The organism is Fructobacillus sp. ESL1117 (assembly GCF_058508565.1).
The window spans coordinates 1,180,172-1,237,842 of record NZ_CP196385.1 but is presented as its reverse complement, the minus strand read 5'-3'; the positions used below and the strand labels follow the sequence as shown (position 1 = coordinate 1,237,842).

Sequence of the window (57,671 nt, the reverse complement as noted above, 5' to 3'; positions counted from 1 at the left end):
GAAGTCAAATAGTCGACCATTTCATCCGTCACTTCGCCCAATTGAAAGAATGGTTCGCGGACCAAGTCAACAATTTGCTTGGTATAAGAAATACCGTCAACACCAGCAACTTCGATGACTTCCTTGAGCCATTCGGCACGTTTTTGAGCTTCTTCCTTTGAAATCAGACCAGCAGCAATGATTTGGTCAAAGAGCTGTGGCATAATGCGGTCCTTATCCTTACGGATCCACTGGTTGTTAATCCATTCCAACTTCTTTTGGTCGAATTTAGCATTGGCCTTTGACAAGCGGTGTTCGTCAAACATTTCCTTGAATTCTTCTAATGAGAAGATTTCGTCTTCGCCCTTTGGTGACCATCCCAACAAACCAATGAAGTTATCCATGGCTTCCGGTTGGTAACCCAATTCGCGATATTGTTCCACAAACTGCAAGACATCATTGTCACGCTTTGACAACTTCTTGCCCGTTGCGCCATTGATAATTAAGGCCATGTGACCAAACTTGGGCACATCCCAACCCAAAGCCTCATAAATCATCATTTGCTTTGGCGTGTTCGAAACGTGATCATCCCCACGCAAAACGTGCGAAATCTCCATCAAGTGGTCATCCACAACAACGGCAAAGTTATAAGTTGGCATGCCATCAGCCTTTTGGATCACCCAGTCACCGCCAACTTCTTTAGCACCGATTTCGATGTGACCCTTAACGATGTCATCCCAAGCATAGACATTTTCTTCTGGAACACGGAAACGAACAACCGGCTTCAAACCCTGAGCTTCAAAATCAGCATACTTAGCTTCGCGTTCTTCGTTGGTCAAGCCCTCATATTCGTAAACATAGTGCGGGGCTTGCTTGGCAGCCTGCTGTGCTGCTCGTTCTTCGGCTAATTGTTCAGAAGTCTTGTAAGACTTATAAGCCAATCCCTTAGCCAAGAGTTCATCGATGAATTCCTGGTAAATTCCTTGTTCATTTCGTTCTGATTGGCGGTATGGCCCATACTGACCAGGCTTATCGGGTGCTTCATCCCAATCCAAACCTAGCCATTTCAAGTTTTCCAACTGTGACTGTTCACCATTTTCAATGTTGCGCGCAGAATCGGTATCTTCGATTCGAATTACAAAAGTTCCATTGTAGTGGCGGGCAAAAAGCCAGTTAAACAACGCCGTTCGGGCGTTTCCAATGTGTAGATAGCCCGTTGGTGATGGGGCATAACGAACACGAAAGTCATCAGTCATGAATATTGTTCTCCTCAGTACAGCCTAACGCTGAAAAATTCTTCCTTAAGTATACAACAAGTCGGACAGGCTTTCAGCCCCCCCGAAAAAATCAGGATCACCTTGGTCCTGATTTCAAAATAGTTCGGTCAATAAAAGGTGCTTAACCATTCCGCCACCGAGCAACGCTGCGCACTTACTAATCGCCAAGTGCTAATTGCAATGCCTCTTTAATCGTCGTCACGCCAACCACCTCAAGACCATCGGGTAAACGCAAGCCAGCCAAGTTATTCTTGGGTACAATTGCCCGCGAAAAGCCTAACTTGGTTGCTTCCTTCAGCCGACCTTCTAAGTCGGCCACGGACCGGATTTCACCAGTCAAGCCCAACTCACCAATAAAGACGTCACTAGCCCTAGTTTCCTTATCTTGGTAGGACGAGGCAACTGCGACCGCGACCGCCAAATCGATAGCCGGCTCATCAAGCTTAACGCCACCGGCCGCCTTGAGATAGGCATCTTGGTTTTGCAGCAGAAGGTTCGCCCGCTTCTCCAAGACTGCCATAATGACCGAAACGCGGTTACGGTCTAGGCCAGTGGCCGTTCGTTGTGCATTACCAAAGACGGACGGGGTCACGAGGGCTTGAAGCTCCGCTAAAATGGGGCGGTTTCCCTCTAACGTTGCCACAATCGCCGACCCAGTTGCGCCGGCCAAGCGCTCTTCCAGAAAAATTTCGGAAGGATTAGCAACTTCAGCCAGACCCTGGTCACGCATTTCAAAAATCCCAAGCTCGTTGGTGGCCCCAAAACGGTTTTTGACCGCCCGCAGAATCCGGTACTTATAGTGGCGGTCCCCTTCAAAGTAAAGAACCGTATCGACCATATGCTCCAAAATCTTTGGACCAGCAATGGCACCATCCTTGGTCACGTGGCCGACGATGAAGACCGTGATGTTATTGGTCTTGGCAATCTGCAACAGGTCAGCCGTCACTTCTCTAATCTGAGCAACAGATCCAATTGGCGAGGTCAAATCAGGTTCCTGCATCGTCTGCACGGAATCAATCACCAAGAAGTTTGGCTTCATTTCCTCGACCTGTTTTTTCACCGCCGTCATATCGGTTTCCGGGTAAAGGTAAAATTGCTGACCACCAACCTCTAACCGGTCTGCCCGTAGCTTAACCTGTGAGGCTGACTCTTCTCCGGTCACATAGAGAACCTTGCCATGGTTGGAAAGTTCGCCTGAAACCTGGAGCAAAAGCGTTGATTTCCCAATACCAGGGTCCCCACCAATTAACACCAGGGTCCCGGCCACAACACCACCCCCAAGAACGCGGTTCAATTCCTTCAAACCCGTGGTGACCTTCGGTGTGTCCTCCAAAGAGACTTCGTTAATGGCTTGGACCTTAGCGACCTTACCGTCAATGCCGACGCGAGCCTTGCGGTTCGTCGTTTCCGGTTGGACTTTTTCTTCCACAAAAGTTCCCCACTCGCCACAGTTTGGGCAGCGACCGAGGTAGCGGGCTGAAATAAAGTCACAATTTGAACAGATAAATTGGGTTTTCGTTTTGGCCATTAGCCCTCCCCAGTTGAACCAAAGCCACCGGCACGAACAGCCTTGCTGGTCTCTTCGTCCTGGTCAGCCAGTAAATAAGGCAAGAAGATTCCCTGAGCAATTCGATCGCCCTTCTTAATCAAAACGGCTTCTTGGCTAATATTGAGGACTTGAACCATAATTTCACCCTCATTTTGTTCATTATTGTAGTAATCCGCATCAATAATTCCAACCGCGTTTGGCATCACTAGGTGTTTTTTCTTTGGTAGAGAAGACCGTGACACCAATTGCAAGTACTCATCCGCCTGCATATAAGCCTTGATACCCGTTGGGATCAAAACTGGCTTTTGCACGCCTTCTATTGATGCTGGAATGACAATATCTGTTGCTGCAGCAAAGTCATAGCCCGCTGCCCGTTCAGTGGAGCGAGCTGGCAGGGTCAAACCAGCATTTGCATACTGACTAACAATTTCAAATCCACGCTTTTTCATTCCAAACCCCTTTACATTTCCATTAATCTGGCATATAACCGACTTATTATTTAACTAATTTATTATACGTCATTCCGGTTAATTTCTAAACCGTCATATCATTTCTGGAGGTTCTGATGACTATCACTGCAAAACCAGGAGCGTTCTATTACGAAAAGGACGGCTTACGACTCGGCGAAGTTACCTACTTCGAAAATCAGGCTGAAAATAGCCTTGTTTTAAATCACACTTTCGTCGACCCCAGCCTACGCGGCCAAAATATCGCACACCAGCTGGTTGACGAAGTCGTCAAAAAGGCACGAACGGAAGGCAAACTCGTCCAGCCGGCCTGCCGGTACGCTGCCGTTTTATTCCGCCGCTTCCGTGACGAATACCAAGACGTTGCCGCGACAAGCCAATTCAATCAAAAGTAGTCTGGCTGGCAAGGGTCTCCCCCAGCAATTAAAGGAACCGGGGTCAGGATAACGGTTGGTCTCATTTGCAGACGGGCTCTGCAATAAAAGATGACAAAAGTAAGATAAAGAAAAACCTCATTATTAATACAAAACCGACCAAGATGATTGGAAAAGTAGGACTTAATCCAACCATCCTGGCCGGTTTTTTGGAGCAATCAACCATAGCACAAGTGATACACCAATCGGTCGAGTAACCGTCACCAATCCGATTGGCCTTTTTAACGGGTTCGCAATCGAAAGCAAACACCCGCATATTGCAGGGATTACAGGATTTGATCCACCTCAACACTTCTGATCAACAAAAAAAGGCCCAGCCGCAACCTTTGCGACCAGACCTCTAATTGAAGAGCAATTACTTTGCTGATTTTTCATCAGCCTTTGCATTGTCATCTTCTTCAATAGCTGAAATGACAACCTTGCCATCAACCAAGTCAGCTGATAATGCCTTCTTACCAGGGTTATCCAAGTAGAAATCAGTTACTTGATCACGAATCTGTTGCTCAATTACTCGACGTAATGGACGAGCACCGAGGGCTTCATCATAACCATCTTCAATCAAGTGTTCCTTAACACCATCAGAAATCCGCAGCGTCAAATCCTTCTTAGCCAAGGTCTTATCCACATCTGCCAACATCAAGTCAACGATTTGCTTCAAATCCTCCTTCGTCAAAGCTGAGAACTCAACCACACCGTTGAACCGGTTCAAGAATTCTGGACGGAAGAACTTGGACAACCGGTCCATTAAGTCACCGTTTTCCACATCCTTGTTACCGAATCCGGCATTTGACGTGGCAATAACCACAGTGTTCTTGAAGTTAACCACGTTTCCTTGACCATCCGTCAAGCGACCATCATCCAAGACCTGCAAGAGCAGGGTCAAGACTTGTGGGTTAGCCTTTTCAATTTCATCTAACAAGACGATCGAGTAAGGATTACGACGAACCTTTTCTGTCAAAGTGTTGCTATTGTCATCATAACCAACATAACCGGCTGTTGCACCAATTAACTTTGACACAGCTGTCAAATCAGAATACTCTGACATATCCAAACGGATAATGGAATCCTTTGAACCGAAGAGGTCCTGGGCTAACTGCTTTGCCAATTCCGTCTTACCAACACCAGTTGGTCCAACGAAAAGGAACGAACCAATTGGTCGGTTTCCTTCGTCGAATCCGGCACGGTTTCGACGAATGGCACGGGCAACAAGGTCAACGGCCTCATCTTGACCAATAACCTTCCCTGCCAAACGCTTGTCGATTTGCTTCAAGTGTTCAATATCAGAAGCACCCATCTGTGAAACTGGGATACCCGTCAAACGTTCAACGGCTTGGGCCACGTCATTTGGCGTTGCCTTAATCTTTTCAACATTCTTAGCAGAATCTAACTGCTTTTGAACGTCAGCAATTTCGTTCTTAACCTTCAAAGCCTTCTCATAGTCTTCTTGACCAACTGCATCTTCTTGGTCCTTCTTCAAATTAGCTAATTTCTTTTCCAAAGAAACCTTGTCAGTTGCTGGGTTCTTAGCTGACAAGTGGGCAGCCGTCATATCAATTAAATCGATGGCCTTGTCAGGCAATGACCGTTGTGGAATATACTGCACTGAGTAATCCACAGCTGCTTGCAAAACATCCTTTGGTAGTTCAACATTGTGGTGCTTCTCGTAAAGGGGCGCAATCCCTTCCAAAATCTTCAATGTATCTGCTGCTGAAGGAGCATTGACCTTGACTTCGTTAAATCGACGAGCCAAAGCAGCATTCTTCAAAATCGTGTTCCGGTACTCATCTTGAGTCGTTGCACCAATCAATGATAATTCGCCACGTGACAAAGCTGGCTTCAAAATATCGGCCAAGCCCTTACCACCATCTTCGCCGCCAGTTGAACCGGCACCAAGAATCTGATGAATTTCATCGAAGAACAAGACTACGTTACCAGCATTCTTGACTTCATCGACTAACTTCTGCACGTTTTCTTCAAAGGCACCGCGGTATTGTGTACCAGCCTCCAAAGCTGAAATATCAATTGAATAAATCTGCTTGTCCTGGATAGCTGCTGGCACATCCCCGGCGGCAATGGCCTGAGCTAATCCTTCAATCACAGCAGTCTTACCAACACCGGCATCCCCGACCAAGACAGGGTTATTCTTAGTCCGACGACTCAAAATCTCGGCTGTTTCTTGAATTTCCTTGTTCCGACCAATAACTGGATCAAGCAAACCATCCTTGGCTTCTTGGGTCAAGTTGCGACCTAATTTAGCTAACATACCATCTTGCTTAATTTGTCCCGGCTTGACGTCCTGAGGACGACCGTTACCTGCAGTTTGACCAGGTTGTCCACCATTTGGTAACTGACCAGTTTGCCGATATTGTGCAAACTCCTCTGGCGTCACTTCCCGTCCGTTAATTAAATAACGACGGTTTTCTGAGTTCAAACCATTCAAGTTACCCATCATACTATCAAAGATATTGTTCATATCTGAGTTAAATCCGTTGTTAAATGCATCGTTTTGATTTGCCATAAATTAATATACCTTCCTCTTTATATAAATTTACTTTCCTTTCGAAATTGGCAGTGTCATCTCAACCGTCGGATTTCGAATCCCGTTTGCTTCTAACGTATGATTCTTGATCTGGATCAGGTTTTTGATAACCGTGTTCCAATTCCTTTAGCACTTGCCACATTTCCATTTGCTGGGCCCGGGCTAAGGCATCTAAATCTCTTATATTTAGTGAAGTTGCTTGGCTCTGATCTTTATTGAAAGACCGATGAATCGTCGTATAACCGTAACCGGATTCTTTTGAAACCCGGTAAATTGTCAACGACTTATCCACCAAATAAGCCTTAATGTTAAAACGGACCATGCTGATCACCCCAGTTTTGATATCTCTTTTCTAACATTTTCTTCCACCTCCACATTTATTATTATAACACATATATGTTATAACACAAGTATGATATATATTTTTTTTGATTTTTTGATTAAAATAGAGTAGTCGCCTTAGAGCCAAGCGGTTATGGCTATAATGATTCCAGTAAAATAAAAAAACTATTTTCCTATAAAAGGGGTGCCGAATGGCCAACCAGCGTTACGAAATTGAAATTCCAGAAGAGGCCGTCAATGACCTCGACTTATCTGACGGAGCTCAACTAGGCCTCGTCGTCAATGATGCCTCTTTAACTTTGACACCGGTCCTGACTGAAACTAATAAACAAGAACTCTCAATCAGGCGGTTTTTGGTGCCATCCTTCTTAGCCACCATTGCCTTTGCCTTTTGGATTTTATGGCAAAAAGACCCCTTAATCCCCCTTACCGGCGAAAGCTCGCTAGCAACAGCCGTCATTTTCCTTGGTGAAATCACCGGTATCGGTTCCTTTATCCGTCTTCACCTACAAAATATCCGCCAAGAGAAGGACCCAATTAAAAAGAAAACAGATATGCGCCTAGCGCCAACCCTCTTTTTTTCAATTGCTCTGATTCAGGCATTTGCAGCCATCGCCTTTTTTTGGGCGATTGGCTACCTCTTCCAATCGGCGATTTTTGACCGCCTAACGGCGACCATTCTCTTTTTCATTTTTGTCAGTATCGTCAACTATTTGATGGTTTACTCTGCCACACTGATTTCGACCCCCTTTATGATGGCCTTGTTAATTATCACTATCGTCTGTGGTGTCCTAGTGGCCATGGTGACCAATTCAAGGCTTTTATGGTGGCAGCATAATTTTTCCTTTTTAGGAACGGCCAAGGCCCACTTTTCATGGACTTTTAACGCCACATTAATTATTGCCGGTATCCTCTGGGGAACTTTAATTGACTACCTGTTTGTTCCGATTCAAAAGCGTTACAAACAACACCGACGCCTATCAATCTTGCGTACCTTTTTGACTTTCGATGCCCTCTGCTTGTTGGCTATTGGCGCTTTGCCGAACAATCCCGGATTCTTGCATATCGCTCATGATACGGCAGCCAACCTATTGATTGTTGGTACGGGTAGTCCCATGCTCTTGATTTACTGGCTTTTGCCCAATGCTAACCGCGAATTTAAGCTCTTTTCATTAGGAACCGCCCTCAGTATGGTGGTCACCGCTTTTCTCTTCTACGGGATTCGCTACCTGTCTTTGACCGCCTTTGAGATCATCATTTTAGGCCTTGGTATTTCTTGGCTCTTGCTTTTAATGCAAAATATTCATATGCTGTACGAAACGAAGTCTCAATCGTACCAAGTCACGCTCAAATCCATTGAATAAAATCAGAACCCGCTTTTGTACCATGAAAAGGAATGACAACGATGTCAACAGAAAAAAATAACACTCATCAAAAAGGCCCCGGTCGGTCAAAGATTTCAGTCCGTAATCAAGGGCAGAACACCCCTCCCCGCCCAAACCGTTACTCAAAAAATCAGGGGAACCGCTCCAGCCGTGACCAACCCGTTGAGGTCAAAATTGGGCAAAAGTTCCCGTTAACCATCAAACGTCTTGGCATCAATGGTGAGGGGATTGGCTATTTCAAGCGCAAGATTGTCTTTATCCCCGGAGCCTTGCCTGGCGAGGTTGTCACCGCTAAGGTAACTGACTTTACCGACAGATATATTGAAGCAAAGGTCATCACGATCCGCGAAAAAAGCCCCGACCGAGTAGTACCGGAGGATCGGGCTGCCGACTTAGTTGGTGGCTTTGAACTAGCCCACCTTTCTTACCCGGCCCAACTGGCATTTAAGAAAGACCTGATTTTGCAGGCCCTTGAAAAGTTCCAACCAAAGGGCTTTGCCCACTATCAAATCAACGACACAATCGGGATGGCCGTTCCCTACCACTACCGCAATAAGGCTTCTTTACCAATCCGCAAAATTAAGGGTGAGGTTAAGTTAGGTTTGTACAAGCGTGGCACCCACGATATCGTCGACTTACCAACGATTGCTACCCAAGATGAAACATCAATGACCATTGTACGTCAGGTCAAAAAAATCCTCTCCGACGCTTCCGTTTCCTTTTATAATGAAGTCAAGAACACCGGTCTGATCAAAACTATTATTGTTCGTGCCAACCAAGCAGGCCAAGCGCAACTAGTTTTGGTAACGAATGTCGAAGAATTTCCTGGCCGTCTAGCGGTTATCGATGCCCTAACGGAAAAGATGCCTGCGCTGACTGGTATTTTCCAAAATATTAACTTTGGTAAAACATCGCTGATTTGGGGTGACGAGACCATCAAACTTTGGGGCGATGACTATCTTCACGAGGAAATCCTAGGACTAAACTTTGCCTTTTCCCCACGGGCATTCTTGCAACTAAACCACGAGCAAATGACCAAGACCTACGAAATCGCGATTAAGGCCTTGGACCTTAACAAGGAAGACACCCTAGTCGATGCCTATTCAGGGGTGGGAACACTTGGATTATCAATGGCCTTCTTCGTCAAGGAAGTCCGCGGAATGGAAGTTATTCCAGAGGCTGTCGCAGATGCTCGCTTAAACGCTGCAGCAAACGGTATCGAAAATGCCTTTTACGAGGTCGGAACGGCCGAAAAAGTCTTCCCGAAGTGGGCACAAGAAGGCTTCGCGCCAACAGCCGTGGTTGTCGATCCACCACGACCAGGCTTGGATGCTGCCTTTAAAAGAGCATTACTCAAAACAAAACCCCAAAAATTAGTCTATATTTCTTGTAACCCATCGACACTAGCTCGCGACTTGGCAGACCTCGATGCTGCCTATCAAGTTGACTTTATTCAGCCAATTGATATGTTTCCGCAAACTCCCCGTTGGGAGGGTGTCGTGAAGCTGTCACTAAAATAAAAAGATGAGAACGAGCCGTTTGATTTAGCTGGTCTTTCTTTTATAATGAAAATAATTTAATTTTTTATCTTTTGGAAAGGCGGATCTTTCTATGTACCACCGCGATGGACGCTATTTTGAATTAAGTTGGCGACAGATTTACTTTTATTTTTTGCTTTCACTAATCCTCGACGCCCTTGGAAACGGTCTCTCCGTGGCAACAAACCTGGGTTCCGCTCCGTGGACTGCCGGCGCAGCCAATTTGGCCCACGTTACCGGAGCACCCATTTCGCTTTACCTGGCAGCAACGACTGTTCTGGTTGCGATTGCCAATATCTTTTTAGCTAAAAAGTTTGTTTTCAAGCGCTTCCTCGGTAATATTATCTTTGGTCTCCTTTTTTCCTTTTTAGCCGGCTTTTTCAATACCATTTTTGTGCAACTAGGGGTCCGAACAGTGTCACTGTGGCTCCGCATCCCACTCGATCTTTTTGGTGTTGCCGTCGTTGGGATCGCCATTTCGATTTACCAACGGGTTAACTTCATTCTTCATCCAATCGATGATATGACTAATATCCTGCGCTTTTCCTATTTCCGGGGCTCCGCCCCCAAAGCGCAAATTTCAAACTTTATCTTTGCCATCGGCATCTCTTTAGCCTGTTGGGCATACTCAGGCAGTATCGTCTCGATTAACATCGGAACAGCTGTTTCTTTCTTCCTACAAGGACAAATCATCGCTTGGTCCGACAATCTCATCTTCCCACACCTTGTCCACGGCAATATGGATTTAACCCACAAGGATATCCCAGTCCAAAACAAGGATTAAAAATCAGACTCAAAAACAAAAAGGCACCCACGTTCGAAATCGAACGTGAGTGCCTTTTAAGTTTATTGGCAAAAAACAGCAAAAGTCGTCTGACAGCTAATGCCAAAACCGCTTTAGGATTGGGTTTGACTTGATTTATGCTTTTATTTACAAGGAATCAGCTGGCGTAGTTTGCTTGCTCTGTGATGCAAAGAATTGTTGGCCAATTTGAGTCACAATTCGATTGTTCAAAACTAAATAAGTTAAGACTAATTGGATTGGGAAGAAAATCAATTGCTTTGGCAATCTTGCTGACAACATCGCCGTAAAGACAGACCATGAATGTTGTGGTGAATACATTGCCATCAAGGCAAAGGTGTTCACCAAGAAGTTAACCACAAAGGTGATTAGCAAAACGGCCACGAGAATTTTACCCCAGTGAACGGTCTTCGTTAATGGCTGCTGGTAGAAGAATCCCCCATAAATGATTCCAGCAAGTACAACGCCAACGGCCATAATCGGTGACCAAGCGCCGTGGGCCACAAAAAAAGTCACATTAACGAAGTCTAGTAAGACCATCACCAACATTGTCCAGATTGGACCGAAGAACCGGCCCATCAAAGACGATGCCAAAAAGACAAAAGAAACCTTGATGGTTGGTGTCAGCATAACTGAAAACTTACCGATCACCAACGATAGGGCCATTAAGACCGCTAACAAAACGAGCTGTTGGATCGATAAAGAAGACAGCCCCCACTTCTTGAAAACTGTGTGCTTGTTCATATTCTTGAACCTCCTAAAGGAGCGTTCACCGGGTTGGTGAATGCGAAACCCGTACCGCACATAAATGTTTCGTCAGTGGCTCACATTCCGTTTCCACTGCACTTAACGCACGGGTTCCTACCCCATATTTATTTTTTTGCCAACTATTATTTTATTAAAGAATTTTTATTCCGTAATAAAACGAACAATCAACGCTATATATTATATCACGTTCGCTTGTAATAATTCAAAGAAAAAGTGTACCGCTGCCTGAACCTTAAAATAAGGGCAAATCAGTGGGACGGTTTTTGTTAATCTACCCTTGCTTACTGATCTTTATTAGGGGCAGCAGCTCTTTTCACCAGCTAAAGAGTCGATTATTACTACCAGCGGTCGCATCAAAAAAGTCGGTACAATTCCGGCATCGATCCAGGATCGTTCCACTTCTTCAATACAACTGAGGAAATTGATATGATTTATTATGTTCCTTTATCGCGAGATAATAAAAATATAAATTTTATGGTATTAGCTGCGAGGAAGACTAAACTTAAGGAAACTAGGAGTCCCATAACAGAAAACAAAGTGTACTAAAAACATCGATAAATCAAAAAAAGCCTCATCCAAAAGATGATGGCTTCCTTACTTGATTGACCAATTCTATTTAACTGGTGTCAAAATTATTTTAATATTCGGATCAGCGATAAAAGTCATCGATACATGTAGCAGACGATCTTTTTCAATATCAATAATTCCTGAACTAGGCCCCGCTTCTGAACCACCTGTTGTTTGGTACAAGGTGACATTATAATTATCTTTTTCAGTTGAATTTGGGATTGTCTGCTGGTCATACGTCAATAGTGTTATCAGCAACATTGATCCAGCTTTTGATGTTGGCGTTGCTGATTGTGGGGTTAACTCCCCCTCATAAGTTACTTTATACTTTCCGGTTGGGATTTGCGTCACTGGCAGGTAATTGCCTGGATTGGTAATGACATAACTGTCCCCTTGCTTTTTTAAGGGACTAAACTTCGCCGGTGTAAAGATTAATTTTTTCCCTGCTTCCAAATTAAAAGGTTCATAATCATTTACCAGATGTCCATATTCATCTTTCAAACTCGTTGCGCTGTCGCCCCAATACTGCGAATCACCACCCTCGATATGAACATCATAAAATCCAGCATGATATCCTAGCTGCTTTGCATTTTTTTGAGAAGATGGACCATTAAGAGTAAAAGCTTTAGCAGGGTTATTTGATTTCGTTACAGTTTTTCCCGCGTTATTTTTGCTAACAGTGGGAACATAGCGTTTTCCCTCGCCCTTACTCATTTGTTTATGAACATAGTTAAAAAGAACAGCACCAAACAATGCTAATATAATCACTGCAAAGATGATTCTTGTCACTAATTTACTATTACGCATTCACTACTCGCCCTTCTGCCATATCAATTACTTTATCTGCTAGCACACTTAAGTCCTCTGGATTATGACTAGCCAAGATAATACTAGCCCCCCTCCTCTTCTCTTCTTCAAAAATAGCTCTCATCAATTTAACACCTTCCAAATCAATCGCGTTGGTCGGTTCATCAAGTAAGATTAATTTTGGCTGTTCAAAAATAGCTTGAGCAATGGCCGCACGCTGCTTCATCCCTAATGAATACTGGCGCACTTTACGACGGTCATCTGGATCTAGTCCAACACGAGCAATTGCTTCATCAATCATTTCATCAGTGGCAACTTTCTTGATTTTAGCTAGTAACTGTAAATTTTTTCTTAATGTAAAATCTGGTAGCACGTTATTACTTTCAATTAGTAAGCCTAAATCTTTTGGAAAATCAATCTCCTGATGCAGCAATTGACCATTAATGCTGATTGAACCCTGATCTAAATGAATCAAGCCTGCAATAGCACGTAATAACATGGTCTTACCCGCACCATTTCGACCACGAAGTCCATATATTTTGCCATCATCAAATGTTAAATTAATATTATCTAGCACAATTTTTTTATCAAGGGATTTAATCGCCCCTTCAATTTGAATCATGTTTATTCCTTTCCATAATAATCCTGATGCCTTACTTGGACGCTCTGCCACCAAAATAAAAACAATACAACAACTAGCAAACTAGCAACTTGCCAAAAGGAAGTTGTCTTTTGAAACACCAATGGCCCTAAAAATTTTAATTGTTGACTACCCAAAACAGCTCCTAAGATCAGAAAAGTTATCAGTAAAATTGCGTAACCTGCATCGAATCGTGACTCAAGTACCAAATAGATCATTAGTATAAATGCGTAAGAGGACGCTAAACTAAGCGTTTCTGATACATAAAAATGGCCTATCCATAACTGATCACCTAAACAAAGCAACATCACAGGTAATAAAACAATGCCTAATGATTGAAAATATATCCTAATCAATAAAGTTTCAACATGACGAATACGGATTATTCGATTTAAATAAGCACCACTTTGCCAAATAGTCATTGTACCCATAATAGTTACTATTGGTACTACTAGTAAGGCAAAATAAGTCAATTTAACCAAAAGGATTCGAGTACTGTTATCAACAAAATAAACTGGCAGGCCACCCATCTGTGTATACAAAAGCGTTTGAAATAGTAAGATCATAATCATAGTGGCTGCAAAATACATTTTTATATCTACGCGAACCATTCCCATCTCCAAACGAATCGTTTAATAACTGACTTTTGGTATGCTAAAATGCTTAACATTATCAAGACACTAAAAATAGTACTAAGAACAACAGACATGGTAGTACTTGTGGATAAAAATAGCGTTGTTTGTGTATCCACAAAAATAGACTGTTTTAATGGCCAAAGATAGTGCAAAGACGTGGTGACAACAATCAGAACCGTTAGGGCAAGCATTAATATATTCTTCTGCCAACGACTGTATAAAATCAAAACAAGGTAAATAATAATTAATAACCACAACCCAGATAACAACATTTGGCACGACCAAAAAGTGATAAAGCGACTGATTTGAGAAAAGTTTGGGCGTAAATAACCCAATCTGCTAAAGGGCACAAGGTAAAATAACAAAGAAAAGTTCAAGATTAAATAATTCGTTCTCTTAATAATTAATTTTCCTAATTCTCCCCTTCTATTCAAGCGCACGGCCGCTTGCAGTGATGGTCGATAATTATTTGACCAATAGATTAAGGCCATAACAGCAAAAAAAGTTTGCCAAGCTAAATTTTGAAAGTAGTTACCATAAATAACTTCATATTCAACAAAATCTGTATAACTAGTTGATGCCCAGTTAATGTTGATTAAATAAAAGATGGCCATAATAAATAAAATTGCAGCAGTTGATAACCAAATTTTCCGTTCATATCTCATCGTAATTCTCCAAAACGACGCCAATAATAAATCACAATATTGATGACTAACATTGTCAGCAATAATGTCACCCAACTATTAATCCAATCCGGTAAATATATTAGGTAAGCAAAAGTTTGCAGTAATCCACCAATGTTAAATAACTGAGTTCCCAGCAAAACTGAACTTAATACAACCAGGGCCAAAACTTGATAAAAACTATTAAAAATTAAGGTTAACGACACCATTAATACAGTAGTCATTATCACTGCTAGTAGGAAAAGAAAAAAATACAAGAAAAAAGTAACCACTGGATGTTCTAATTGCCACCACAAAAAATGATACTTTTCTAAATTAGGAATTCGACTACGATCATCTAACAATCTCATCTGACCACTAAATGTACGAAAATCAAATAGGTGAATCACCATCACAATCAACAAATTCACTAACAGTGGGACTGAAAATAAAATCGCACCAGCAATGCCAGCAGCATAATAATGCCCGCGAATATATTTTGCAAGGCCAACACGGCTGACAACATTGTAGGACTGACCAGAAGAAAAATCGCTTGATAAAGCGAAACCAACGCCTAAAAGAAGCCAAACTGGAAATAATCCTAACAAGAAAAATGTCAATAAATGACCGTATGGTCCAGCAACACTACTAGCCATAAATGTATTTAACCAAAAATTTGTAGCTAGTGAATTACCACTCAAAACAACAACATGCTGAATAGCATCTGTAGTAGTAATGGCTGTCATGATTAACATCACAAACCAAAATCGTTTTGTTTGTAAGATTCGTTGAAGACTATACTTTAACATTTAATTACCACACTTGATGATTCCAGCTTCCCGATACCCGAGCGAATACGGAAGTTGTCCATTCAGGGTTAAACATCACCATTCGAACATTCGTTTGACTTGCATTACTAAATGTACTCAACTTACTCTTAATACTTTTCGCGTTCATAGCTACCTTCTTTCTTTCTAAAAAGCATTCTAATTAAAAGATTAGTTTAGAATATACCATATAGTTAAATTAATTACAAACTATGGATTGTAAAAAAGGCACCAACTAACCACTAACATTTTTTGTTTTTACATAGAATTGTGGTTATTTTTTCGAACATTTATTCCACACATTTGTTCCAAAGTTTTCTATTTCATTCCAAGCCTCACAGGATCTTGAAACACTTTTCCTAGTTAAAGAACTCGTCTCCCAAGCGTACATCAGACATATTTTGAATTTTTTCAACAAGCAATCACTAAAAGTGCTAATTTTCTCTTAAAAATACCCGAATGGACTAGTAACATGCTATGAACCTTAAAAGTAGAGCCTGTCATTAAATAAGCAAACTAAAAAGACTGACGTTCGAAATATTTCAATCGGTGTCAGTCTTTTTAGTTTGCTCTTAATTTAATTTGATGGTATTTCGGCTTACATCTTTGCTTCCAGTTCAACATTTGGATACTTATCCTTGAACCAGTTCAATGCAAAGTTATTTTCAAATAAGAAGACGGGACGGTCATAGCGATCCTTGACCAACAGGTTCCGCGATGAAGCCATCTTTTCGTCCACTTGGTCTGGGTCAATCCATCGGGCAACCTTTGAACCAATCGGCTCAAATTGAATTTCAACGTTATACTCATTTTCCATTCGGAATTTGAACACTTCAAATTGCAATTGGCCAACTGCACCAAGAATATACTCGCTTGAGTTCCATGACTTATAAAGCTGAATTGTTCCTTCTTGGACCAATTGGGTGATGCCCTTGTGATATGACTTTTGCTTCATCACATCCTTAGCAATCACTTTATTAAAATACTCCGGCGTAAACGTGGGTAAATCAGGGAAACGGACAGCTTTCTTACCAGCAAAAATTGTATCACCGATTTGGAAATTCCCGGTATCATAGACACCGATAATATCACCCGGAACGGCGCCCTGCACATTTTCCCGTTCCTCTGCCATGAACTGGGTCACATTGGCCAAACGGAGCTTCTTGCCCGTTCTTTCCAGCGTAACATCCATACCACGCTCAAAGGCACCGGAAACAATTCGTACAAAGGCAATCCGATCACGGTGACGGGGATCCATGTTTGCCTGAATCTTAAAGACAAAACCAGTAAACTCGTGATTATCCGGTTCAATCACCTGGTCATCAACCGTCGTGACCGGTGCTGGCATTGGTGCATAGGCCAAGTATTCCCGCAAAAATTCGGTTACACCAAAATTTGCTAAGGCCGAACCAAAGAAAACCGGCGTTAACTGACCCGTGGCAACGGCTTTTTCGTCAAATTGGTTACCAGCATCTTCCAACAATTCAACTTCATCCAAGCCCTCTTGGCGAACCTCTGGATGATCAGCTGCGTTCTTAAAGGGGATCAGTTCCTTTTGCTTCAAGTCATAGATGCCCTGCAAAATTTGGCCAGAACCAATCGGCCAATTCATTGGGTAAGCTTGAATGCCCAGGATACTTTCTAATTCGTCCACCAAATCCAATGGTGACCGGGCATCACGATCAATCTTGTTAAAGAATGTAAAGACAGGGATGCCGCGTTTGGAAACAATTTCAAAGAGCTTCTTGGTTTGTGGCTCAATTCCCTTTGCAGCATCAACAACCATCACAACCGAATCAACGGCCATCAGTGTTCGGTAAGTATCTTCCGAAAAATCTTCGTGCCCAGGAGTATCCAAAATGTTGATGCGTTTGCCCTCATAGTCAAACTGCAAGACAGAAGAAGTAACCGAAATCCCACGCTGTTGTTCAATGGCCATCCAGTCAGACGAAGCCATCTTCTTCGCTCCGCGGCCCTTAACCGTTCCAGCCTCACGGATCACACCACCGTGAAGGAGTAATTGTTCCGTTAAGGTTGTTTTTCCCGCATCGGGATGGGAAATGATGGCGAATGTCCGCCGATTTTGTAATTCTTGTTCAAAGTTTTCCATAATAACTTATTTTACATGAAAAAAGCGCTCAGGGCTAGGGCTGAGCGCAGAAACATCTGCTTTCAGTTTATCCTGAAACGCTTTTTTAATTTAAACAATTTAAGTTAGAGAATAATGTGAACGTAAAGTAGCCGGGTTTACTGCTGTTCCGCCTTGTACTGTTCAGCTTCCGCTGGGGTTGCCAAGACAAAGTGGCCCGGTTCAACCTCAACCATCTTTCGTTCCTGACCATCCTTTTCAAAACTGGCATCGTACGGCTTAATCACACGTTGCTTTTCAACAATCGGATCAGGTTCAGGCACGGCCGAAAGCAAGCTCTTGGTATATGGGTGCAATGGATGGTTATAAACTTCATCCGCAGTACCCAATTCAACCAACTTTCCCCAGTGCATCACACCAATTCGGTCAGAGATATACTTGACCATGGCCAAATCATGGGCAATAAAGAGATAAGTTAATTTGTTTTGCTTTTGTAAATCAGCCAATAAGTTGACAACCTGAGCCTGAACAGAAACGTCCAAGGCCGAAATTGGTTCATCGGCAATGATAAACTTTGGCTGAACGGCCAACGCACGGGCGATTCCAATTCGTTGCTTCTGTCCACCAGAGAATTCGTGTGGGTATCGTGAGGCGTGGTCCTTGTTCAAGCCAACCAGCTTCAACAATTCCAATACCTTCGCTTCTCGTTCGGCCCGCTTCTTGCTGTAACCGACTTGGTCAAGACCCTCACCAATGATATCTTCAACTCGCAAACGGCCGTTCAATGAGGCCTGTGGGTCTTGGAAAATCATTTGCGCTTGCTTACGGAAGTCCTTCATGCCCTGTTTTTTCAACTGGCCCAGATCTTGACCATCAAAAGTAATGGTCCCTGAATCTTGGTTGTAAAGCTTCAAAATCGTCCGACCAATGGTCGTCTTTCCTGAGCCGGATTCCCCAACCAAGCCAAAGGTTTCACCTTCATAAATATCGAAAGAAATTTCATCAATTGCCTTGGTGGCATTGCTCTTACCAGCATTAAAAGTCAGGTTTAAATCCTTAATCTCAACTAATTTCTTTGCATCTGAATTTTGCATTACTTGGCCCCCTCATTTTCTAAGGTCTGCCAAAATGCTTGGCGACGTTGAATCTCAAGTGGTGGTGTTACCTTTGGTGCCCGGTCATCTAAGAGCCATGTGGCTGCAAAATGAGTTGGTGACACTTCAAAGAGTGGTGGCTGTTTTTCATGATCGATTGCCAAACCATAAACGTTTCGGTCTGCAAAAGCATCACCCTTCGGTGGGTAAAGCAAGTCCGGTGGCGTACCTGGGATGGCCTGTAAGGTACCAGACTCAGTCTTCGTTGATGGCATTGAACCCAACAACCCCCATGTATAAGGATGTTGTGGATTATAGAAGACTTCGTTCACCAGTCCGGTTTCAACAATCTTACCGGCATACATAACGGCCACCCGATCAGCAATCCCGGCCACAACACCCAAATCATGGGTGATAAAGATAATGGCCGTGTTATTCTTCTTTTGCAACTTCTTCAAAACCTGTAAAATCTGGGCTTGAATCGTCACATCCAAAGCAGTTGTTGGTTCATCGGCAATCAAGACCTTTGGATCAGCGGCCAAAGCAATGGCGATCACAGCCCGCTGGCGCATGCCACCAGACCATTGATGAGGATAATCATTGATGTGTTCCTCGGCATTTGGAATCCCAACATCCTTCATGAGCTGCAAGGCCTTTTCTAGTGCTTCAGCCTTTTCAACTTCATGGTGCTTCATGATTGGTTCAGCAATTTGGTTACCAATCTTCATCGTTGGGTCTAATGAAGTCATTGGGTCCTGGAAAACCATTGCGACTTCAGAGCCACGATAACTTTCCCATTCTTTTTCAGACAACTTGGCCAAATTCTTACCATTGTAAAGAATTTGACTTTCTTCACCTAATTCAGCGTTCTGGGCATTGAGACCGAGAAGGGTCTTTGTCGTCACTGATTTACCAGAACCGGATTCCCCAACAATCGCGATGGTTTCGCCAGCATTTAAATCAAAATTAACGCCTCGAATCGCCTGGATTTTTCCAGCATAAGTGTTAAAGTCCACGCGGAGGTCTTTTACTTGTAAAATTGGTGCTACCATGAAGGCCTCCTTATTCATCCGCCATCTTTGGATCAAAGGCATCACGCAGACCATCCCCTAACAGGATGAAGGCCAACGATACCAAAATCAAGACAGCTGATGGAATCAAAATCTGATATGGGTAGTATTGCAACATGTTCTGTCCATCAGTAATCAACGTTCCAAGTGAGGCAGTTGGTGCCTTAACACCCAAGTTGATGGCCGACAAAACCGCTTCGAACATAATGGCAGATGGAATCGTCATCATGATTTGCACGATAATTGTACCAGACATGTTTGGTACCAAGTGCTTCAAAGCAATCTTTGGTCCAGATTCACCTAGGGTCTTAGCCGCCAAGACGAAGTCACGTTCCTTATAGGTCAACGTTAAGTTACGAACCTGACGGGCCATTCCAGTCCAACTCGTCAAAGCGATGGCCAAAATAATTGACCACATACTGGACCCAAAAAGCATGGCCAAGAGGGTCACAACCACTAAGTTGGGGATAGCCGAAATCACTTCAATGACGCGTTGTAAGACGGTATCCACCCAACCACCAAGCCAGCCAGAAACTAAACCGTAACTAACACCAATCAAAAGGTCGATGGCCGTCGCCACAATGGCAATAAAGAGTGAGATTCTTAAACCAACCGTCACACGCTTAGCTACAGAACGACCAAGGTTGTCAGTCCCCAAAATAAAATTCTGGTCAACATCGTTCTTAGCATAAACATCAACCGATTCAGTGGCACCAGGGGTTGTCATATTGCCATCCCAGCCCGGAATTGGCAGACCAGACTTTGGTGGCAAATTTTTATATTTAGCAGTGCCAGTATCGAATTGGTTCGCTGCATTTTGGCTAACCAATGGTATTGAAATCAGCGCATAAAGCATAACCAAAACCAAGAAAACCAAACTAACCACTGCTAATTTATTCTTACGAAGGCGGTGCCAAACACTTTGCCAAGTTGATAAGGCAGGCTTCACGATGTTTTCGCTGGCCGACTTATCTTCAATCCCAACGAGGGAAAATTCATTTTGTACTTCTTCCATGTTCTCCCCCTACTTCAAGCGAACTCGTGGATCAACGATTGCCGTCAAAATATCGGTAATCAAGATGCAGACCATCAACATCGCTGCATAAACGATAGTGGTTCCCATAATAACTGGGTAATCCTTGGTCGGAATTGAGGAAACAAACTGTTGCCCAATTCCGGGAATTGAAAAGATGTTTTCAACCAGAGTTGACCCAGTCAACAAGTTGGCCACCATTGGACCGATCAGCGTCAAAATCGGAATCATTGAATTCCGGTAAGCATGCTTACGAATTAACTGAGTACCCGTCATCCCCTTCGCCCGGGCCAATTGAATATAATCCGAGTGCAACACATCAATCATTTCGGAACGAACAAATCTTGTCGTCGTTGCTGCGGGACCAACGGCTAAGGCCAAAGTTGGCAAAATCGTTTCGGAGAAACTATCGCCCCAACCAGAAACGGGCAACCAACCAAGATTATAACCAAAGACGTAAAGCAAAACGATGGCTAAGATAAAGGAAGGAACCGAAATTCCCAGAGTGGAAATAATGCCCAAAAAACCATCCGTCTTCTTGTTTTGGTTCTTGGCAGAAACTGCCCCAAACCAAAGACCAAGCAAGATCCCAACAACCAGGGCTTGTAAACCAAGTTGCGCAGATACTGGTAATCGTTGCCCAATCAGCGTTGAAACTGATTGGTTTTGATACTGATAAGAGGTCCCCAGATCACCATGCAAGAGGTTAACAAGGTAATCAAAGTATTGAACCAAAACGGGCTTATCCAAACCATAGGTTTGATTCAACTGGGCAATGGCAGAAGCCGATAAGTGTGGATTATTATACGGTGTTCCTGGCAAAATCTGCATCAAGAAGAACGTGGCTGTGACCACAATCCACAATGTGACTAGCAGGATTAACACTCGTTTGAAAATGTATTTGGCCATTTGAATGACTCTCCTAGTGCTATAACGAAGTTATCGTTGTTTGTTTAAACTAATTTAATATGGCCTTTTTAGCAAGACACTTTTCACATCAAAGGCAGGTCACATAAAGGGTGTCCATTATCATACGGGACGTCTCTCTCAATGACCTGCCTAGTATATTCAAATTGAATAGTTGTTAAATTGCATTACTTCCGGTATGCCCGAGTAACATCTAGTGGCAAACCAGCAGGGTTTGTCACAACACCCTTAACATTTGGACGAGCCAATGAAGCACCCTTCCATGAAAGCAATGGGTTGATGTTTGCAGAGTCCATCAAAGCCTTTTCAGCTGCCTTCCAGTCAGCATCACGGGCAGATGGGTTGTTAGCATCTGTACTTTCGGCCTTTGTTACGGCGTCAATGTAATCTTGGTTCTTGAACTGACCGTCGTTCATACCAGTGTCAGTTGCCTTGAACATATCGTAGAAGGTTGAACCATCAGGATAATCACCGTTCCAGTTAGAAACAACAATATCAAAGTTCCCGTTTTGTGAATCTTGTAGACGTTGCTTGAATGGCACAATCTTCTCAGTGATTGAAATTTGGTCACCAAAGGTTGATTCGTAAGCCTGCTTCAAGTAGTCCACGATATTCTTAGAAATTGGACTATCAGCATCCGTTTCCAAGGTAACGTTCATCTTACCCTTGTTAACTTCCTTGATTCCTTCGGCAAAGAGTTTCTGGGCCTTTTCCTTGTCATAAGTGTAGCCAGGAGCAACATAAGTAGACAAGTCCTCACCATTTGAAGCCTTAACCAAGTTGTTTGAAACCAAGCTCTTAGCAGCATCACGGGTACCACCCGTTGCCTGTGAAGCCAAGTCCTTACGGTTGGTTGCCAAGTTCAAAGCTTCGCGAATCTTTTCGTTTTGCAAGAATGGGTTCTTTGCCTGGTTATACTCCAAGTAAGTTGCTGAAGCCAGCGCACTATTGACAACATCCTTGTTGTTCTTGTTAGCTGAGTACATTTCAGGTGAGTTGGTAATCGCAGCGCGATCAATCTTACCTTGCTTGTACAACTTAATCGCAGTTTCAGGGTTCTTAATAACTTGCCAGTTAATCGTCTTTGTCTTGACATTCTTGGCATCCCAATAGTTATCGTTCTTGACCATCTTGAACTTACCGTTGGTTCCATTCCAGCCTTCGAACTTGTAAGCACCTGAATAGATTTGATCGGCTGCAGTTGTACCATACTTAGAACCCTTTTCCTTGACGAAAGATTCCTTCTGTGGCGTGAATTGAGCGAAACTCAACAGGTACTTAAATTGTGGCATTGGCTTTTCCAACGTGAAAGTCAATGTATTGCCATCAGCCTTAACACCCAAATCAGACACCGGCTTCTTACCAGCCACGATATCATCAGCGTTCTTCACACCCGATGTCAGGTATGAGTATTGTGAGGCAGTCTTTGGATCAGCAATTCGTTGCCATGAGTATACAAAGTCCTTAGCAGTCTAGGCAGAACCATCTGACCACTTCAATCCGGAACGCAATTGAACGGTATAAGTCAAACCGTCTGATGAGACGCTATATGACTTAGCCAAGTCAGGGACAACGTCCCCCTTGGCATTTGTACGTAACAAGTTCGCTTCCGTATTTCCCAGAATCGTGTTCGAATATTGGTCAGTCGCCTTGGACATATCCAATGTTTGAATATCAGTTGCCAAACCAAAGTTTAACGTTGATTTATCATCTGCGGGACTTGTCCCCCACCAGCCAGCAGCTCGAGATCCCCCAACTGCGACCAGAACAACGACTGCCGCAACAGTCCATTTCTGCCATCGTTTCATGATGCTTCCTCCTCGGTACAACTTAATGTTTGTTTAATCTTATCAGACAAACACACCATTTTCAAATAATTTTTTAATAAAAATGATTATTTTGTTGTTTCGACGCTTAGTTTACCGCTTAAAATGCTCATTTTGCCGGGATTTGTTATTTTTCCTGACATCAAAAAAAGAATGATTTTGTTAACAAAATCATTCTTTAGGTATTGATTATTCACTTTTAACCGACTTATTCCGGATTTTCCTTGTAAGACAAAGCAGCCACGTTCAAGCTTTGATCCGCTAAATCCTTCGTAAAGGAAACTTCGTGAGAAACGATAATAGCGTTACCAGGAAAGGCCTTAATCGCCTTATACAAAGCTTGTTTCGTTTCTTCATCCAAGTGGTTCGTTGGCTCATCAAGGATTAAGAAGTTTGACGGCTTCATTTCCATAATGGCCAGCTTAACCTTCGTCTGCTCCCCTCCAGAAAGCTGGAACAATGGCTTTTGGGCATTTTCAGCATTAATGCCGGCGCCCGCCAAACGCTGCCGCAATTCTTTTGGCAAAATCGTAGGGAATAAGTCTTGCATCGCCTGTAATGGCGTCTGCTGGTCATTATCCCAGTCTAAATCCTGGTCAAAGTAATTCACGACAGCTGAAGGTGAAAATTCCACTTGACCGCCAAGTGAAGGAATTTCGCCCAAAATGGACTTGATCAACGTCGACTTTCCTGCCCCGTTGAACCCGGCAAAGACAATCTTCTTTTCCGTTGTTAATGAGAATGACACGGGTTCCAAGATTGCCTGATCATAGCCAACTGACAAATCAGTCACCGTCAAAGCGGCGGCCGACTGGGAGTTAACGTATGGGAAGTTAAATTTCGCCTTCAGGTTTTCTGAAGGTGGATCCACCTTATCCATCCGGGCCAGCATCTTTTCACGAGACTTGGCCTGCTTTGAAGTTGAAGCACGGGCCTTGTTCTTGGCAATGAACTTTTCAGCTTTAGCAATCTCAACCTGCTGTTTCTCATACTGACGCAGCTGCTGCTCAGAACGTTCTTCTTTTTGACGCATCGCCTTTTGGAAAGAACCGCGATACTTGGTAATTTTACCAAAAGAAACGTCAGCAATCGCGTTCGTTACCTTATCCAAGAAATCAAAGTCATGCGAAATAATCATGGCTGCGCCTTCAAATCCCTGCAAAAAGCCTTCCAACCATTCGATGTGCGCAACATCCAAATAGTTGGTCGGCTCATCAAGGATAATGACGTCGTCATTTTCCAAGAGCAACTTAGCCAAGATAACCTTGGCACGCTGACCACCAGACATGTGTTCTAGTTCGCGGTCCCGCCCAATGGCTTCCAAGCCTAGACCAGAAATCACCCGTTCGATTTCAGTATCAACGTCATAGAAACCAGCAGCATCCAGTTCTTCTTGTAGGCGTCCTGCTCGCTCAAGCAGCTTGTCATCGGCGGTAGCGGCGTACTTTTCATACAATTCCGTTGCGCGATCCTGCTTAGCATAGAGATCCTTGTAAGCCGTATGCAAGAAATCAACCAGAGTCATCCCCTCTGGAATTTCTGCATACTGATCCAAGTAGCCAATTTTCAGATTTTTCGCCCAGTCAATTCGGCCCGAAAGGGGAAAAACTTGCCCGGTCAAAATCCGAATCAAAGTTGACTTACCAGCCCCGTTTTGACCGACAATCCCCATGTGTTCGCCGGCTTGCAATTCCAAGTCAGCATCGTCATATAATGTTTTTTCTGCGTAGGCCATCGAGAGCCCACTTACTTCTAATAATGCCATAAGACTTAGTTTACCACACTTTGCCTTGACAAGCATGGTCAAGACCCCCTCTTTGGGCTATACTGAATAAAAGAACCTAGCAAATTACTATTCTTTGCTCTTATAACGTGAACCGCTTTTTTGGAGAATCAAAGTAAATGAAAGCTCGTAAACTCAACCATAAAAAAATTCCCGCACAAGACCCCAACCGTGCCTTTCGTTTCTGGCGCGACGTCTTTGACCTTCCTCAAAGTGGTGCCCAAACTGACCGCATCTTAGTTGTTGACCACGAAGACCTTACTTTTGTTCAGAGTCAATCCAAAACTACTTTTGAGCTCTTGGTTCGTGACCACCTCCCTGAATTAAAACAGCACTTAGCCAATAATTTTGTTGTCATCGAAAAAGAGGAAGAACGTTTTAACAATAAAGTGGCGGTGACGGTTAAGGATTCCGAGGGTAATACCGTCGTCATTGAGGCGAATGCCTGATGTTGTATCACTGAGCTCATTAAAAAATTTTATTGAAATATCGACTTATTTTCGCTAAAACACTTGCTCCACCGCTGTAACCATGGTATACTATTTTTTGTTGTTTAAGACAACTCCATGGTTAGTTAGCTCAGTTGGTAGAGCAACGGACTCTTAATCCGTGGGTCCAGGGTTCGAGCCCCTGACTGACCACTACAGCAATCCTTGAGGCAATCCTCAAGGATTTTTTTGTGTTCCCAAAAATCGTCTAACTAAACTGATTGGTATGCAACAGATACCAAAAAAGCTAATGACACCATCTCTGGTATCATTAGCTTTTTAGCTACTTACGCTTGTCGGTAAACATAATAGGCCAGGTTACCACCATTGGCCTTTGCCGTGTAATTATAGGCTGCGTCATAATTCCATTCTTGAACAGCCGTACCCGTTTGGCCGCCCGTTACATAATTAACGGAAATGGCGCGGGCATTTGGATCGTTTGAGACAATGATTTGAACGTGACCAGCAGATCCACCTGAGGCACCCTGCTGACCCCAAATAACGATATCACCACGTTGAGCATCCCATGGCGTATTCGTTGAAATTAGTTGATAACCGTTTTGTTCCAAATAACCGTGCAAAGAATCCGTATTATACAAGTAAGCCGGCTTGGAAGCCCCCGCCTCATACAAGGCTTCCGTCATTGCACCGGAACAGTCAGCCGTCCCATCGGCGCCATCACGAGACCCCGTCATAGAATAAGTCAACTTGCCTTGGTTGTCATAGAACCAATTAATAACCTGATCCGTATTGACCTTATTCGTGGTAGCCGTTGGTTGTACGGCTGCACTTGTCGAAGCTGGGGCTTGGGAAGTAGCTACCTGTGACGTTGCTGCTTGGGAAGCCGGTGCCTCTGAAACGACAGCTTGTGAGACAGGTGCTTGGGATGCCACCGCTTGTGAAGTGGCCGCTTGAGAACTTTGTACCTGTGAGGTAGTTGCTTCTGAATTGGCTACTTGGGAAATACCAGCCTGTGAGACAGTAGTCTGTGAGCCAGGTGCTTGTGAAGCTGCTGCTTGTGCCTGACTCAAAGACTGCGTCTGTGAGTACAAATCGGCTGACTGTGACCCAGCTCCTTGAGCAGCATTTTGCTCAATTGTATCGGTCTGGTCAGTATTTGGCTGTTGTGCACCAGCACTTGAACCAGCAACGGACACCGCTTGACTAACTTGATTTTGATTGACACTAGCTGCCATTGACTGGGCGCTAGCCTGCGAACTAGCCACGGACAAAGACTGGCTCTGAGCAACTGATTGAGCAGCGGCAGTCGTTGCTGTCTGACTACCCGTTTGACTTCCCTGGCTGACTGCTTGTGAGCTGGCTTGCGAATCGGCAGCCACCTGAGCGGAATCAGTCGTTGGTGCACCCTTTTGCATCAACACCAAGTTTGGCTGACTAGTTTGGCTCTGGCTTACCTGAGCAACTCCAGCAGACAATAAGACACCATCATCTTTAAGCTTTTGGATCACTTGAGCCTGGGCACCCAAGCGATAGCCTGAAATCAACAACCCTTGGTCATCCAAGCCCAACTGCTGGGCCGCCTGTTCCGTGCTCAAACCATAAGCCTGGGCAATCACATCCAGTGTGTCCCCCCACTGTGTCGCATAGCCATGAATATTTTGTCCTTGGCCTTGCTTTGCAATGGCAGCCTTGACCTGGTCAAGCGAGTTTGCCTGCCATTGGCTTTGTTGGTCAACTTGAGATTGTGCCTGGCCCTGAACTTGGTCAGCACTGGCTGTTTGATTTTGGTTCAAAACGGTCGCCCCAAAAACAGCGCCCGTTGCTGCTAATGTCGTCGCACTTGCTGTAAACATTAACCGATGTCTAAGGTGCTTGTCTTGATTATTATCCGTCATGGTTGATTACCTCCGTTTTCTGAATGACAATATTTCGAGCATAGCTACTAAACCGAACGTCATGAGTTCGGCCATCTTTTTGATAGTTTTAAAATCAGACTGGTTATCCGAATTCAAAAAAATTTAATTATTCCCAAAGGAAAATAACTTGGCTATGCTATAAACCTTCTCCGACTCTATTGTACAGTATTGGCGTCAAAATTGTTACAGTAACAGGTCAAAAAAAGGCAACCCTATCAAAATCAGGCAAAAGATTTTGTTTTGATAACCAAATCGACAGCAAAAAAGTTCCCGCCCCCATCCTGGTAGCGAAAACTTTCTTTTACAAGTTCATTGAAGATGAATGGCCAGGTCCGCTTCGATCAGGGTCAATGGCAGCAATCGCTGCATTCACCGCCGCCGGTGCTTGACCAAAGCCAGTGGCCATTAAATCAACATGACCCAGATAAGATGAAGCATCCCCAATTGCAAAAAGAGCTGGTTGCTTCGTTTTGATCTGGTCAGTCACAACGATGCCAGCTGAATCCCAATCAAGGTCCACTTGCCAACCAGTATCGGCCTGCCCCTTTGTTAAAAAGCCATACTGAACAAGGAGATTATCCACCACTAACTTCTCTTGCTGACCTTGATCTTTAACATGTTGTAGCGTCAATTCTAGTCGACCATCAGCCGTTTGTTGTGCGCTTTCAACTTTTTTAGGCGTTTTCTTAATCACCTTTGTTTTCTCTAAAGCCAATACAGCCTGTTCCAGGGCCCGAAATTGGTCTCGGCGGTGAATCAGGTAAGTCTTCTTAGCAATCGCGTCTAATTGCTGGGCTAAATCAACCGCTGAATCACCACCGCCGAGGACCGCCACTTCCTGATTTTGATAAAGCGCAAGATTCGGGGCAAAATAAGACAAACCCTTTCCCTCTAGTTCAGCCTCATTTTCAATTTGCAACCGTCGTGGCTCAAAAGCCCCCTTACCAGTTGCCAAAATCACCGATCGACCAGTCACACTCGTTTGCCCGCCATTAATTGCGATGTGCCAGTTTTTACCGGCACGAACAATATCCGTGACCTTGGCCTCGGTCTGAACATCAACCGGAAACTTAGCCAACTGGTTTTTAAGGCGTTCAACCAATTCTCGGCCAGATACCCCTGGCAGTCCCGCGACATCCCAAATTTTTTTATCGGGGTAGAGTGTTTGCACCTGACCGCCAAGATCCGTTAAGGCTTCTAATAAAAGCACCTTGGTATTGCGCAAGCCAGCATAGAAGGCAGCAAAAAGGCCCACCGGACCACCACCAACAACAATAATATCGTACGTTTTTTCCATTTTGACTCGCTTTCTTCGTGTTTTACCTAACAATTTTGCTATAATAAAGTGTACCCAAACTAAAGGAGAATGCGCAATGTCTCGCAAAAAAATGATTTTAGATCTCGACACTGGTATTGATGATGCCTTAGCCTTGGCTTATGCCATCGGCCATGATGACATCGACTTAATTGGGATTATTGCCACCTATGGCAATGCCCTGACCAATGTCACGGCCAAGAATTCACTTGACCTCTTAGACCTCTTAGGCGCCCATGACGTTCCCGTTTTCATTGGTGAGTCACATTCATCGACCACCACTGACTTCACTGTCATGCCAATCTCACAGGCCATTCACGGCCGAAATGGTATCGGTGATGTCGAAGTTGAGGCCTCAACACGGACTGTTGACAGCCAAAACGGTATCGATTTCTTAATTGAAGCCGCTCACCAATACAAGGACGAACTAATTTACCTTCCAACTGGTCCTTTGACGAACTTAGCCAAGGCCCTTGAGAAAGATCCAAGCCTTGCCAAGTTGATTGGCCAAACAACTTTGATGGGTGGGGCTTTAACGGTTCCTGGTAACGTGACGCCCTTTACGGAAGCTAACATTCACCAAGACCCCGAAGCCGCCGACTTTGTTTTTAAAAATCAGGAAAACCTCACCATGGTTGGCCTGGATGTCACTCTACGAACGCTTTTAACCAAGAAGCATACACAAGAGTGGCGTAATCTCGGCACAACTGCCGGTCAGAACTACGCTGACATCATGGATTACTACATTGATGCTTATTATAACTTAGATATCGATAAAAAAGGAGCCGCCCTCCATGATCCACTAGCAGTGGCGGTTGCCGTTGACCCAAGCTATGTAAGCACTTTGGACTTAAACATGCAGGTCACTTACGACCAAGAATCAGGTGACTACGGTCGAACAATTGGCGACAAGACCAAACTTTTGGAACCAACGATTTCAAAGGCTGCCGTTTTAGTTGACCAAGACCGTTTTGTCTCTGATTTTCAGCAGATGATGCTCAAGGTTCTCGCCTGAAAATTCCCACCAAATAAAAAGACTTAACCAGTGACATGCGCATATTACAAGGTCCATTAGTCACTTAGCTAAGTCTTTTTTTGATGAAATTTTACCGATCCAGATTCTTGGGCATTAGCCCCTCTACTCAATCAGCAAAGTCAGCACCACTTTGATTACTTGTCGGTAGCCAATTCTGCTAGCTTTTGATCAACAAGGGCCAAAACCCGCTCCTTAGCAGTGGCATCCTCAACAAAGTTAAGCTCATCACCATTAATTTGGAGCTTTGGGGAACGGTCGTATTGGTCGAACCAAGCATCATAGCGAGCATTTAGGTCCGCATAGTATTGGTACAAGTCTGGGTCCTGCTCAATCTGCTCGTAAGGACGACCGCGCTTCTTAATTCGAGCTAACATTGTCTCCAACGAAACGCGAACATGGATTAACAAATCCGGCGTTTTCGTCTTGTTTTCCTCTGAAACTTCTTCCAAGACATTATTGACCAAATCCTTATAAATGTCGACTTCGGTCTGCGTTGCTCGACCTAAATCAGCATTGAGCTGGAAAAGTAGGGCATCTTCAAAAATTGACCGATCCATGACCGCATTCTTCTCTTTTTGTCCCTCGTGAATCTGGTCCAACCGGGTGTTCAAAAAGTAAACTTGGAGCAAGAAACTGTATTTCTTGGGGTCCTGGTAAAAGAGTGGCAAAATTGGGTTGTTATCCACACTTTCATAGTAGGCGCGACCACCCAAATGCTTTGCTAAAATCTCTGTCAAACTGGTTTTTCCAGCACCAATTGTCCCGGCTAATACAATCATATGTTCATCATTCTCCTCATTTATCACTTTTTTAAGTATAGCAAAATCTCAACGGCAATTCCGCCTTCGTCGCTAACTTTTAACATAAAAAAGTCGACCAACATTTTGGTCGACTTTTTGTTTTGAAATCGATAGGTATTCGAAAGCTTATGACTGCAAAGTCTGATTTAACTTAAGGGTAACCGTCTTCTTTTCAGTACCACGATAGTAAGTCAACGTTGTCTTGTCGCCGACCTTATGCGTGTAAAGCTGCTCACGCAAATCAGCCTGGTTAGCAACTGTCTTACCATCAATACCAACAATGACGTCATACTTCTTCAAGCCCGCCTTATCTGCTGGTGAACCGCTGTTGACCTTGTAAAGAACCACACCACCATTAACGGTATTTGGAATTTTGAGCGTTGACTGCTGCTCATTAACGGGAACCTGTGACAGATTAATCATCTGAATTCCCAGGGCTGGCCTCGTCACCTTACCATCTTTCACCAACTTATTAACGATGTCGACAACCTGATCCGAAGGGATGGCAAAGCCAATCCCTTCAACCGCCGTACCGTTTGATGATGATGACAACTTCATTGAATTGATTCCAACTACCTGTCCCGCTAAGTTAATTAACGGGCCACCTGAATTACCGGGATTAATAGCGGCATCGGTTTGAATAACCGTGGAGCCACCATAGTTTTGGCCGGAATCATCATCAGCCTGAACCAAACGCTTCGTGGCCGATATAATCCCTTCTGTTACTGAGGAAGCATACTGTGACCCCAGTGGTGATCCAATTGCCAATACCTGTTGACCAACAGAAATTTGAGCTGAGTCCCCAAAGGCGGCAGTTGAAATCGTTGAAGAATCAGTGATTTTCAATACGGCCAAATCAGTTAAAGCGTCCTTCCCAACCAGCTCGGCCGTAACTGTATTATTATCATTGGTAATGACCTGCAACTTATCGGCACCGTCAATCACGTGATTGTTGGTGACGATAAAGGCTGAGCCCTCAGCCTTTTTATAGACAAAACCAGACCCTTCCGTTGATTCATTATAAGTGTTACCACTCTTTTTAAAATTAAGCACCGAGACAACAGAATTGGCCACCTTGTTATAAGCATTGGTCGCCGTATCCTTGGACGTCATCGTTTTTGTTGCTGTCGCTTTGGTCCGAACAGGACTGTGCGTTACTTGATAATTTTGATAAATTTCTTGTCCAGCTAAAACAGCCCCACCACCAATTACACCGGCTAGGGCTCCAGCCAAAATCAAATTCGTTAGGTTCTTTTGCATGGTCGTCTCCAAAATTTGTTAACGCTACTATAACTGATTGAAATTAAGCAGAAATTAAGGTCACGAAAGGCTTAATCTTCATCCCACTGCTTTTCAGTCGATAACAAATCGTCCTGCACATAATTAAGGGTCATCTTAAAGGTAGAGCCTTCATTTTCTTTTGATTCGACCCAGATGCGACCATTAAACTTTTCAATCACTTCTTTAGAGATTGCCAATCCCAGTCCAGTACCGCCTTGGGCCCGCGACCGCGACTTATCCACCCGGAAGAAACGGTTAAAGACTTTCTCCTGGTCAGCTACTGGAATTCCCAGTCCTTGGTCTTTGATGCTAATCAAAGCCTTATCGCCTGATTTTTCAAGGGACACTGTAATACTGCCACCATCAGGTGAGTACTTAATAGCATTATTCATCAAATTATCGATGACTTGGGTCATCTTATCATAATCAATATCAACCCAGAATTCCTGATCTTTTGGGATGTGACGAACAATCTTAATCTTTCGATCCGAATTTAAATCCTTTGACGGTGACAACAAAATCATTTCAAACCGATCCAAAATAAAATTCAACATGGTATTTAGTTGAACCAATTCCGTCTTAACTTCCATCGTTCCCTGGTCCATTCGCGACAACTCAAGCAAATCAGATACCATTCGCGACATCCGGTCCGTTTCGTTTTGAATCACCGTCAAAAATTCACCAAGAATTTTAGAATCTTCCTTAGCGCCTTCTTGCAAAGACTCGACGTAGGACGCTACTGTGGTCAATGGTGTTCGCAGTTCGTGAGAGACGTTAGAAACAAAGTCACGCCGATCCTGATCAATTTTTTTCTGTTCCGTGATATCGTGCAAAATCAGAACCATGGCATTAATCAAACCAGAGGGATTCTTAATCAAAGACACCCGAACTTCAATAATTCGCTGACCGACATCAACCGTCATGGACCGTTGCTGTTTAATCAAATCCCGAATACTTTGGTATTCAGGGAGGTCCAATAGGTCAAAGACCTGCTGTCCCAGTGCCGCTTGTTCGCTGACACCAAGCAACTTGGTTGCTGCCTGGTTAATAATCGTTAGCTGTCCTTTAGCATTCGTCAGCAAAACCCCATCAGCCATATGATGGAGGACGGAATGGAGGCGGTTACGTTCATTACTAATGATTTCAGTTGATTCTGCAATCCGGTTTGACAACGTATTGACCGAGTGGGCCAACTGCGAAATTTCATCCGAACCAGAAATTGTGTTGACCATCGAATAATCACCAGCCGCAATCCGCGCTGTTTGTTTATTGATGATTTCAATTGGCCGCGTCAACGTCCGAGACAGAATAAAGGCCAAATAAACCGAAGCCACCAGCGTTAGCAGACCAGCCAACAAGAACAAAAGCAAAATTTGACGAGCATTGGCGTAAACCTTAGCGAGGCTAGCATAAACCACCACCACACCAACAGGTTTCTCTCCCGATTTGCTAGGAGCATTCGTCCCATTCGCATAAAGCTGCCGGGTCACCACCGCCTGTTGGCCGCTTCCTTGATCGCGGTCTTGTGTCCGGATCTTAAGGTAAGAATTACCGCCATCCAGAGCAATCTCGCTATTAGAATCAATAGTTTTTGGTAATAGCGACTTCTTTGTCGACTGACTGGAAACAACTTTGCCGGACTTATCATAAACCAAGACGTTTTCGACAAGGTTGGAATCGAAATCCTTCACGGCTGTATCCATTTTTTCCCGGCTCGCCTTACCAGAACCCGCATCCAAACCCTCGACAATTTTTTTCGTAACATAGGTTGGCATTGTCAGCTCTGCCTCACTGGCAATGAGGTCATGCTGCTCAATTTGATGAACGAAAAAAACGCCGAATGATTCTAAAATGACAATTAAAAAAAGGACAAAGACAAAGGTTATCCGGAATCGAATCGATTGTAAGAGTTTAACAATGACTTTCATAATCCCTGACAGCGAATGCCTGTCCTTTCATAATTTTTTATTTATTTTGGTTCTTACCAGATGAGAGGTAATAACCAACACCACGTCTTGTTCCTAACCAAACTGGATGTGATGGTACATCTTCAATCTTTTCACGCAAACGACGAACGGTCACATCAACTGCACGAACATCGCCAAAGTAGTCATAACCCCATACCTGACGAAGTAAGTTTTCACGGTTCATGACTTGACCAATATGTTGTGCCATATATGAGAGTAACTCAAATTCACGATGGGTCAATTCGAGGTCAACACCATCCTTTGTGACCATATAAGTCTTTGTATGGATAATTAAGTTGCCAAGCTGAATGTCTTCTTGGTTAACTGCTGGATCATCTGACTGGCTCGTTGTGTGACGGTTACGTAAGTTTGCCTTTACGCGGGCAACCAATTCACGATTCGAGAACGGCTTAGTGATATAATCATCTGCACCCATTTCCAAACCAATCACCTTGTCAATTTCAGAATCCTTAGCCGTTACCATAATGACAGGTGTCTTGTCTTTGGCCCGAATTTGACGCAAAACTTCAATTCCCTCGACTTCAGGAAGCATTTGGTCTAACAATACCAAATCAGGGTTTTCTGACTTGTACAATTCCAATGCCTCGGCCCCGTCACTGGCCGTTACGACCTCGTAACCCTCTTTTACCAGGTTGAACTTGATGATATCCGAAATTGGCTTTTCATCATCAACCACTAAAATTTTATACATAAGCGTCTCCAATTAAAACATTTTTCATTCGCTATTGTAACATAAAAAATTGGCCTTTCAGTCAATTTACGAATAATCTTCACAAAAAAAGACCTCTTTTGACACTTCAGCCAAAAAATAGTCCTTTATCAGAATCCTTTATCGAACTTAAGACGCCTTAGTCTTCTTGAGAACTACGACGGCGGAAGCGGTGTTTAAACATCGGGCTAATTGCTTCGTTCAACGAAACACGACGAATCGCTTCACCAATCAATTCCCCAACAGAAACAATTTCCAGCTTGTCAAACTTCTTTGAATCTGGCAAGTTAATCGAATCAGTCACAATAACTTTAGTGAAAACAGAATTTTGCAAACGTTCCAAAGCTGGTCCTGAGAAGACGGCATGTGATGCGGCCACGTAAACTTCCTTAGCACCATGTTCCAAAACAAGCTGAGCACCCTGCGTAATCGTTCCGGCTGTATCGATCATGTCATCGACCATGATGGCTGTTTTACCAGCAACATCACCAACGATTGAGCCAACCTCTGCTACGTTTGGCTTCGGACGACGCTTGTCAATCACTGCCACAGGTGCCTCTAAACCAAGCATGTTGTTCAAATTACGGGCACGGGTCATCCCACCGTGATCGGGTGAAACAACAACAGCGTTTTCTTTGTCGGCAATACCGGTTTCAATCAAGTAATCGGCCAAAAGCGGAGCACCTTGCAAGTGATCCATCGGTAGATCAAAGAATCCTTGAATTTGAGCAGCGTGCAAGTCTAAAGCCATCACACGAGTAGCTCCTGCTCGTTCAATCATATTCGCAACCAACTTAGCTGTAATTGGTTCACGTGAGCGCGCCTTGCGGTCCTGACGAGCATAACCGTAATAAGGCAAAACTACGTTGATTTGATTAGCTGATGCCCGCTTCAAGGCATCAATCATAATCAACAATTCCATCAGGTTATCGTTAACCGGTTGGGATGTTGATTGAATCACAAAGACATCTGCGCCACGGACAGATTCTTCAATGTTAATTTGCACCTCACCATCAGCAAAGCGCTTCACCGAAATGTCACTTAATGGCACACCGACTTCAGCAGCGATTTTTTCTGCTAAGGGGTGGTTCGATGAGAGAGAAAAGAGTTTTAGGTTTGACTTAGTCATTTTTGCTACTCCAGATTAAAGAACAACGATTTCTTATATATTATAACAATAAAATCAAGGTAACTGGGCAAAAAAAGCGACTGATTTTATCATCGCCGCTTGTCATCTTACATTACTAATCTGTTGCTACTAATTATTTGGCTAAAATAAAGCGTTCGATAGCCTTGGCAACACCATCATGGTTGTTATCCGTTGTCTCCTGGTTGGCAATCGCCTTAATTGAAGGTACCGCATTTCCCATGGCAACGCCAATACCCGCAGCTTCAATCATTGTGTGATCGTTTTCCTGGTCACCAATTGCCATTGTTTCTGATTGATCGATGCCCAACTCCTTTGCCAATGCTAACAATGCCTGGCCCTTAGAAGCCGCCGTATTCATAAATTCCAAATTATTCGGGGTTGAACGAACAACATTGGCCTCTTGCGTCAACTCTGCCGGGACCTTTGCCTGAATCTGATCCATAAAGCCTTCGTCGCCAATAGCAATTGCCTTGACAAAAGAAGTTTCCTCCAGCTCTGAAACTTCATCTTTGATAGTTAGTGGCAGGCTGACCACGAAGTTTTCCTGGCTTGCAAAGACATTTACATTCGTCATCACCGTATAGGCGTCTGAGTCTGATTCAACCTGAATATAGGTGTTATGATCTTCTGCAAATTGTTGCGCCTTCAAAAAAGTAGTCCATGGCAAAGCAGCTCGATGAAGGGTCTTTTGTCCGTCTGTTGTTTGGACCAAGCCACCATTGTGCGTAATCACATAATGATCTTCACCCAAGAGATCTAATTCATTCAAAATCTTTTTAACGCCTGTTTCTGGTCGCCCAGTGGTAATGACCACATGAACCCCCTGTGCCGTCGCTTTTTGGATAGCACTTTTTACCGCCGGTGTAATCTCACGATTATCATTATAAAGCGTGCCGTCAATATCAATTGAAACAAGTTTAATTGTTTGCATAAAATTAGCCCCTTTTCAAGATTATGTCAATTATAGCAAAGTTTAGTTAGATTTTGCCGTCAAATGAGTATAAAAAAAAGAACCGCCGAGGCGATTCTTTCAAGTGTTAATAGCTTACTTCAAAGCAGACCATTGCCACTTAGTGAATTCTTCGATGTCGCGACCTTCTTCACGGGTCACCTTCAAGTGCTTTGCCAAGATGTCATCCATCTTAGTGATGAATGTATCAGCAGCAGCTTGGTCAACCGCACCACGGTCTGCAAGGACAGCAACAGCTTCCTTAGCTTGGTGGAAACGATCAAGGTGTGAGTAAACGCGCATGTCGTAAGTAGTTGTGATGTCACCATCTTCACGGTATCCGTGAACAAAGACGTCACCGCGGAACTTACGCTCGAAGAAGAATGATTCAACCAAGTCTTCGTATCCGTGGAATCCGAAGATAACTGGTGTATCAGCTTGGAAGAACTTGTTAAATTCGTCATCTGACAATTCACGTTCGTCGTTTCCGGCTGATTCTGACTTCTTCTGCAAACGAAGCAATTCAACAACGTTAACATAGCGGAACTTAACTTCAGGGAATTCCTGGTTAACCAACCACAATGCGGCCAAAGTTTCAATTGTTGGTTCTGTACCAGCAGAAGCAAATGTGATATCCACATCAGCTGATGGTGCAGTAGATGCCCAATCGATAACCTTCAAACCTTCAGTAGCCAACACTTCAGCTTCAGCAGCTGAGAACCACTGTTGACGTGGTTGCTTTGAGATAACCATGTGGTTAACCTTTGAGTGTTCGCTGAAGGCGCGTTCCATCACTGCCAAAGTTGAGTTACCATCGGCTGGCAAGTATTGGCGGATGAAGTCTGACTTCTTTTCGGCCAAGTGAGTCAACATACCAGGATCCTGGTGAGTGTAACCGTTGTGGTCCTGCTGGAAAGCAGTTGAAGTAGAAATCAAGTTCAATGATGGGTAGTCATTACGCCATGCTTGTTCTGATGCGTGACGCAACCACTTGAAGTGCTGAGTAATCATTGAGTCGACAACGCGCAAGAATGATTCGTATGAAGCGAAGATTCCAACACGACCAGTCAAAGTATAACCTTCAAGCCAACCTTCAGCTTGGTGCTCTGACAATTGAGCATCCAAGATACGGCCTTCTGGTGCTTCGTATTGGTCGTTAGGGTTCTTAACTTCTTCCATCCATTGACGGTTAGTAGTATCAAACAATGACCACAAACGGTTTGACATTGTTTCATCAGGACCAAAGACACGGAATGACTTAGGGTTCATTTGCATTACCTTTTCAAGGTAGTTTGACAAAGTGAACATGTCCATGTTGCGGTTACCATCTGGCAAGATCGTTCCACGGTTGTCAGCGTTGATGTCGTTTACGTAATCGCGCCAGTCTGGCAAGTCAAGATCCTTAAGATCTTCACCGCGCTTACGACCACCGTTAGCGATTGGGTTAGCTGACATCCGCTTGTCACCCTTAGGAGCAATAGCCTTCAATTCATCCTTCAATGAACCATCAGCGTTAAACAATTCTTCAGGCTTGTATGAATTCATCCATTCTTCGAATTGTGGCAATGTGTCCAACTTTCCTTGTGCCAAAGGCAATGGAACTTGGTGGGCACGGAATGAGTTTTCGATTGGCATTCCAGCTTGGTCATGGGTAGGTCCACCCCAACCCTTTGGCAAGCGAGCAATGATCACTGGCCATGCAGGAATTGTACCATCTTCATACTTACCATTTTCACGGGCATCCTTTTGGATAGCTTGGATGTCTTCAATAGCAGTATCAAAGATATCAGCAGCCTTTTCGTGGTAAGCCATGTAGTCATGGATGTCTGCGTTTTCAATGAAACGGGCTGAGTAACCAAGACCTGCAAAGAAGTTCTTGATTTCTTCATCTGACATACGTGAGAAGACAGTTGGGTTTGAAATCTTAAATCCGTTCAAATCCAAGATTGGCAAAACAGCACCATCATTCTTAGCATTCAAGAACTTGATTGAATGCCATGAAGTCATTGATGGGCCAGTTTCAGCTTCACCATCACCAACAACGGCAAAAGCGATTTGGTCAGGGTTGTCCAAAACGGCACCGAATGCGTGTGACAATGAGTAACCCAATTCTCCACCTTCATGCAATGAACCTGGAGTTTGGGCAGTCATGTGTGAACCAATTCCACCTGGGAATGAGAAGCGCTTGAACAAAGTTGACATACCCTTCAAGTCTTGAGTAACTTCTGGGTAATCAGCAGTATATTCACCATCAAGGTAAGCGTTCGTAACCATCACTTGGCCACCGTGACCAGGGCCACCGATGTAGAACATGTTCAAGTCATACTTGTTGATCAAACGGTTAGCATGAGCATACAAGAATGTTTGACCTGAGATAGTTCCCCAGTGTCCGATTGGCTTAACCTTAACATCTTCAGCTTGAATAGGCGTCTTAGTTACTGAGAACAATGGGTTTGACTTCAAAAAAATCATCCCAGCTGACAAATAGTTGGTTGCACGCCACCACTTATCAACAAGTTCCAAGTACTCTTTTGAGTTGTAATCAACCATGTAAATAGTACTCCTTTTTCTTTCAACGAAGCCCGCTTCTGCAAACTCCGGCTATATATTTACAAGTCCTATTATATCGAGAGTGTTCCATTCGTTCAAGAAAAAAAGGGCTTTGGGTCTAACTTTTTCGTTTTTGGTTGCATTTCTTTATTAATTGGACCGGTCCAATCAATCTTTTATTAAACACATTCCATAGAATTGTTTGCTAACTTAATTGGGCTTATTCCGACCCAAGTGAAACGAAAGCATTATAACGCAGGTATTTGTAGTGTAGGCGCATATTAGAATATTCCAATGGTGTCCCATCATCCATGAAAAAAATCCCTTCCATAATCCCGACCGGCTCAGTCGCCTTAAGCTTTAACAGCTTCTGCTCTTCAACATTCGACGGCTCGGTCATGATCGTCATAAACGACCTCGTCACTGTTTTTGACTTCCGTTTTTCAACATATTCATAAATAGATTTAGTCACCGTTTCCCGATTAAGTCCTGGCAATAAAGAAATCGGCACGTAGCCATATTCAATCATGAATGGCACACCATCTAACTTACGCAGACGCTTAATTTCGTAAACAAAATCGCCATCGTTTAAAAATAATGCTGATTGCTGCTCTGGCGTGGCCTGAATCACCCGGAAGTCCAGGAGTTCAATGCTGGGTGCTTGACCATTAATTCGAAAAGAATCTGAAACACCCAGGTTGGATCCCTCATGTTGAAAGATTGCCTGATTTTTCAGGTATAAAGGGTTGACAAATGTCCCTGATCCCCGCTTCTTAAAGATAATCCCCTGCTGGACCAATACGTTGAGGGCCCGTTTAATTGAAGAACGCGAAACCCGGTAATCAGCCGCTAATGTTCGCTCATCAGGTAACTTAAGGTCTTTATAATGACCCTGATAAATTTTTTGTTTAATATCGGCTTGCACCGTTACATAAATTGCTTCTGACATAATGTCTATTGTAGCATAATTGGTCCAACCACTTTTCAAAATTGGTTCCAACTGCTTTTTTTCTGCTTTTTGCTTATGCTAAAATAGAACCATGGCAAAGAAGAAAAAAGATAAAAAAACATTACCCGAACAGGTCCTCGACAAGCATAGCGTCGCCTATGAGCCACTCGAGCTAAACGCTTTGGACTTAACTGAAGCAGAAATTACGGCTAAGATGGATGAATTAGGCATTCAACAATCAGACATTTTTAAAACGCTAGCTGTCAAGGGTGACAAAACTGGTCCCTTGATAGCCGTTGTCCCCCTCACCAAGCGCTTAGATATGAAAAAATTGGCCGCCGTTTCCGGTAACAAAAAGACTCACATGTTGCCACTCAAGGAATTAGTGGCGACCACCGGCTACGTCCACGGTGCCAACAATCCCGTTGGTATTTGGCAGAACCACGGTTTTCCCATCTATTTCGCCAAAGAGGCAGAAGCAGCCGACTACTTCCTGGTTTCAGCCGGCGAACTCGGTCGGTCCGATAAATTAAATCCCCAAGAATTGGCGACAATGATTGGCGCCCCCTTTGTTGATTTAACCGAAACGGAAGCATAAAACAAGCGTTTAAAACTAAGCAAAAGGCAGCACATCGATTTTGAATGTGCTGCCTTTTGCTTTGATTTTGGTTGTTTACCAACCCTGTGACATATCAGGAATTGGGCCAAAGCCCGATTGTTCCTGGCGATAAGTGCCGGCCATGTTCGAGAATTTGAAAGTTGGCTTGTTAAACATCAACTCCGCCTTTCCCCTGGCTCCAGCACGGTTCTTTTCCACAAGAACTTCAATCGGAACAACTGTTTCTTCCTCAACCTGGTTACCACCTTCATCGCCATCCTCACCCGCTCGGTTGGGATGGTAATCATCACGGTACAAAAAGGCCACGATGTCAGCATCCTGCTCGATCGAACCGGACTCACGCAAATCAGAGAGAATTGGTCGTTGGTCCTGACGCTGTTCAACGCCACGCGAAAGCTGAGCCAAGGCAATAATCGGCGTGTGCAATTCTTTTGCCAGTTTCTTGATAGAACGAGAAACTTCAGAAACGGCTTGCTGACGGCTTTCACTATTGGCAGATTCAATCAATCCTAGGTAGTCAATCATGACCAGACCCAATGGGTGGGGATTTTCATCCCGCTCTTCTTCTGGCAGCCGCCCAACAACTTCACGTTCTAGTTTTCGCAGCTTAGCCGAGATTTGAGCCATGCGAATTCCTGGCGTGTCATCCATATAAATCTGCATGTTTGCCAATGATTGAACGGCTAACGTCAATGCTGCCCAATCCTCATCTTGCATATTACCAGTGGTCAATTTATTAGAATTAATCCCACCTTCAGCAGCAACTAAACGAGTTACCAAGTCAACAGCCCCCATCTCCAAAGAAAAAATCACAACGGGTTTCTTTTCGGTTTTGGCTGCATTCTTAGCAATATTTAAGACAAAAGCCGTCTTTCCAACGGCCGGACGGGCACCAATGACAATCATTTGGTCTTCACGGAAGCCATGCGTTAACTCATCTAATTGGTCATAACCCGAAGCAATCCCGATAACTTTGCTATCGTTTTCACTGGCGGCCTGCAAATTTTCTTGAAACTCATTCAAAACATCTTTAATTCGACGTAAATCATCATCGCCCTGGTTTTGAGCCAGGCGGTCAAGCTGACGGCCGAGCTCCTCGAGCAATTCACTCGATGGCTCAGACCCATCATAGGCTAACGTCATGGACTCGGTTAACGTTTGAATCAAACGGCGCAAAATCGCTTTTTCATGGACGATTTGCGCATAAAATTTTAAGTTTGAAGCAGAGGCCGACGACTGTGAAATGTCAACTAAATAGTCGATACCACCTACATTTTCTAGCTGGCCCATGGCATTCAGTTTATCTTGCAGGGTTAGGATATCAACAGGTCGTTCCTCTTCAACCAACAGCTGCATCGCCTTAAAAATTTCTTGATGCTTCTGTCGATAAAAATCGCTTGGGTCAAGGATGGCTTCCGCTGCGACAATCGCTGCCTCGGATTGAACATCAAAGAAAATAGCACCCAAAACGGCACGTTCAGCTGCTTCATCATTGGGTGCCTGTCGGTACTCATTGCCCATTACTGAAACATCAGCCATTTTAACCCTCGCTAACGTGTACGCGGAGATCTGCCATCACTTCGCGGTGCAATTTAACAGGAACTGTGGTGAAGCCCATTTCGTGAATTGGTTGATTCAAAAGCAACTTACGCTTATCGATTTTTACCTTGTACTGGTCAGACAAAGCGGCCACGATTTGCTTTGTTGAAACAGCTCCAAAAAGGCGGCCATCGGTACCAGCCTTCCCCTTAATTTCGATAACTGTTTTTTCGTTTTCTAGCTTTTCCTTCAACTGCTTAGCCTCGGACAATTCCTCGGCCGCCAACTTTTCTTCGGCCTTCTGTCGACCCTTGACTGCCCCGAGGTTTTTCCCAGTTGCTGGTTCTGCTTTTTTATTCTTGATTAAGAAGTTATTGGCGTAGCCATCAGGAACTTCCTTCACTTCGCCCTTCTTACCACGCCCCTTGACGTCTTCCAAAAATACAACTTTCATCTTTGCCTCCTTTTGGGCTTGTTCATCACGAGCCAAATGCTTTGTTTTATCTTACTGATTTTATGACAACATTGTCAAAAACTTTATTCGGCTTCTTCCGCTTCTTGACTAGTAATGGCCTGTAAGAGTTGATCGGCCGCCTCGTCTGTCGTCACGTCAGACATTTGCGTAGCGGCATTAGACAAATGGCCACCACCGCCAAGGTCTTCCATAATTGTTTGTACATTAAAGTCGCCATTTGACCGGGCGGAAATTCCCACTCGGCCATCATCACGCTTTGTGAGTACAAAGGAAGCCTTGACCCCTTCAACCTGCAGCAATTCATCAGCAGCCTGAGCCGCGATAACACTTTGATAGACGGTATCGTTATCACCAACAGCAATCGCTGAATGATTTTTAATCTCAGCTAAGTGAATCAATTCGGCTCGTGCCTTAAAGTCCGAAAACTTTTCCTTCAAGAAGGACTGGAGTAACTCGTTATCGGCGCCATTAGCCCGCAAATAAGAAGCCGCATCAAAGGTTCTTGACCCCGTCCGCAAAACAAAATTTTTCGTATCGACTTGAATGCCACCGAGCATGGCAGTGGCTTCCAGCCCGGTAATTGATGCACCCTTTTGGTTCTGGTACTGTAGCAATTCCGTGACTAATTCTGACGTTGATGAAGCATAAGGTTCGATATACGTCAGCATTGGCTTGTCCGGTAGGCCATTTTCCGCCAAACGGTGGTGATCAATAACCACAACTCGATCCTTCAAATCCTTCAATAAATCAGGTGCCCCATCCAATGCTTCCTTGGCATGGTCAACCAAAATCAGCAATGACTTCTCCGTTGCTAAATCGAGCGCTTCTTTTTCGCTAATAATCGATGCACCGAGATCAACACCCGGATTTCCTTCGCCCATTTGGTCTGCTCGAACAGTCGCCAAGAGAGATTGGATATCTGAAAAAATTTCACCCTCATTAACAACAACAAAGGCTTTCTTGTCTCGTGTTTGGCTGAAACGCCACAGGCCCATTGCCGAACCAACGGCATCCATATCTGGCCTTTGGTGACCAACCACAAAAATTTGATCAGACTGATCCATCAATTCAGCAATGGTTTGTGAAATCACCCGAGCACGGACACGTGTTCGCTTTTCCATCGGATTCGTTGTGCCACCATAGAAACGGGCCGGCAGATCTTCGGCCTTCACAACTACTTGGTCGCCACCACGACCCAATGCCAAATCCAGGTTCGTTTGTGCTGACTGAACCAAAGAGTTGATATCCTGTTCACCGTAGGCAATTCCCATTGAAAGCGTTAATGGTGAATTTTGCTGAGCCGTTGCTTCACGGATCATCTTGACGACCGAGAATTTTTCGTCTTCTGCCTGCGCCAAGTCACGTTGGTATCCCATCAATAAATAGGTCACCGGCGACAAACGGCGAACGTATAAATGGTACTTTTTAGCCCAGTCCGTCAACTGTCCCGTCACATAGGTTCGCAACTTCGACGTTTCAGAATCAGGCATTCCTTCTGTCACTTCTTCATAGTTATCGACCGAAACCAGCCCAGTTACCAAGCGGTGATCTGTCAAATCACGATTTAAAGCCTCATTTTCACTCACATCCAAGAGGTAAATGACACCTAACTGCTCCTGGTAGGCAATGTCAAAAGAACGTTCCAACCAGGAAAAACGGTTAACCTTATCGTTTTCATAATTTTTCACAGCAAAAGCCAGGTCACCATCTGCTTCAGACAAACTTTCCCCAATTAAATCTTGATCCATCAATAGGTTTTGGAGGTAGGGGTTCACCCAGACAATCCGCTCCCCCTTACCCAAAAGGATGATACCCATCGGCATTTCTAAGATGGCCTCTTGCTGACCTAGTTTAACTCGGTAAGTCAGCTCCTCTAGGTAGGACTCATTTGATTGGCTAGCTAGAATTAACCCATTGAGCATGATGGTAAAAAAGGTCACCAAGCACACAAACCAAACCAATCCTAAGATCCAATTGGTCAATAGCGCCAGAATCAAAGAAACAAAGGCCACGATAAACATGCCAATGGTTCCTGTCATAAAGTTTTTATTTTGTTGATAGCGGGATAACGCCCGCAGCTTCGAAAATGTTTTCATGAAGGCCTCAACTATTCTTTGCTTACATACTTACCTAACATTTTACCATACGAACAAAAGACTGTTGAAAAGGAAGCTACCAAGCTACCCAAAAGAAAAAAGCCAGACCGACTCTGACATATACCGCAAAAGTGTTAATCCTTTTTGAGCATACGACCAGCAAGGTTCTGACTTTTAGAACAAAAAAACCAAGACAATTGTCTTGGTTTCCCTGCACATTAGTCTTCAGTGACGAATGGCAACAAGGCCATGATCCGAGCGCGCTTGATAGCGGCCGTAACCTTGCGTTGGTTCTTTGCTGAAGTTCCAGTCACACGACGTGGCAAAATCTTACCACGTTCTGAGATGAAACGTTCCAACAATTCTGTATCCTTGTAATCCACGTATTCGATGTGGTTGGCTGCAATAAAGTCAACCTTACGACGACGACGTGGTCCACCTTGTGGACGACGGCGTTGTGGACGTGCGTTTTGTTCAGGCATAATCTGTCTCCTTTCAAATGAGATGTAAAATTAAAATGGCAGGTCATCATCAGAAATATCAATTTCTGAATTATTATTGGCAGCAAAAGGGTTTGCCCCTTGCTGGTTACCACTTTGTTGGTTGTTATTTTGATTTGCGGATGCAAATGGATCAGCGTTACCAAAGTCCTGGCTGTTGCCAGAGAAGTCTTGCGCTTGACCAGTCCCGTTTTGGGCCCGACGGCGTTCACTTTCAGCCTTTGATTCAAGTAATGAAAAGTTGTCAACGACAACTTCTGTTACATAAACACGTTGTCCGGCATTATTTTCATAATTACGCGTTTGCAACCGACCTTCGATTGCCACCAAAGCCCCTTTGCCAGTAAAGTTGGCAAAGTTTTCGGCTGACTTTCGCCAGATAACGGCGTTAATAAAATCAGCTTCACGGTCTCCATTAGCATTAGTGAAGTTCCGATTCACAGCAAGTGAAAAGGAGCCCACCGCTACACCGGATTGGGTATAGCGCAATTCCACGTCACGGGTTAACCGTCCAATTAAAACAACTCGATTAATCATCTTTTAGGTCCTTTCCCGGTGGAATTGCGTCTTAGTCTGCGTCGCGCTTAACGATCATTTGACGCAAGATGTCAGATGAGATCTTAGCCAAACGGTCAAATTCAGTTGCTGCTTCGTCTGATTCAGCGTTGAAGTTGATGACGTGGTAAGTACCTTCACGGTAACCAGCGATTTCGTAAGCGAAACGACGGTTAGACCAGTCAGCTGACTTGATAACTTCCGCACCGTTGTCAGCCAAGATCTTGTCAAAGCGTTCAACGAGCGCCTTTTTTGCATCTGCTTCCATGTCAGGGCGAATAATGTATGTTAATTCGTATGCTGTAGCCATGTATTTTTCCTCCTTTTGGTCTCTGGCAGCCAAGTGGCTGCAAGGAGTGCGTGCATTCTTTGCACTCACATCCATTTACTATACTAAATCAAACGCTCTTTTGCAAGTACACATCTTCTTCCACCGTTAACTAATTAGACGAAAGGAGTCGGCCATTTCTGACCGACTCCTAATTGTTTTCAACTTAATTCATTATTTGGCCACTTCATCTTGGGAAGCCTGACGTAATCCAATACCGGTCAGTGCTGAAAGTAGTGAAAAGACTGGCGAGAAGAGGGCTAAGAAAGTAAAGGGCACGAAGGACAGAACTGGCACATGCAGCGTCTGGCTCGCAAAGGCCCCAGCAACGCCCCACGGAACCAGATAATTTGCAATCGCCCCCGAATCTTCCATTGCCCGTGATAAGGCCAAGGGTGACAAACCAAAGCGCTTGTAATCTTCCTTAAAAATTTGTCCAGGCAACATTACTGAAAGATATTGTTCACCTACTAAGAAGTTCGTAGCAATCCCTGTCAACAAGGTGGCAAAGACGATTGACTTCTGACTCTTAAGGTACGAAACAATGGGGTTCATCACTGCCCGCAAAATACCAAGGTTTGATAGGAGGCCGCCCAGAGCCAAGGCCAGCATGATTAACATGATAGTTTCCATCATTGCCGTCATTCCACCACGGTCCAACAAGGCCACCAAAGTTGCATTTGTTGACGGTGTTTTATAACCGTTGACAATCAAGTTTGCCCAGGTTTTCAAAGAATGCCCAGACAACAGGTAATAAACCGTATTAACCACAACGTTCAGCAATAGTGATGGAATGGCCGGAATTTTAGCCAAGGCCGAAATTAAAATCAAGGCAATCGGCACAATTGTCCACCAGGTTGGCTGGATCAACTGCGTGACCGCTGCCGTCTTGACACTAACCCCACCTGTATGGTGGGCGGAAAAACCAAAGACGAATGCTAAAATCAGCGTCACAGCCATTGCCGGCAGAGTTGTCCACATCAGGTTTTTCAAGTGGGCAAAAAGATCAGTACCAGAAACGGCCGCCGCCAAGTTAGTCGAATCAGCTAACGGTGAGCTCTTATCACCGAAGATAGCGCCCGAAATAATCATCCCAGCTACTAAGGCCGGGTTAAAGCCTAGGGTTGTTCCAACCCCCATCAAAGCTACCCCAACTGTTGACATCGTTGTAAAGGCAGAACCAATCATTGTTCCGACTAAAGCGGATGTTAACAAGGCAGTTGGCAAGAACCAGGCTGGGTTAATCAGCTTAAAGCCCAACCAAATCATGGTTGGAATCACGCCCGTCCCTAACCAAAGGGCAATCATTGAGCCAATGAGTAAGAATAAGAACAAGGGCGCAATCCCGGCTTCAATCCCCTTAATCAGGGCCGCCTGTGCGTCTTGAAAAGTGACACCCGCTAAGCGCATGACTAAGATAATCCAAGCAATGGCCACCAACAAGGGTGCAATTGGTGCAAGGCCCAGGCCAATAATGCCGCCGGCCAAAATAAAAATGACACCAGCCAGAAGGGCAACTGCCAATTTACGATTTACTTCACGTTGCATAAAAAACTATTCCTTCTTTTTTCGGGCCACAACCAATAGGCCCACATTTGCCACAATCATGGCGATAAAAACGGAGAAGAACAGCGGGTTAAACCAGCCGTGGTCCAACATAATCCCTCCGTACAGAGGCCCAACCATCCGTCCAAGTGAAATCATAATGCTGACAAAACCTTGCGCTTGACCAGAAACTTCCTTCGGCGTTAACTGGGCCACCCAGGCTGGTACCTGTGGTGAAGCTAACATCTCACCCAAAGTCAGTAGTTCAAAAACTAAAACAATTTGCCAGAATTGGTTCACAAAGAGCATTAAAATAAATGATGAGGCAAAGACAAAGCCACCCGTAATCACCGAGAGACGATATGGATGCTTATTGGCCCAAGTTGAAATTATCTTTTGAAAAAGGATAATTGTCAAGCCATTTAAAACCCAGAGGTCTGCATAATGACGGGTTGAAATGCCAATCGAGCGCAGATGTGGGGCCATAACGGTCTCCCACAACATATAAGAAAGATAAATGACAAAGAGGAAAGCTGCCAAAAACCAGAGTAATGGTGACATCTCAAACTTGGCGGGCTCCTTAACCGATTCCTGCTCGTGTGTCATGATTGAATCGGCATGACCGGCAGAATTGATTGTTTCAACTGAATCATCATCCAAAACCGGCGCAATGTCTGTATTAACATTAAAAATGCCAATCGCAATTCCAGTCAAAATTAAAAAGAGTGTTGCAGCCAAGAGCATCAACCACTGGAATCCATAATCAAAAAGATAACCGACAGCTAAGGTTCCAATCACCACCCCAACATTAAGCACGATGTACATATTATTAAATATAATTCGTGTATTCTTGCTGGTTACAGTCGTTGCATAAGCGTTCAGCAATGTGTTAACCGAACCAATCCCAAAAGAGGCCGTCATCATCAAAAAGGCAAAGACCGGCCAACCATTATAGAAAAATAGTGTGACCAGTGAGAAAAAGGCAATTAAACTTGCCCCAATCAGCGTTGGGTAAGGTCGCCAGCGGTCAAAAAGCTTACCGGCAATGTAGGCGCCCAAAATATTCATCAGGGACGAGAACAAAATAACAACACCCGACATCGTCAAGTCCTGTCCCAAAGAAACGGTCATGTGGAGGGTTGTGACGGGCCAAATCATGGCATTACCAGTGTTGGCGAACAAGTTAGCCGTTAAGAGCCAGCGTTCTGATAATTTTTTGCTTTGAATGACTTGCATATTCCCTCCTTATTATTACGTTAGTATAACATGAATGTCCTTTTATGCTGGTTTATTTACCTTTTTTCACCAACAAAATGTAAGTGCTTACTTTTTGTTTAGAAAAATAAATGTAAGTGCTTACTTCTTTTTGGCTCTAAGGGTGAGAGTTTTTTCAATTTTGACCTTTTTGTGATTTTTTTGCTCATTTCCGTTATAATAATAACGAACGCAAAATAGATAAAGGGGACTCTTATGGTTGCAGAACTTAATACTTTAGTAACTTTCTTCGGCGCAACTGGCGATTTGGCCAAGCGCTTGCTTTACCCATCAGTCTTTAACTTATATAAAAAGGGCTACTTGGCAGAACATTTCGCGGTTGTTGGAACCGCTCGTCAGGATTTGACGGATGCTCAGTACCAAGACATGGTGAAGGAATCCGTCTCAGCTGGTCAAGACGAAAAGCAGGTCGCTGATTTTATCGCCCACTTTTCTTACCGCGCCTCTGACGTGACCGATCCCGCTGGCTACGTTGGCCTTAAAAAGGAAATCGAAAATGCCTCTGAAAAGTTTGATATAGCCGGCAACCGGATCTTCTACATGTCTGTTGCTCCTCGCTTCTTTGGCACAATTGCCAAGTTCTTGAAGTCAGAAGGTCTCTTGGCCGACAAGGGCTACAACCGGATTATGATTGAAAAGCCATTCGGGACTTCTTATACAACCGCTGAGAAGCTCCAAAGTGAATTAACAGAAGCCTTCAGCGAAGACCAGGTTTACCGCATCGACCACTTCCTGGGTAAGGAAATGGTCTTGAACATCGCACCATTGCGCTTTGGTAACCCGCTCATTAGCAATGCTTGGAACAAGGATTACATCAAAAACGTCCAAGTTACTTTGGCCGAAACATTGGGTGTCGAAGAACGAGCTGGTTACTACGACACTGCTGGCGCTCTTTTGGACATGATTCAAAACCACACGATGCAAATCATCGGTTGGTTGGCCATGGAAGAACCAAAGGACTTCTCTGACGTTGCCATCCGTGACGCCAAGAACGCCGCCTTCTCTGCCCTTGAAATTTATGACGAAGCTGGTGTGAACCGTTACTTCGTTCGTGGACAATATGGTGCCGGCAAGACTGCTGGTCATATCGCCTACAACCAAGAGCCAGACGTCCCAGCTGATTCAAAAACAAACACTTATATCGCAGGTGAATTGCACTTCGACACTCCTCGTTGGCAAGGTGTGCCATTCTATGTCCGTTCAGGAAAGCGCATGACCAAGAAAACGACTCGGATTGACGTTGTCTTCAAGGCTGGTGCTTTCTCATTTGGCTCCGCCCAAGAACCACAAGAAACTGTGCTTTCAATCGTGGTTTCACCAGACGAACAAATTACTTGGTCATTGAACGCCAAGGAAGTTTCCGACAACTTCAACACTCAAATGATCCAGTTGAACTGGGCACCGACAGCTGAACAAAAAGCTGTTACGCCAGCACCATACGAGCGGATGCTCCACGATGCCATGGACGGCAACGGATCAAACTTTGCAGACTGGCATGGTGTTGCCACTGCTTGGAAGTTTACTGACGCCATTTCAGCTGTCTACGCTGCCGACAAAGCACCGCTTGAAATTTATGAATCGGATACTATGGGTCCACAAGCTGCCGATGACCTTTTGGCCAAGAACGGCGACGCCTGGGTTTTCCAGGGTAAATAAGTTTTTTCAGACTAAGAAAGTCCACTCATCAGTGGACTTTTTTTGTACAAAAAAAGGCAGCGCTACTGCCTTTGAATCAGTTAGTCATCAATACCAAAAATAATTGATACTATTGTACCCGAAAGGCTGGATCTGCCAACGCCTCTGTTTCGCGTTGAAATTCAGCCAAAAAGTTTTCCATAAAAGCAGACCGTCGCTGACCCTCAGCTTGTCCAGCCGGCGTATTGAGTTGGTCGGCTAATTTCAATAACTTTTCATAAAAGTGATTAACAGAAGTTGTTTGATGGTGGCGGTACTGGTCCTTATTTTTTAGTGCGACCGGTTTAATCTCCGGATCATACAGAGGGTGACCCTTTTGCCCACCATAGGCAAAGGTCCGAGCAATCCCGATGGCTCCCAACGCTTCCAAACGATCGGCATCCTGCACATACTGCCCTAATAAGGGAAGGTCATAATGCTTTTGCAGGTTGGCGGAATAAGACAGATGGGTAATCGTTTCAGCAACCAACGCCTGGCCAATCGGTGCAATCCCAGACTGGCGAAGTAAGGTTTCAACTAAAATTGTCTGGGCAGCAATGTCAGCGACCACCTTATCATCAATCGTATCGTGAAGCAGGGCCCCGGCCTCTAGGACTGCCTGGTCTTGTTCACTGACCTGACCATGGTCGTCTTCATAAAGGGCAACTGCTAACCGAGCCACTTGCTTAGCATGCAAAAAATCATGTCCCGAGGTGTCGTTTTTCAATGTTGCTCTTGCAAAGTTTCGAATCGCTGTTAAGTCAATCACCCTAGCTATCCCTTCTATTCAAAAACGTTCCTTCGTTCGAATATTTAACCGGAGTAAGAACTCCTCAAATGTCCAACCGTAGAGGTAGCAAAAAGACAGTAAGAGGGTCAAATCAGGACTGATTTTTCCCGCCTCATACTTAGAAACTGCACTCTGACAAATATTCAAGGCATCTGCCACCTGAACCTGTGTCAAATGGGCTTCCTTGCGCCCAACTTTGAGTGCATGCGCAATCTTCTTTTGGAGCCGATAGCGAAAAGAAAGGTCTCGTAAAAACTTTTTCAAATCACTTGACGGTCCCCAGCTGAAATTTGTGACCATATTACGTCCTCCAATCAATGAAGAGCGTAATCAAAAAATTCCTATACTAAATTCTTGTCTCTATTGTAACCAAAAATGCGTCAATTTGCACCAAAGCTTTGCACGACCAGCGAGCCACCCTATCTCAAATCAAAAAGCCCCGAGTACTGATTTTCAGCAATTCGGAGCACTTTTTCAGCATATTCATTTTTATAAGTAGACACCAGAGACCGGTAAGCCAAGGGCAACCAGGTAAACGGCCCAGCCAAAGATTAAATAACCGGCCATTTCGACCGTCAATTCGTAAACAGAACGATGCCAGAAAAATGGAATAGTCTTCATGGCTGGCAGGAAGACAATATCAATTACGACCCAAAGAACAAAACCAAACATCGTGCCCAAACCATAGGTTAAGCGACCATCAAAGTTAGCGGCTAAAACAAAAAAGATGGCCATCAGCATCGAATAAACATAATAAACACTTAAAGCCACGACCGGAACATTTTGGTCAAAAGCAACCGTTAGGCTTTTTTGGGATTCCTTTTTGGTTAAACCAAGTTGCTGTAAGAAAGTTGTAATCGGACCGTTTTGTGTTGCCAGCTGATTGCGGGGAGGCAGGGTTTTTGTCCAACCGAATCGGACCATGCCGCCAAACAAACCAGCAAGGGCACCAACCCAGGCTGCGTTAAAAATGATGTTGAACATAGAACTGTTTCTCCTCAAATAATTCTTTTTAATCATAACACTTTGACCTTAGAAAAAGCAGTGTTATAATGCAGAAAAAGACGATTGGAGTCACACTTATGCAGATTCAAGTGACAACCGAAGATGGCTACTTACCAGCCGCTTATAGCAAGTTTGCCACCGAGAACGAAAAATCAGGTCGCTACCCGATTCAATCATTTCCGTTTGAGGTAAAAGACCTCCCCTCTGGTACCAAGTACCTAGCGTGGGCCTTCATTGATTTTGACTCCATTCCCGTGATGGGCTTCCCCTGGATTCATTGGCTAGCCGCTAACTACCCCGTAACACAGGATTCGGCCTCTGTGCCAGCCAATTTAGCTCAACTGGCTGCTAATCAAGCAACGGACATTGTTAATAGTGGCTTCGTTCAAGGGGAAAATTCCTCTTATTCTCGCTATATTCAAGAAACAGATCCCAAACTCAAGCAGACTTATATCGGTCCTGTACCACCAGACCATGACCATCGGTATACTTTGATGGTTATTGCTTGCAAAGATAAATTATCTGTCAAACCCGGCTTTTTCTTAAACGAACTCCACCATCTCGACCAAGACAACCCAGCGGTCATTTTAGCCAAGGCCAGCGTTGATATCTTAGCCAAAGCTTAGTGGTTTTCACCAGCAAAATATTTTTTAAAAGTTTAAATTTCACATTTTTTGTCTAAGAAATGCTTAAACTTGCCCTGGTCATTTTTTTCTTTGGTATACTTAACCCTTGGATGGCACTTGCAAAGCCTGATTTTTTCAGGAATTCTCGGTAAATTTTTTCATAAAAGCTGTCAATCAACTACTGCTTTTTTGACAACCCGAAAACAAGTTCTATATCCTGGTATTTAAGATACAAACGGAGGATTGTCTGTTGAAAATTAAACGCGAAAATATGAAAGATTACTATACTTTCTCCTCGACTGCCGAACTAACACTATTCTTAGGCATCGAGCGTGAAACGCTCTTTCAACGAGCTAAGATGCGCGGGATTGATTTAAACGGCACGTATACCGAAGAAGAATTAACGGCGTTAAAGCCCGCCAAACAGTCCGCTCTTGCTGATTTAAGCATCGATAGCGAGGCTGAAATTGAAATCTTAAAAATGCGTCTGGAAATGTTGGAATCCCAGCTTGGCTATAAGGACCAACAACTCGATGATCGCAAACAACACATCGATACTTTAAAATCGACCTTGGAAAAAGCCGAACAAAATCTGGAAAAAACGCAAACAACCGTTGACCAGCAGCAGCATCTTCAAATGGCGACCTTATCACAGTTAGACAAGGTTACCTCTCGTGTTCAACGAATTGAAATGGAAGACGAGCAAAAAAAGCACTGGTGGTCTCGTAATAAAAAAGACAAAAGCAAGTGAAAATCTAGACCGCAAAGGCCAGTTACCGACATTTATCGGCAACTGGCCTTTTTGCTTGGTAATTATTTTTTTTGCATTATGCTGGTAAATCTACTTTTTAATGCGTGAAACTGGCGTTTCTCAAACTTTTCCGAAAAATACTAGCACTAGCAAGCGCTGACTAAAATCAAGCACAATAGCATGCCACAGGTATCGAACAGATAATTGATTGACCCCTATTACTGTGAATGAATAAGATTAAGCAAAACAACAAAAAATTGTCAAAGACAGTCATTCAAAAAACAAATACAAATCATTTTGCTTGAACTTGCAAGGCACGTTCCAATTAAAAAATAAAAATTCCAATTGGCTGTACCTTATTCAACCCGGTCAAGGTATTTTTGCGCCAACTTTGTCATCGCCGTTTCCCAGTCGCCGTCGGCTTCATCAAAATAGCGGTCCAAAAGACGTTTTTGCTCCAGGTTGATTTGATCATTAAGGGCGAACCCTGCTGGGGTTAACTGCAAATATTTGACGCGCTTATCCACCGTCGACCGGTGTTCCGTCACCAGGCCTTTATCCATTAGATCGCGAATGGCGACATTAGCCGCCTGTTTAGAGATGCCAATCAGGACCAAAATTTTCTTGATACTCACGTCCTCTAATGAAGAAATAATAAAGAGCATCCGGTGTTGGTTCTTGGTTAAATCGTATTGCGAAAGGTCAACCAGTGAAGCAAATTCCTGATAAGCAAAGAAAATTGTTGGTAATTTTTGATCGATTTCCAAAGGAAACCCTCCTTTTTAGGTCAATTATGTTGACATAATTAAAAACAGGGTCTATAGTTCTTGTTATAGGTAAACTTAATTGACCTAAAAGAAAGGAAGAACTTTTATGACTGAATATACTATATCAGATTATCTCTTGGATGTAATCAAAACCATGGGTGGCGACGAGATTCTCGGTGTCCCCGGTGATTACAACCTCCAATTCCTGGACCATATCACCCATCGTAACGATATGAAATGGGTCGGCAATGCCAACGAATTGAATGCCTCTTACATGGCTGACGGCTATGCTCGCGAAAAAGGTTTTGCGACCTTTGTGACAACCTTCGGTGTTGGTGAATTAAGCGCCATCAACGGTTTGTCCGGAAGCATCGCTGAACACGTTCCTGTTTTGGAAATTGTTGGTGCTCCAACAAACGGCGTACAACGCGCTGGTAAATTAGTTCATCACACCTTTGGTGACAGCGACTTCGACCGCTTCATCAAGGCTCACGAAACATTGGGTATCAAGACAACCGTCTTGGATGAAGACAATGCCATTGACCAAATCAACGAAACGTTGACTTACATTGCTAATGAAAAGAAGCCTGCTTACCTTGTTTTGCCAAGTGACCTGGTCAACGCTCCTATTAACCCTGCCTTGAAGGAAGCGATTAGCGCCTTGTTCACCACCACAAAACAAGAAACTCCTGCTTCAATCGCAGCAATCAAGCAGGCCGCAGCCAAGGCTAGTCACCCTGTGATTGTTGTTGGACACGAAATCGATCGCTTTAACTTGGGCCAAGCTGTTCAAGACTTCTCATTGAAGAACAACATCCCCGTTGTTGATCTTGGCTTTGGTAAGGCAGCCGTTGATGAAAGCTTTGCCAACTTCGTTGGTACTTATAACGGAACAATTTCTGACGAATCGATTAACCATTTCGTTGCCGATGCAGATGTTGTCTTTGTCTTAGGTGCTAAGTTGACCGACTCTGTTACTGGTGGCTTCACGCAGGAATTCGATGAGAGCCAAACAATCACGCTCTCAACACGCCGTGGCACAATCTTTGGTCAATCTTTGCCAGGAGACTTTGACTTTGTTGCCACTATCCAAGGCTTGGCCACAACTGATTTGAACTTGTCCTTGCCTGCCGTACAAAAGCCAGCAGAACCTGCTGCCTTGCAAGCTAGCGACCGACCTTTGACTCAAGCCTTCTATGACCGGGCCTTGCAAGACTTCATCACTGGCAACAAGACTTTGATTGCTGAACAAGGAACCTCTTTCTTCGGTTTGGCAAGCCAAAACTTGGCCAGCGGTGCTAAGTTCTTCGGTCAACCATTGTGGGGCTCAATTGGTTACGCCTTCCCTGCCGCAATTGGTGCTCAATTGGCCAACCCTGACCGCCGGGCCGTTTTGACTACCGGTGAAGGTTCACTGCAATTGACTATCCAAGACTTTGGTTTGGCTTTGAAGGAACGCTTGAACCCTGTTTTGTTCATCATTGAAAACACCGGCTACACGGTTGAACGTGTTATCCACGGTATGGATGAACCTTATAACGATGTACCAAAGTACCGTTATGACTTGATTGCTCCTGCTTTTGGTGCCAGCGACGACCAATACGACTTCATCGAAGTTTCAACTGAAGAAGAATTGATTGCTGCCATGAAGAAGGCCGACAAAGAAACTGACAAGATGGTCATCGTTCAAGCCAACATGGGTATGAAGGATGCACCTGCTCAGTTGATTGAAACTGGTATCCGCTTCGAAGCCCAAAACCATTAATCTTTATTCTCCTCACCATTTCCTTTTCTGCTTACAGCTTATATAAAATCAGCACCCCCTTCGCCTTGGCAAAGGGGGTGCTTTTGAGTGTTAGAGGTACGGGCATCCCAAATTTGAGCCAGTCGCCAGCACTGAAGCAGCAATGCGGGCACAAAAAAGCCGTCCAGCAGGTTTTCCTGACTCGCAGCCCCGAAATTGATTGGTTCCAATTGCGGCGTTGTTCGTCTCTTCCTGCCAAACGGCTGATTATTTTTTAATTAGTGGCAAAGAAGTGGTCCCGTTCTTTTTCAACATTCTTCTTGACGGTATCACTATACCAGAACGGCACGATCACCCGACCAACAACGTGTTCCTTGGAAACAAAGCCAAAGTAACGACTATCGTTGGAAACAGAACGATGATCACCAAGAACAAAGTAAGCCCCCTTGGGAACGACTGTCTTTCCCTGGTCTGATTGCTTCCACATTCCCGTTGAAGAAAGCGTACCCAACGACCATGTCGAACCGAAGCTAGCTTCGGTCCCACTCTGCTGTTCATCTGACGAGATAAAGGACTCGTTGACCTTTTTATTGTTGACGTACAAGTCGCCATCGCGGTATTCGACTGTGTCACCAGGCAAACCAATCACACGCTTAACGTAGTCCTTATTACCGGCCTGGATTCGCGGATCTTCCTTGCGGGCATCAAAGACAATGACATCCCCACGCTTGGCTTCATGGGTCTTAGTCACCAAAACCTTTTGCTCGTCTAACAAGTTTGGCGCCATCGAATCACCATTGATGGTCACAACGTTGACCAAAAACGTTGTCACAGCCAAGTAAACTGCAATACCAAAAGCAATTGGAGCAATCCAATTCCAAAGAAAGCTCAAAAATTTTTTCATATTCATTTCCTTAATTGATTTTACTATGATGCAGTCCCGAACTAAAAATCAGGAGCGCACTGTATTAATCGTTATATGATAGATTCTATCACTTGTCCGCCCTTTTGTATCAAAATGATAGATACCATGCGCCAAATGCAGGTCTTTTATGTCCGAATCCATGTACAAATCAGGAACGATATCCGTCGGATTAGGACCAGGAAATGCCTTCTGCCAGTCAATAATCAAGTTGTTTTCAAAAGAAAAAGCCAGGACACGGTAATCCAATCCGGCCGGTTGAGCAACTGCACCTCCTTGTTCAACCTTTTCTTGGACCGACACCCAGTAATCCCTTCTGGCTAAGTTC

52 protein-coding genes, 1 tRNA gene, 1 pseudogene and 1 riboswitch (2 of these 55 running past the window's edge) are annotated in these 57,671 nt (G+C 44.1%); of the genes and pseudogenes, 12 read left to right on the top strand and 42 right to left on the bottom strand.

Annotation, left to right across the window (positions count from 1 at the left end; all coding sequences use genetic code 11):
• The 3 genes from gltX to dut all read right to left on the bottom strand — a co-directional run.
• Window positions 1-1,235: the 5' portion of a glutamate--tRNA ligase gene (gltX, locus tag ACSYSH_RS05735; RefSeq protein WP_252774378.1), read on the bottom strand. The gene continues 262 nt to the left of window position 1, outside the view; only the first 1,235 of its 1,497 coding nucleotides appear in the window; the start codon lies at window positions 1,233-1,235; its stop codon lies beyond the left edge, outside the window.
• 178 nt (window positions 1,236-1,413) lie between these two features.
• Window positions 1,414-2,784, bottom strand: a complete 1,371-nt coding sequence (gene radA, locus ACSYSH_RS05730; RefSeq protein ID WP_489816227.1) for a DNA repair protein RadA — start codon at window positions 2,782-2,784, stop codon at window positions 1,414-1,416.
• Entirely contained in the window at window positions 2,784-3,254 is a 471-nt protein-coding gene (dut, locus tag ACSYSH_RS05725) for a dUTP diphosphatase (protein WP_252774380.1), read from the bottom strand. Before dut ends, radA begins: the two co-directional genes overlap by 1 nt.
• A gap of 116 nt (window positions 3,255-3,370) precedes the next feature.
• On the opposite strand from dut, the gene ACSYSH_RS05720 reads away from it, so the two are divergent.
• Window positions 3,371-3,667, top strand: coding sequence for a GNAT family N-acetyltransferase (locus tag ACSYSH_RS05720; RefSeq protein WP_489816226.1), 297 nt, complete (start codon window positions 3,371-3,373; stop codon window positions 3,665-3,667).
• Between the two features lie 394 nt (window positions 3,668-4,061).
• Here the strand turns inward: ACSYSH_RS05720 and ACSYSH_RS05715 are convergent, their stop codons facing one another.
• Both ACSYSH_RS05715 and ACSYSH_RS05710 read right to left on the bottom strand, forming a co-directional pair.
• A complete protein-coding gene (locus tag ACSYSH_RS05715; RefSeq protein ID WP_252774382.1) occupies window positions 4,062-6,224 on the bottom strand; it encodes an AAA family ATPase in 2,163 nt (720 codons plus the stop codon).
• Window positions 6,225-6,285: 61 nt separating this feature from the next.
• Window positions 6,286-6,567, bottom strand: coding sequence for a transcriptional regulator (locus ACSYSH_RS05710; protein ID WP_252774383.1), 282 nt, complete (start codon window positions 6,565-6,567; stop codon window positions 6,286-6,288).
• 211 nt (window positions 6,568-6,778) lie between these two features.
• Between ACSYSH_RS05710 and ACSYSH_RS05705 the strand changes: the two genes are divergently transcribed.
• The 3 genes from ACSYSH_RS05705 to ACSYSH_RS05695 all read left to right on the top strand — a co-directional run bounded on the left by ACSYSH_RS05705 (window position 6,779) and on the right by ACSYSH_RS05695 (window position 10,294).
• On the top strand, window positions 6,779-7,951 hold the full coding sequence (locus ACSYSH_RS05705; RefSeq protein WP_489816225.1) for a DUF998 domain-containing protein: 1,173 nt from the start codon (window positions 6,779-6,781) through the stop codon (window positions 7,949-7,951).
• Window positions 7,952-7,992: 41 nt separating this feature from the next.
• Window positions 7,993-9,492 (top strand): 23S rRNA (uracil(1939)-C(5))-methyltransferase RlmD, encoded by a 1,500-nt coding sequence (gene rlmD / locus ACSYSH_RS05700; protein WP_489816224.1) that lies wholly within the window; start codon window positions 7,993-7,995, stop codon window positions 9,490-9,492.
• A 91-nt stretch (window positions 9,493-9,583) separates the two neighbouring features.
• The gene (locus ACSYSH_RS05695) at window positions 9,584-10,294 is read left to right on the top strand and encodes a DUF6198 family protein (RefSeq protein WP_489816223.1); all 711 of its coding nucleotides are present in this window, start codon (window positions 9,584-9,586) and stop codon (window positions 10,292-10,294) included.
• A 147-nt stretch (window positions 10,295-10,441) separates the two neighbouring features.
• On the opposite strand, the gene ACSYSH_RS05690 is transcribed toward ACSYSH_RS05695, so the two are convergent.
• The 13 genes and pseudogenes from ACSYSH_RS05690 to ACSYSH_RS05630 all read right to left on the bottom strand — a co-directional run bounded on the left by ACSYSH_RS05690 (window position 10,442) and on the right by ACSYSH_RS05630 (window position 25,022).
• Window positions 10,442-11,056, bottom strand: a complete 615-nt coding sequence (locus ACSYSH_RS05690; RefSeq protein ID WP_491702204.1) for a folate family ECF transporter S component — start codon at window positions 11,054-11,056, stop codon at window positions 10,442-10,444.
• 32 nt (window positions 11,057-11,088) lie between these two features.
• Window positions 11,089-11,183: riboswitch (THF riboswitch) on the bottom strand.
• Window positions 11,184-11,692: 509 nt separating this feature from the next.
• The gene (locus ACSYSH_RS05685; RefSeq protein WP_491702205.1) at window positions 11,693-12,454 is read right to left on the bottom strand and encodes a hypothetical protein; all 762 of its coding nucleotides are present in this window, start codon (window positions 12,452-12,454) and stop codon (window positions 11,693-11,695) included.
• Window positions 12,447-13,076, bottom strand: a complete 630-nt coding sequence (locus tag ACSYSH_RS05680; protein ID WP_489816221.1) for an ABC transporter ATP-binding protein — start codon at window positions 13,074-13,076, stop codon at window positions 12,447-12,449. Before ACSYSH_RS05680 ends, ACSYSH_RS05685 begins: the two co-directional genes overlap by 8 nt.
• Window positions 13,077-13,078: 2 nt before the next feature.
• Window positions 13,079-13,705, bottom strand: a complete 627-nt coding sequence (locus ACSYSH_RS05675; protein ID WP_489816220.1) for a hypothetical protein — start codon at window positions 13,703-13,705, stop codon at window positions 13,079-13,081.
• Window positions 13,693-14,394: a hypothetical protein gene (locus tag ACSYSH_RS05670; RefSeq protein WP_489816219.1), complete on the bottom strand. Its 702-nt coding sequence runs from the start codon at window positions 14,392-14,394 to the stop codon at window positions 13,693-13,695. Before ACSYSH_RS05670 ends, ACSYSH_RS05675 begins: the two co-directional genes overlap by 13 nt.
• Window positions 14,391-15,137, bottom strand: a complete 747-nt coding sequence (locus ACSYSH_RS05665) for a hypothetical protein (RefSeq protein ID WP_489816218.1) — start codon at window positions 15,135-15,137, stop codon at window positions 14,391-14,393. The genes ACSYSH_RS05670 and ACSYSH_RS05665 overlap by 4 nt, the downstream gene beginning before the upstream one ends.
• A gap of 679 nt (window positions 15,138-15,816) precedes the next feature.
• Complete coding sequence (locus ACSYSH_RS05660) at window positions 15,817-17,328, bottom strand: peptide chain release factor 3 (protein ID WP_252774388.1); 1,512 nt, start codon at window positions 17,326-17,328, stop codon at window positions 15,817-15,819.
• Between the two features lie 137 nt (window positions 17,329-17,465).
• The gene (locus ACSYSH_RS05655; RefSeq protein WP_252774389.1) at window positions 17,466-18,401 is read right to left on the bottom strand and encodes an ABC transporter ATP-binding protein; all 936 of its coding nucleotides are present in this window, start codon (window positions 18,399-18,401) and stop codon (window positions 17,466-17,468) included.
• On the bottom strand, window positions 18,401-19,453 hold the full coding sequence (locus tag ACSYSH_RS05650; RefSeq protein WP_252774390.1) for an ABC transporter ATP-binding protein: 1,053 nt from the start codon (window positions 19,451-19,453) through the stop codon (window positions 18,401-18,403). Before ACSYSH_RS05650 ends, ACSYSH_RS05655 begins: the two co-directional genes overlap by 1 nt.
• Before the next feature lie 10 nt (window positions 19,454-19,463).
• Window positions 19,464-20,486: an ABC transporter permease gene (locus ACSYSH_RS05645; RefSeq protein ID WP_491702207.1), complete on the bottom strand. Its 1,023-nt coding sequence runs from the start codon at window positions 20,484-20,486 to the stop codon at window positions 19,464-19,466.
• A 9-nt stretch (window positions 20,487-20,495) separates the two neighbouring features.
• Window positions 20,496-21,413 (bottom strand): ABC transporter permease, encoded by a 918-nt coding sequence (locus ACSYSH_RS05640; RefSeq protein WP_252774392.1) that lies wholly within the window; start codon window positions 21,411-21,413, stop codon window positions 20,496-20,498.
• A 185-nt stretch (window positions 21,414-21,598) separates the two neighbouring features.
• Window positions 21,599-23,239 (bottom strand): annotated as a pseudogene (locus ACSYSH_RS05635) (peptide ABC transporter substrate-binding protein).
• A gap of 226 nt (window positions 23,240-23,465) precedes the next feature.
• Window positions 23,466-25,022: an ABC-F family ATP-binding cassette domain-containing protein gene (locus ACSYSH_RS05630; protein WP_491702208.1), complete on the bottom strand. Its 1,557-nt coding sequence runs from the start codon at window positions 25,020-25,022 to the stop codon at window positions 23,466-23,468.
• A gap of 137 nt (window positions 25,023-25,159) precedes the next feature.
• Between ACSYSH_RS05630 and ACSYSH_RS05625 the strand changes: the two genes are divergently transcribed.
• Window positions 25,160-25,489, top strand: a complete 330-nt coding sequence (locus ACSYSH_RS05625) for a VOC family protein (RefSeq protein WP_491702209.1) — start codon at window positions 25,160-25,162, stop codon at window positions 25,487-25,489.
• A gap of 119 nt (window positions 25,490-25,608) precedes the next feature.
• Window positions 25,609-25,681, top strand: a tRNA-Lys gene (locus ACSYSH_RS05620).
• Window positions 25,682-25,815: 134 nt separating this feature from the next.
• Here ACSYSH_RS05620 and ACSYSH_RS05615 read toward each other — a convergent pair.
• Window positions 25,816-27,384, bottom strand: a complete 1,569-nt coding sequence (locus ACSYSH_RS05615; protein WP_491702210.1) for a peptidoglycan amidohydrolase family protein — start codon at window positions 27,382-27,384, stop codon at window positions 25,816-25,818.
• A 322-nt stretch (window positions 27,385-27,706) separates the two neighbouring features.
• Window positions 27,707-28,702, bottom strand: coding sequence for an NAD(P)/FAD-dependent oxidoreductase (locus ACSYSH_RS05610; RefSeq protein WP_489816209.1), 996 nt, complete (start codon window positions 28,700-28,702; stop codon window positions 27,707-27,709).
• Window positions 28,703-28,778: 76 nt separating this feature from the next.
• On the opposite strand from ACSYSH_RS05610, the gene ACSYSH_RS05605 reads away from it, so the two are divergent.
• On the top strand, window positions 28,779-29,735 hold the full coding sequence (locus ACSYSH_RS05605; RefSeq protein ID WP_252773234.1) for a nucleoside hydrolase: 957 nt from the start codon (window positions 28,779-28,781) through the stop codon (window positions 29,733-29,735).
• A gap of 155 nt (window positions 29,736-29,890) precedes the next feature.
• Here the strand turns inward: ACSYSH_RS05605 and ACSYSH_RS05600 are convergent, their stop codons facing one another.
• The 8 genes from ACSYSH_RS05600 to ACSYSH_RS05565 all read right to left on the bottom strand — a co-directional run bounded on the left by ACSYSH_RS05600 (window position 29,891) and on the right by ACSYSH_RS05565 (window position 40,132).
• Window positions 29,891-30,535, bottom strand: a complete 645-nt coding sequence (locus ACSYSH_RS05600; RefSeq protein ID WP_491702211.1) for a deoxynucleoside kinase — start codon at window positions 30,533-30,535, stop codon at window positions 29,891-29,893.
• Window positions 30,536-30,682: 147 nt separating this feature from the next.
• A complete protein-coding gene (locus tag ACSYSH_RS05595) occupies window positions 30,683-31,816 on the bottom strand; it encodes a S1C family serine protease (RefSeq protein WP_489816206.1) in 1,134 nt (377 codons plus the stop codon).
• A 71-nt stretch (window positions 31,817-31,887) separates the two neighbouring features.
• Entirely contained in the window at window positions 31,888-33,765 is a 1,878-nt protein-coding gene (locus tag ACSYSH_RS05590) for an ATP-binding protein (protein WP_491702212.1), read from the bottom strand.
• A 37-nt stretch (window positions 33,766-33,802) separates the two neighbouring features.
• Complete coding sequence (gene yycF / locus ACSYSH_RS05585; RefSeq protein WP_252773238.1) at window positions 33,803-34,516, bottom strand: response regulator YycF; 714 nt, start codon at window positions 34,514-34,516, stop codon at window positions 33,803-33,805.
• A gap of 157 nt (window positions 34,517-34,673) precedes the next feature.
• Window positions 34,674-35,663 carry a ribose-phosphate diphosphokinase gene (locus tag ACSYSH_RS05580; protein ID WP_489816204.1) on the bottom strand — a complete coding sequence of 330 codons (990 nt, stop codon included), beginning with the start codon at window positions 35,661-35,663 and terminating at the stop codon, window positions 34,674-34,676.
• A gap of 133 nt (window positions 35,664-35,796) precedes the next feature.
• The gene (locus ACSYSH_RS05575) at window positions 35,797-36,615 is read right to left on the bottom strand and encodes a Cof-type HAD-IIB family hydrolase (protein WP_491702213.1); all 819 of its coding nucleotides are present in this window, start codon (window positions 36,613-36,615) and stop codon (window positions 35,797-35,799) included.
• A 114-nt stretch (window positions 36,616-36,729) separates the two neighbouring features.
• The gene (locus ACSYSH_RS05570) at window positions 36,730-39,183 is read right to left on the bottom strand and encodes a phosphoketolase family protein (RefSeq protein WP_252773240.1); all 2,454 of its coding nucleotides are present in this window, start codon (window positions 39,181-39,183) and stop codon (window positions 36,730-36,732) included.
• A gap of 220 nt (window positions 39,184-39,403) precedes the next feature.
• Window positions 39,404-40,132 carry a GntR family transcriptional regulator gene (locus ACSYSH_RS05565; protein ID WP_491702214.1) on the bottom strand — a complete coding sequence of 243 codons (729 nt, stop codon included), beginning with the start codon at window positions 40,130-40,132 and terminating at the stop codon, window positions 39,404-39,406.
• A 91-nt stretch (window positions 40,133-40,223) separates the two neighbouring features.
• Between ACSYSH_RS05565 and ACSYSH_RS05560 the strand changes: the two genes are divergently transcribed.
• Window positions 40,224-40,730, top strand: coding sequence for a YbaK/EbsC family protein (locus tag ACSYSH_RS05560; protein ID WP_252773242.1), 507 nt, complete (start codon window positions 40,224-40,226; stop codon window positions 40,728-40,730).
• A gap of 75 nt (window positions 40,731-40,805) precedes the next feature.
• Here the strand turns inward: ACSYSH_RS05560 and dnaB are convergent, their stop codons facing one another.
• The 8 genes from dnaB to ACSYSH_RS05520 all read right to left on the bottom strand — a co-directional run bounded on the left by dnaB (window position 40,806) and on the right by ACSYSH_RS05520 (window position 49,025).
• The gene (gene dnaB, locus ACSYSH_RS05555) at window positions 40,806-42,290 is read right to left on the bottom strand and encodes a replicative DNA helicase (RefSeq protein WP_491702215.1); all 1,485 of its coding nucleotides are present in this window, start codon (window positions 42,288-42,290) and stop codon (window positions 40,806-40,808) included.
• Window position 42,291: 1 nt separating this feature from the next.
• On the bottom strand, window positions 42,292-42,744 hold the full coding sequence (gene rplI / locus ACSYSH_RS05550) for a 50S ribosomal protein L9 (RefSeq protein WP_491702216.1): 453 nt from the start codon (window positions 42,742-42,744) through the stop codon (window positions 42,292-42,294).
• 83 nt (window positions 42,745-42,827) lie between these two features.
• Entirely contained in the window at window positions 42,828-44,861 is a 2,034-nt protein-coding gene (locus tag ACSYSH_RS05545; RefSeq protein ID WP_491702217.1) for a DHH family phosphoesterase, read from the bottom strand.
• Window positions 44,862-45,079: 218 nt separating this feature from the next.
• The gene (rpsR, locus tag ACSYSH_RS05540) at window positions 45,080-45,343 is read right to left on the bottom strand and encodes a 30S ribosomal protein S18 (protein WP_047974917.1); all 264 of its coding nucleotides are present in this window, start codon (window positions 45,341-45,343) and stop codon (window positions 45,080-45,082) included.
• 30 nt (window positions 45,344-45,373) lie between these two features.
• Window positions 45,374-45,898 (bottom strand): single-stranded DNA-binding protein, encoded by a 525-nt coding sequence (gene ssb / locus ACSYSH_RS05535; protein ID WP_491702218.1) that lies wholly within the window; start codon window positions 45,896-45,898, stop codon window positions 45,374-45,376.
• Between the two features lie 31 nt (window positions 45,899-45,929).
• Window positions 45,930-46,226: a 30S ribosomal protein S6 gene (rpsF, locus tag ACSYSH_RS05530; RefSeq protein ID WP_252773247.1), complete on the bottom strand. Its 297-nt coding sequence runs from the start codon at window positions 46,224-46,226 to the stop codon at window positions 45,930-45,932.
• Between the two features lie 192 nt (window positions 46,227-46,418).
• Window positions 46,419-47,792 carry a Na+/H+ antiporter NhaC family protein gene (locus tag ACSYSH_RS05525; RefSeq protein WP_491702219.1) on the bottom strand — a complete coding sequence of 458 codons (1,374 nt, stop codon included), beginning with the start codon at window positions 47,790-47,792 and terminating at the stop codon, window positions 46,419-46,421.
• A gap of 6 nt (window positions 47,793-47,798) precedes the next feature.
• Window positions 47,799-49,025 (bottom strand): MFS transporter, encoded by a 1,227-nt coding sequence (locus ACSYSH_RS05520; RefSeq protein WP_252773249.1) that lies wholly within the window; start codon window positions 49,023-49,025, stop codon window positions 47,799-47,801.
• A 234-nt stretch (window positions 49,026-49,259) separates the two neighbouring features.
• On the opposite strand from ACSYSH_RS05520, the gene zwf reads away from it, so the two are divergent.
• Window positions 49,260-50,720, top strand: coding sequence for a glucose-6-phosphate dehydrogenase (gene zwf / locus ACSYSH_RS05515; RefSeq protein WP_252773250.1), 1,461 nt, complete (start codon window positions 49,260-49,262; stop codon window positions 50,718-50,720).
• 109 nt (window positions 50,721-50,829) lie between these two features.
• Here the strand turns inward: zwf and ACSYSH_RS05510 are convergent, their stop codons facing one another.
• The 3 genes from ACSYSH_RS05510 to ACSYSH_RS05500 all read right to left on the bottom strand — a co-directional run bounded on the left by ACSYSH_RS05510 (window position 50,830) and on the right by ACSYSH_RS05500 (window position 52,512).
• Window positions 50,830-51,507 (bottom strand): HD domain-containing protein, encoded by a 678-nt coding sequence (locus ACSYSH_RS05510; protein ID WP_491702220.1) that lies wholly within the window; start codon window positions 51,505-51,507, stop codon window positions 50,830-50,832.
• Window positions 51,508-51,525: 18 nt separating this feature from the next.
• The gene (locus ACSYSH_RS05505; protein ID WP_489816197.1) at window positions 51,526-51,828 is read right to left on the bottom strand and encodes a helix-turn-helix transcriptional regulator; all 303 of its coding nucleotides are present in this window, start codon (window positions 51,826-51,828) and stop codon (window positions 51,526-51,528) included.
• Between the two features lie 189 nt (window positions 51,829-52,017).
• Complete coding sequence (locus ACSYSH_RS05500) at window positions 52,018-52,512, bottom strand: DUF1440 domain-containing protein (RefSeq protein ID WP_252773253.1); 495 nt, start codon at window positions 52,510-52,512, stop codon at window positions 52,018-52,020.
• 98 nt (window positions 52,513-52,610) lie between these two features.
• On the opposite strand from ACSYSH_RS05500, the gene ACSYSH_RS05495 reads away from it, so the two are divergent.
• Both ACSYSH_RS05495 and ACSYSH_RS05490 read left to right on the top strand, forming a co-directional pair.
• Entirely contained in the window at window positions 52,611-53,159 is a 549-nt protein-coding gene (locus ACSYSH_RS05495; RefSeq protein WP_489816196.1) for a YbhB/YbcL family Raf kinase inhibitor-like protein, read from the top strand.
• A gap of 250 nt (window positions 53,160-53,409) precedes the next feature.
• Window positions 53,410-53,910, top strand: coding sequence for a hypothetical protein (locus ACSYSH_RS05490; protein WP_252773255.1), 501 nt, complete (start codon window positions 53,410-53,412; stop codon window positions 53,908-53,910).
• A gap of 356 nt (window positions 53,911-54,266) precedes the next feature.
• On the opposite strand, the gene ACSYSH_RS05485 is transcribed toward ACSYSH_RS05490, so the two are convergent.
• Entirely contained in the window at window positions 54,267-54,677 is a 411-nt protein-coding gene (locus ACSYSH_RS05485; protein ID WP_489816195.1) for a MarR family transcriptional regulator, read from the bottom strand.
• A gap of 106 nt (window positions 54,678-54,783) precedes the next feature.
• Between ACSYSH_RS05485 and ACSYSH_RS05480 the strand changes: the two genes are divergently transcribed.
• Window positions 54,784-56,442 carry an alpha-keto acid decarboxylase family protein gene (locus ACSYSH_RS05480; protein WP_489816194.1) on the top strand — a complete coding sequence of 553 codons (1,659 nt, stop codon included), beginning with the start codon at window positions 54,784-54,786 and terminating at the stop codon, window positions 56,440-56,442.
• A gap of 253 nt (window positions 56,443-56,695) precedes the next feature.
• Here the strand turns inward: ACSYSH_RS05480 and lepB are convergent, their stop codons facing one another.
• Both lepB and ACSYSH_RS05470 read right to left on the bottom strand, forming a co-directional pair.
• Complete coding sequence (gene lepB, locus ACSYSH_RS05475; RefSeq protein ID WP_252773258.1) at window positions 56,696-57,325, bottom strand: signal peptidase I; 630 nt, start codon at window positions 57,323-57,325, stop codon at window positions 56,696-56,698.
• A 48-nt stretch (window positions 57,326-57,373) separates the two neighbouring features.
• Window positions 57,374-57,671 carry the 3' portion of a hypothetical protein gene (locus ACSYSH_RS05470; protein ID WP_491702222.1) on the bottom strand. The gene runs 17 nt beyond the window's last position, so 298 of the gene's 315 nt are visible here — the last part of the coding sequence; its start codon lies off the right edge, out of view — the gene reads right to left on this strand; it ends in the stop codon at window positions 57,374-57,376.

Coding starts and splice junctions, on each gene's coding strand:
- lepB (WP_252773258.1), bottom strand. CDS start 57,325: ATGAAAAAATTTTTGAGCTTTCTTTGGAATTGGATTGCTCCAATTGCT.
- ACSYSH_RS05615 (WP_491702210.1), bottom strand. CDS start 27,384: ATGACGGATAATAATCAAGACAAGCACCTTAGACATCGGTTAATGTTT.
- ACSYSH_RS05630 (WP_491702208.1), bottom strand. CDS start 25,022: ATGGCATTATTAGAAGTAAGTGGGCTCTCGATGGCCTACGCAGAAAAA.
- ACSYSH_RS05640 (WP_252774392.1), bottom strand. CDS start 21,413: ATGGCCAAATACATTTTCAAACGAGTGTTAATCCTGCTAGTCACATTG.
- ACSYSH_RS05570 (WP_252773240.1), bottom strand. CDS start 39,183: ATGGTTGATTACAACTCAAAAGAGTACTTGGAACTTGTTGATAAGTGG.
- rpsR (WP_047974917.1), bottom strand. CDS start 45,343: ATGCCTGAACAAAACGCACGTCCACAACGCCGTCGTCCACAAGGTGGA.
- ACSYSH_RS05545 (WP_491702217.1), bottom strand. CDS start 44,861: ATGAAAACATTTTCGAAGCTGCGGGCGTTATCCCGCTATCAACAAAAT.
- ACSYSH_RS05480 (WP_489816194.1), top strand. CDS start 54,784: ATGACTGAATATACTATATCAGATTATCTCTTGGATGTAATCAAAACC.
- ACSYSH_RS05710 (WP_252774383.1), bottom strand. CDS start 6,567: ATGGTCCGTTTTAACATTAAGGCTTATTTGGTGGATAAGTCGTTGACA.
- ACSYSH_RS05560 (WP_252773242.1), top strand. CDS start 40,224: ATGGCAAAGAAGAAAAAAGATAAAAAAACATTACCCGAACAGGTCCTC.
- dut (WP_252774380.1), bottom strand. CDS start 3,254: ATGAAAAAGCGTGGATTTGAAATTGTTAGTCAGTATGCAAATGCTGGT.
- zwf (WP_252773250.1), top strand. CDS start 49,260: ATGGTTGCAGAACTTAATACTTTAGTAACTTTCTTCGGCGCAACTGGC.
- ACSYSH_RS05600 (WP_491702211.1), bottom strand. CDS start 30,535: ATGATTGTATTAGCCGGGACAATTGGTGCTGGAAAAACCAGTTTGACA.
- ACSYSH_RS05680 (WP_489816221.1), bottom strand. CDS start 13,076: ATGATTCAAATTGAAGGGGCGATTAAATCCCTTGATAAAAAAATTGTG.
- ACSYSH_RS05580 (WP_489816204.1), bottom strand. CDS start 35,663: ATGACTAAGTCAAACCTAAAACTCTTTTCTCTCTCATCGAACCACCCC.
- ACSYSH_RS05645 (WP_491702207.1), bottom strand. CDS start 20,486: ATGGAAGAAGTACAAAATGAATTTTCCCTCGTTGGGATTGAAGATAAG.
- ACSYSH_RS05685 (WP_491702205.1), bottom strand. CDS start 12,454: ATGCGTAATAGTAAATTAGTGACAAGAATCATCTTTGCAGTGATTATA.
- ACSYSH_RS05595 (WP_489816206.1), bottom strand. CDS start 31,816: ATGCAAAAGAACCTAACGAATTTGATTTTGGCTGGAGCCCTAGCCGGT.
- ACSYSH_RS05705 (WP_489816225.1), top strand. CDS start 6,779: ATGGCCAACCAGCGTTACGAAATTGAAATTCCAGAAGAGGCCGTCAAT.
- ACSYSH_RS05625 (WP_491702209.1), top strand. CDS start 25,160: ATGAAAGCTCGTAAACTCAACCATAAAAAAATTCCCGCACAAGACCCC.
- rplI (WP_491702216.1), bottom strand. CDS start 42,744: ATGAAAGTTGTATTTTTGGAAGACGTCAAGGGGCGTGGTAAGAAGGGC.
- ACSYSH_RS05665 (WP_489816218.1), bottom strand. CDS start 15,137: ATGACAGCCATTACTACTACAGATGCTATTCAGCATGTTGTTGTTTTG.
- rpsF (WP_252773247.1), bottom strand. CDS start 46,226: ATGGCTACAGCATACGAATTAACATACATTATTCGCCCTGACATGGAA.
- ACSYSH_RS05525 (WP_491702219.1), bottom strand. CDS start 47,792: ATGCAACGTGAAGTAAATCGTAAATTGGCAGTTGCCCTTCTGGCTGGT.
- ACSYSH_RS05695 (WP_489816223.1), top strand. CDS start 9,584: ATGTACCACCGCGATGGACGCTATTTTGAATTAAGTTGGCGACAGATT.
- ACSYSH_RS05660 (WP_252774388.1), bottom strand. CDS start 17,328: ATGGAAAACTTTGAACAAGAATTACAAAATCGGCGGACATTCGCCATC.
- ACSYSH_RS05715 (WP_252774382.1), bottom strand. CDS start 6,224: ATGGCAAATCAAAACGATGCATTTAACAACGGATTTAACTCAGATATG.
- ACSYSH_RS05565 (WP_491702214.1), bottom strand. CDS start 40,132: ATGTCAGAAGCAATTTATGTAACGGTGCAAGCCGATATTAAACAAAAA.
- dnaB (WP_491702215.1), bottom strand. CDS start 42,290: ATGGCTGATGTTTCAGTAATGGGCAATGAGTACCGACAGGCACCCAAT.
- ssb (WP_491702218.1), bottom strand. CDS start 45,898: ATGATTAATCGAGTTGTTTTAATTGGACGGTTAACCCGTGACGTGGAA.
- ACSYSH_RS05495 (WP_489816196.1), top strand. CDS start 52,611: ATGCAGATTCAAGTGACAACCGAAGATGGCTACTTACCAGCCGCTTAT.
- ACSYSH_RS05500 (WP_252773253.1), bottom strand. CDS start 52,512: ATGTTCAACATCATTTTTAACGCAGCCTGGGTTGGTGCCCTTGCTGGT.
- radA (WP_489816227.1), bottom strand. CDS start 2,784: ATGGCCAAAACGAAAACCCAATTTATCTGTTCAAATTGTGACTTTATT.
- ACSYSH_RS05720 (WP_489816226.1), top strand. CDS start 3,371: ATGACTATCACTGCAAAACCAGGAGCGTTCTATTACGAAAAGGACGGC.
- ACSYSH_RS05505 (WP_489816197.1), bottom strand. CDS start 51,828: ATGGTCACAAATTTCAGCTGGGGACCGTCAAGTGATTTGAAAAAGTTT.
- ACSYSH_RS05670 (WP_489816219.1), bottom strand. CDS start 14,394: ATGAGATATGAACGGAAAATTTGGTTATCAACTGCTGCAATTTTATTT.
- ACSYSH_RS05520 (WP_252773249.1), bottom strand. CDS start 49,025: ATGCAAGTCATTCAAAGCAAAAAATTATCAGAACGCTGGCTCTTAACG.
- ACSYSH_RS05690 (WP_491702204.1), bottom strand. CDS start 11,056: ATGAACAAGCACACAGTTTTCAAGAAGTGGGGGCTGTCTTCTTTATCG.
- ACSYSH_RS05610 (WP_489816209.1), bottom strand. CDS start 28,702: ATGGAAAAAACGTACGATATTATTGTTGTTGGTGGTGGTCCGGTGGGC.
- ACSYSH_RS05605 (WP_252773234.1), top strand. CDS start 28,779: ATGTCTCGCAAAAAAATGATTTTAGATCTCGACACTGGTATTGATGAT.
- yycF (WP_252773238.1), bottom strand. CDS start 34,516: ATGTATAAAATTTTAGTGGTTGATGATGAAAAGCCAATTTCGGATATC.
- ACSYSH_RS05650 (WP_252774390.1), bottom strand. CDS start 19,453: ATGGTAGCACCAATTTTACAAGTAAAAGACCTCCGCGTGGACTTTAAC.
- ACSYSH_RS05655 (WP_252774389.1), bottom strand. CDS start 18,401: ATGCAAAATTCAGATGCAAAGAAATTAGTTGAGATTAAGGATTTAAAC.
- ACSYSH_RS05675 (WP_489816220.1), bottom strand. CDS start 13,705: ATGGTTCGCGTAGATATAAAAATGTATTTTGCAGCCACTATGATTATG.
- rlmD (WP_489816224.1), top strand. CDS start 7,993: ATGTCAACAGAAAAAAATAACACTCATCAAAAAGGCCCCGGTCGGTCA.
- ACSYSH_RS05590 (WP_491702212.1), bottom strand. CDS start 33,765: ATGAAAGTCATTGTTAAACTCTTACAATCGATTCGATTCCGGATAACC.
- ACSYSH_RS05575 (WP_491702213.1), bottom strand. CDS start 36,615: ATGCAAACAATTAAACTTGTTTCAATTGATATTGACGGCACGCTTTAT.